Source organism: Mesorhizobium sp. WSM4837 (assembly GCF_055811435.1).
Genome location: NZ_JBVVQE010000005.1, coordinates 56,730 through 113,892, shown reverse-complemented (window position 1 = coordinate 113,892; position 57,163 = coordinate 56,730). Strand labels below are relative to the sequence as shown.

Genomic DNA, 57,163 nt, shown 5'->3' with positions numbered 1-57,163 from the left:
ATCGCCGCCGCCGGCAGCTGATGTCGCCTCATTGTCGGGGAACCGGCGCCGGCTCCTCGGAGCCAGCCCGCTTTGGTCATGTCAGGGCAATGCAATTCCGCCCGGCGAAACGCCGGCGCGTCATTGATCTGCCATGTACAATTACGCCATTCCCCTACCGTATCGAAAAGGCAAACCAAACCCGTACGCGGAGATGATCCGCGTCATGAATTCTGCCACTTTTTTGCTGGCCGATTCAGGCTGGGTTAAGGGCCAACGGCCCGTCCCTCTCGATAGACAGACCTTAGCGAAATCGCTGTGGATAGGGCAAGGCCACGACTAACGGATTTTTAAGGAATGTGGTTAGCGCAAACGGGTTCGGAGCCTGCGTTGCACTGGCTTGTTTTGACAAACCCATTGTGATTCAAACCCTTTTCCGGCGAATGTGAAAAAGGCCGCGTCGCGCGAAATTTTATCAAATAATTTTCTTGACAGGCAATTGTCCCCCATCCCTCGCACCCGATGTGAACAAGCTGTGGATGACCGTCCGCAACCGTTTGAAAAATAAAGGTCATTTTCGACAGTTGATATTTTCGCCGTGAACGCTTTCAGCGGCTGCGCCTGTCAGCCGGCATGTATATGCCGGCAAAGCAATTCGAACTTCGAAATCGTGCGGGGTGTTGCTTGCGGGCTTTCTTTTTAAGTACTTGCCGGCAAACGAAAAAACCCGGCACGAGCGGCCGGGTCTGAAAAGGACAAGTTTAGTAAAGGTATATCAGCCCGGATATCCGGGTTAGGCCGACAACACCTTGAGGCGCTGGGCCAGGCGCGACACCTTGCGGGATGCCGTATTCTTGTGCACCACGCCCTTGCTCGCGGCGCGCATCAATTCCGGCTCAGCCACCTTGAAAGCAGCCTGGGCGGCCGCCTTGTCGCCCGAGGCGAGCGCCTCTTCGACCTGGCGGATGTAGGTCCGCACGCGCGAGCGGCGGTTCTTGTTGATCGCCGTGCGGCGGGCGATCTTGCGCGTTGCCTTTTTGGCCGAGGAGGTATTGGCCATGATGCCTCTCTTCTGATCTGGTGGGCGCATGCGGGATGCCGCAAGGCGCAAAAAACAAACGGGCAGCCACAGGGCCGCCTCGGTTGGTGCGGCTTATAGTTCAGCTTTTCCGGCGCGTCAACGCTGCTTCGCCTTCTTTTTGGGCCGCTGCTGTCGCTCGCTCCCGGCTGATGTCGTCCCCATCTACCAGTTCGATAAATTTGGCTACCGGTTCGAGAAATTTGGCTTCCGCTTCTCGACAAAGGCCGCCATGCCTTCCTTCTGGTCATCGAGCGCAAACAGTGAGTGAAACAGCCGGCGCTCGAACCGCAGCCCCTCGGCCAGCGTCGTTTCATAGGCGCGGTTGACGGCCTCTTTCGCCATCATCACCGACGGCAGCGAAAAATCGGCTATCTTGCCCGCCGCCTTCAACGCCTCCTCGAGCAATTCGCCGGCGGGCACGACACGCGACACCAGGCCGCAACGCTCGGCTTCCGCCGCATCCATCATCCGTCCGGTCAGGCACATGTCCATCGCCTTCGACTTGCCGACGAAACGGGTCAGGCGCTGCGATCCGCCCATGCCCGGCATGACGCCGAGCGTGATCTCGGGCTGGCCGAACCTGGCGTTGTCGGCGGCGATGATGAAATCGCACATCATCGCCAGTTCGCAGCCGCCGCCGAGCGCATAGCCGGCCACCGCCGCGATGACAGGCTTGCGCGCCCGGGTGAGCTCTTCCCAGCCGATAAAGAAATCCTGCACATAGGCGTCGACAAAAGAGATCGCCTGCATTTCCTTGATGTCGGCACCTGCCGCGAAGGCTTTTTCGGAGCCGGTGATAACCATCGCGCCGATGTCGGCATTCGCGCAAAAGCCGTTCACGGCCGCGACCACGTCTGCCAGGACCTGCGAGTTCAGCGCATTGAGCGCCTTCGGCCGGTTCAGCGTGATCAGCCCGACCTTGCCGCGGGTTTCGACGATAATCGTTTCATAGGCCATGACTGTATCTCCTCACTCGGTCATCTCCTTGCATCAGGCGTCCAACTCACACCCCGGCACCTGGCTTACACCCCCACCTAAGTCACAACTGACAGGTCCGGCAATAGAAGGTGGAACGCCCGCTTTGCACGATGCGTTCTACATGGCCGCTGCAGCCGTGCTTGGAGCAGGGCTCGCCCTCGCGATCATAGACCGCGAACGAATGCTGGAAATAGCCCAGGGACCCGTCGGTCTGCACGTAGTCGCGCAGCGACGATCCACCGGCGGCGATCGCATCGGCGATCACTTCGCGGATTGCTTCGGCCAGGGCGTCGCGCTGCTGTTTGGCCTTCTTTCCAGGCTTTGCGATGGTGCCCGCCTCGCGCAACGGCGACAGGCCGGCGCGCCACAGCGCCTCCGACACGTAGATATTGCCGAGCCCGGCGATCAGCCGCTGATCGAGAAGTGCTGCTTTTAGCGGCGACTTCCGGCCTTTCAGCAGCGAGGCGAGCAGTTCGCCGTCCAACGCATTGCCTGTCGGCTCGACGCCAAGTCCCGCCAGCATCGGATGCGTGTCAGGCGTCCCTTCCGAAAACAGCATGAAGCCGAAACGGCGCGGATCGTTGAAGGTCAGCCGGGACCGGGCGCCTTGGGGAGAGACGATATGGAAGACGACATGGTCGTGCACCGCGGCCTTCGGGCGCTCATGATAAAACGCGCCCAGCATTTCGCTGCTTTCGGGCGTGTCATCAGACGTTTCGATGCGGAACGAGCCCGACATGCCGAGATGGCAGATCAGCACCGGACCGCCTTCCAGGTGCATCGTCAGGTATTTGGCCCGGCGGCCGAGCGCCGTAATCGTCTTGCCGGTCAGCCTCTCCAGGAATTTTTCGGGAAACGGAAAGCGCAGGTCGGGCCGGCGCGCCTCGACGCGGGCGATGCGGGCGCCTTCCAGAACCGGCTGCAGGCCCCGCCGCACCGTTTCGACCTCAGGCAACTCAGGCATGGCCGCCTATCGCTGTGTAGAAGGAGGTGCCGTGACGGCCGCGTGCCAACCCAAGATGCTCGGCGACGGTTTCACCGATGTCGGCGAACGTCGCTCTCAACCCGATGTCGCCGCCAAAGCCTGGTCCGGTTCCGATCACCGGAATGCGTTCGCGCGTATGATCGGTGCCGTGCCAGGTCGGATCGTTGCCATGGTCGGCCGTGAGGATGAGAAGGTCGCCTTCCCTCAGCCGTGCAAGCGCCTCCGGCAGCCGCCGGTCGAAGGCCTCGAGCGCGGCGGCATAGCCGGCAACGTCGCGCCGATGGCCGAACTCGGTGTCGAAATCGACGAAATTGGCGAAGACGAGGTCGCGGTCGCCGGCGTCGTCCATCGCGCCGAGCGCCTTGTCGAACATCGCCATGTTGCCGGCGGCCTTGCGCACTTCCGAAATGCCGCGATGGGCGAAGATGTCGCCGATCTTGCCGACCGCGATGACCCGGCTGCCGCGCGCCGTCAGCCGGTCGAGCAGGGTCGGTTCGGGCGGCGGCACCGAATAGTCCCGGCGGTTGTGCGTCCGTTCGAAGCTGGCGGCGGTTTCGCCAATGAAAGGCCGCGCGATCACCCGTCCGATGTTCAGGGGATCGACCAGCCTGCGCACCACCTTGCAGAATTCGTAGAGCCGCTCCAGGCCGAAGTGAACTTCATGCGCGGCGATCTGCAGGACGGAGTCGACCGAAGTGTAGCAGATCGGCTTGCCGGTGCGGACATGTTCCTCGCCGTACCACTCGATGATCTCGGTGCCCGGAGCATGGCAATTGCCGAAAATGCCCGGCACCTCTCCTTCGCGAATGATCGCTTCGGTCAGGTCGGCTGGAAAGGCGGGAACCGTGTCCGGGAAATAGCCCCAGTCGAAGCGGACCGGCAGGGCGGCGATTTCCCAATGGCCTGACGGCGTGTCCTTGCCGCTCGAAATCTCCTGCGCCGCGCCGTGGAAGGCGGAGGCAAGCAGGCCGCCGCTGTCGAAGCCGAATCCTGTCGCGGTTTTCGCCGCGTGCGCCAGACCGAGCGAGAGCATGTTAGGCACGAAAAGCGGGCCCTTGCGCAGCCCCTCGCGATCCGCCCGGCCTTCCGCGCAGGCTCCAGCGATGTGTCCGAACGTGTTGGAACCGGTGTCGCCATAGCGCTCGGCGTCGGCCGCGCCGCCGATGCCGAAGGAATCGAGAACAAAAAGGAAGGCGCGCGCCATTGCAGGGGTTCATTATTATCGTTTGTCTGTCCGCCAAGACATAGGCGGCCGCGCCGCCATTGGCAATTCGGAACCAGACGGCTGTGTGCACATCCGGGCGCGATGGTAGAATTGTCGCCGGCATCGGCGTGGATCGACGAAAACGAGAGGGAACTCACATGCGACATGCAAGGCATCCGCGGCTATCGTGCGCCTGGTGTCAGGCCGATAGCAATGGCGATCGGGCGCCGTCGTTCAGCAGGTGTCGCAGGTAATCGTCGGGCTCCTGCGGGGCCTGAGATAATAAGTTTCGCCCATCGATATCGAGTTGAAAGCCGAACTGAAGCCAAGCCGCTTTTCACTATCCGCCGACCAGGTGATGATCGGCTCGTATGCCAGATTGCTTTCGACGCGAACGAGAAACGTGCCCTTGACCTCGAGCTGCGGTGCAACCGTGGTGACGGAGTTTTTGGCGGCGCCGGCGCTGAAGGCATCGCCGACCATCTTGCGTGACCAAGCGACCAGCACCCGCGGCGTCGGCTCGTTCGTGACCTGGATCGCGGTGATGGTGATTTCCGGGATCGATCGGTTGTACGGCTGAAGGGAGGAGTTGCCGATCTGCATGATCGCATCGAGTTCGGCCGGCGTGACGGTCTGCTGCTGGGTGACGAGATCCGCCACCATGCTGCCGATGCGACTGACCTTCTTGTTGGTCTCGATGGCTTGCGAGGCTTCCATGGTCAAGAAGTACATCATCAGCAGGACGGGCACGATGAAGGCAAACTCAACCGCCGCGACACCGCGGCGATCACGGCAGAACCGTATGGCTTTCGCGCAGATCCCAGCGGTCCTCATATGTGCCCCGCACGCCCCATGCTATCGTCCTTTTCCCACGCAGCGGTTTGCATTTTCAGTCGTCGAACGGCTCGTTCTTCCAGGTCATCGATGCGAAATGCAGCGTGTTGCCGTCTTTCAGATTGGCCATCGACTTGGCCATGAAATCGGTCATGACGGGCCATTTGTAAAAAACCCGCAGCATGTTTATCGATTCAGCCAAGCCCGGGGATACCGTAAAAGTCGAGGGGGTTATACCGGTCAACGCGATTTCGCCGTCTTGGATATTGAAGCCCGCCTGGGCCGCAGCGGCGAAGCTCGGATACGCGCGCAGATCCACTTCCAATCCCGGGCAGTCCTTGGCGACCATGATCTCCAGCCGGCTGCAGATCATGGACTTCAGCGTCGCCTCGGTTACGTTTGCCTGCCTTACCTGGCCCGTTCGCAGCTGGCGCGCGACATCGTCGGTGATATTGGCCATCACCTCTTGCCCGGCAAATGAAATGCAGCTCTCCAGTATGGCAAAGACGAGGAGCGCAAATGGCACCGCAAGCATCGCGAACTCCAAAGCGGTGCTGCCGCGCCGGTCGCCAAGGAAGCGCGCTGAAAGGCTTGATCGTCCTGCTTTGCTCATGTCCCGTGCCTGCCGATCCCTTAGGGGGTGTCGGGCAACATTAGCGCAAACCCATTGAAGTGCGGTTTTGATGATCGTTAAATTCGAAGGGGAGGTTTTAACAGGCCGATAACCGAAGCGGCTTTTTCAGCGAGACGAAACGGTCGGGTCGCTTACTGGCCGGCGCTCATCTCGGCTTCCGAGGTCTTCTCCGCCTCGCTTTTATATGAGCTTTCGCAATACGGCGTGCACGACATGGTCTGTATTTCGGCGCGTCGATAGATGCGCACCGAGGACGCGTCCTGTCGCACGACGGTGATCTGCTCGTCGACGATCGGACGGCCCTCCTGATCGAGGACGACGAGATTGGTGACGCCGAAGCCCTTGCCCGTCAGCACGATCGTCGAAGCATCCTGCACCGAGGCGTCGGCGATCGCCGGATTGCCGACGACGATCGTATCGGCAGCGCGCGACAATTTGACGATCTTCGCCTGGTTCATGGTGACCTCGATGCCGGCGCCGGCCTTGGCCGGCACGATAAGAGCCGTGGCGGCAAGCAGCGCGGCAATCGGAAAGGACGATCTCGGCCCGGTCATTGAAGCGCTCCACGACGGCAATTTGCTCAACGGAACATGAACGAGATTGGTGAAGCAAGGGTTAAGGGAGGGGAGCCGTGATGATGTCGGGCTCGGCCCTTTGATCGCCTGGAGCTGGGATCGCCAGGAGCGGTCGCTAAATTGCCCCTTTCGCAGCCTGCTGCGCCTGTCGGGTCAATAGGCGCCGCTTAGTCTACGGTTAACCACGCAATGTCATCGAAGCCGGAAAGGAATCGGTAAGGCTGTTTATTAAGTCGATCGAAAGAGCTTCTCGATAGATTGGCAGTATCCGATCAGCCAACAGAGAAGTTGACGGAATTGCTGTAACACCTGGAGTAGGAGCTCTCGAATGTCTAATCTCATTGCACGTTTTGTGAAGGACGAATCCGGCGCGACCGCCATCGAATACGGTCTGATCGCCGCTCTCATCGCGCTCGCCATCATGGTCGGCGCCGGCCAGCTCGGCACCGCGCTGGACGAGAAATTCAGCGATATTGCCGATACGCTCGAAGGCGCCGGTGGCGCTGCCCCGGCCCCGGCCCCGGCCCCGGCCCCATAATAACTGCGCTCAGTTGTTTCCAGATAGGGGCCGCCGCACTGGCGGCCCCTATCTATTCATATCGCACGATTTGAATTTTCGGCCTCACCAATCGTTAATCGGACATGCCTAGGCTGGGGCCAGGCACAGTTTGACCACAGGCGCCGCGTCCATGCTTGAAGCCCTGATCTTCGTTGTCTTTCCGTTCTGCATGCTTTTCGCCGCGATCTCCGACATGCTGTCGATGACGATCGCCAATCGCGTGCCGGTGCTGCTTGTCGGCGTCTTCGCCCTGGTCGCGCCGCTGACCGGCATGGACTGGGCAAGCTATGGCTGGCATTTTGCCGCCGGCGGCCTGGTCCTCGCCGTGACCTTCGGGCTGTTCGCGCTCGGCGGCATGGGCGGCGGCGACGCCAAGCTGCTGGCCGCCAGCGCCGTCTGGATGGGGCTGAACATCCACCTCGTCGACTACCTCCTGGTCTCGACCGTCATCGGCGGCCTGCTGACGCTCGCCATCCTCGCCTATCGGAAATCGCCGCTTGCGGCCGTCACAAGCCACAACCCGTTTTTACGCCATTTCGCCGACGAGACATCAGGCGTTCCCTATGGCATTGCGCTTGGCATTGGCGGCCTGCTCACCTTTCCGGCTTCGCCGTTGATGGCGTGGGCGCTCGCAAGCCTGGCGGCGTGATTCTTCCCGCGTCAGGCCAGCCTTTCCCATTCGATTTGGAGTTGGAGCAGGCGGCTTGGCCGACTTTTTACGGGCCGGACCGGATGCTTCAAATTTATGTAAACCTTAAATTAAGCACGATCGTAAGTATTAAATTAACCTTGTTTTGACGATTGCCGCTGCATGGTTCCGGCTTGGCTAGGTTGTTTGCCAAGGCGAGGTTCGGACATATGCCAGCATCCCGACTGATCATTCTAGGCGTGGCGGTCGCCGCGGCGGGTGGCGCAGGATATGTCGCAAAAAACATGGTGGCGGCGCCGCCGCCTCAAATCGTCGATTCCGGCCCCGAGGCGCCGGCAATCGCGCTGCAGGACGTGCTTGTCCTGTCCGGCGACGTTCCGATGGGCGGTCCGCTCGCGAACAACATCACCTGGCAGTCCTGGCCGGCCAACGGCATCAATGCGAATTTCATCACCCGCGCCGCCGAACCCGATGCGCTGGAGAAGCTGAAAGGCGGCGTCGCCCGCGTGGCGATGTATGCCGGTGAGCCGCTGCGGCGCTCCAAGCTGATTGGCGAGGGACAGAGCTTCATGTCGTCGATCCTGCCCTCCGGCATGCGGGCGGTCGCCACAGCCGTATCGGCCGATACGTCGGCCGGCGGCTTCATTCTTCCCAACGATTTCGTCGACGTCATCATGACCCGCAGAGCCGATCCGGCAGCCGGCGGCAGCGGCTTTACCACCGAGACCATCCTCAAGAATATTCGCGTCCTGGCGATCGACCAGACCATCCAGGAAGACGAGGAAGGCAAGCGGACCAGGGTCGGCCAGACCGCCACGCTGGAACTGACACCGCAGCAGGCGGAAATCATCACCGTCGCCCAGCAGATGGCGGATCGCCTGACATTGGCGCTGCGGTCGATCACCGACACCCAGGAGAAGAATCTGGGCGAGGCCGACTATCTCGTTTCCGGCAATGGCCGGCGCGGGACAGTGCGCCTGATCAAGTCGGGCGAAGTTTCAGAAGTGGGAGCAAGGCAATGAGGTTAAACGCTCCGGTCACACTGGCTGCGGCAATCGGCCTGTTCCTGCTTGGATCGAATGCGCATGGCCTCCTCGAGGCGAATGCGGCAGGCGCCGAGGTGTCGGCTTCGACCGCCACCCAGCGCGTCAAGCTCGGTCTCAACAAATCGGTGGTCATCGACCTGCCGAGTGATGCCTATGATATTCTCGTCGCCAACCCGGCGGTCGCCGATGCGGTGACCCGCACCGCCAGGCGCATCTATCTCTTCGGAAAGGCGGTCGGCGACACCAACATCTTCGTCTTCGGCCCCAATGGCGAACAGATCGTCAGCCTGGATCTGGCGGTCGAGCGCGACGTCGCCGGGCTGGAAGACTATATCAGGCGCTTCATACCGTCATCGAGCATCACGGTCGAATTGCTGAACGACAATGTCGTCCTGACCGGAACCGTGGACACTCCGCTGGATGCCAAGCGCGCGGTCGATCTGGCAACCATCTTCGTCTCCGGCGGTGAAGCGACCACGGGACAGTATTCGCAGACCGCCTCCGGCGGCTCGGCCGAGGCCGGTGTCGACATCGACAATCCGGATTCCGAGCGTCGCGTCAGCCAGATCGTCAACCTGCTGCAGATCATCGGCGACGACCAGGTGACGCTGAAAGTGACGGTGGCCGAAGTCAGCCGCTCGGTGATGAAGCAACTCGGCGTCAACCTGATCGGCAGCGGCAGCAGCAATGGCATCAGTTGGGCCGCGATAAGTGACAACTTCGCCGGCCTGGGCAAGTCGCTGTCAAACTCTGGCCTGGCTATCGGCACCTCGACGCTGGACGCCTACATCAACGCCATGGAGCAGTCAGGCGTCATGAAAACCCTGGCCGAGCCGACGTTGACGGCCGTATCCGGCGAGAAGGCGACCTTCAAGGTCGGCGGCGAGTACAATATGGTGACCGGCGTTTCCCAAGCCGTGTCCGACGATAACCAGACCGGTGTGAAGACGTATGAAATCGAGAAGCTCGAATACGGCATTGGCCTGGAATTCCAGCCGGTGGTGCTGTCTCCCGGCCGCATCAGCCTGAAGGTCAGGACGTCGGTTTCCGAGCCGACAACCGAGGCATCGGTATCCTTGTCAGAGGGTGTAACCAGCCCCGGCACGAACGTCCTGTCGCTCCGCAAACGCTTGGCCGACACGACGGTGGAGCTGCCTTCCGGCGGCTCGATGATGATCGCCGGCTTGGTACGGGACGACATCAGGCAAGCCGTCAACGGCCTGCCTGGGCTGACCAAGATTCCGGTGCTCGGCACGCTGTTCCGCAGCCGGGACTTCGTCCGCAACGAGACCGAGCTCGTCATCATCATCACGCCCTATCTGGTGAAGCCGGTGACGCGCAACGCCCTTGCCAAGCCGGACGACAATTTCAACGCTGCCAGCGATGGCGCCGGCATGTTCCTTGGCCGTGTCAATCGCGTCTACGGCACCATGCAGACCGACAAGCCCAACGGCCGTTATCACGGCGTTGTCGGCTTCATCTACAAGTAAGCGGGGAAGCAGACATGTCTCAGTCAGCGTTGAAGCCAAGGACGATCACCGCAGCGATGCGGTCCGGCCGTTCGCGGATCTGCCTGCCGGTCCTGGCGGTTGCGGTCGCCGCATTGCTGGCGGGCTGCGCCAACCGGGACAGCATCACGGTCGGCGCTGTTCCGGACGACTATCGCACCAACCATCCGATCGTCATTGCGGAGAAAAACCAGAAGATCGACCTTCCGGTCGGCGCCGGCGATCGCGGCATGACCGGGTCGCAGCGCGACACGCTTCTCGGCTTCCTGGATGGCTATGACAAGAGCGCCGCTCCGACCCTGACGATCTCGATCCCGAGCGGTTCGGCCAACGAGATCGCCGCGACCGCGGCCGGTCGCGATTTCGCCAGGCTTGCGATTGCCAGCGGCATCAGCCGCAACCGGATCGTCATCACCACCTACCAGTCGGTTTCGGCCGAAGCGTCCGCCCCGATCCGCGTCGCCTATGTCTCGGTGAAGGCACAGACCGACAGGTGCGGACGCTGGCCCGAAGACCTGATGCAGACCTCGGAAAACAAGCACTATGCCGATTTCGGCTGCTCGTATCAGAACAATCTTGCCGCCCAGATCGCAAATCCGACCGATCTGCTCGGGCCGCGCAAGCAATCCGATATCGACGCGGAAAATCGCGGCGCGGTAGTCGACGTCTACCGCCAGAGAGGCATTTCGGACGAATTCCTCGGCAATTCGGAAGTCGAGTATTGAGCTCGAGCCGCCCAAGTCACGGGAAGACAAGTCACGGAAAGAAATGACAATGAGCAATCTTGCCTACGACACGGCGATAGATGGCGGCGATACCTCGCAGCAGGATGCCGCCGCCATGCAGGCGTTGCGGCCGATCCCGCGCATCTCGATCCAGGCATTTTGCGAGACCGAGGGCGTTGCCAATCCGGTCGAGCGCGCCGGCGAGGATCGCCGCATGGCGAAGGCCCATCTGAAGGTCCATATGGGTGGTGTCGCCACCGCCATCGAATTCTACCAGTCGGCGCCGACACCGAACCTGATCCTGCTGGAATCGCGCAGCGAGCCGAAGCAATTGCTCGAGCAGCTCACGCAGCTCTCCGAATATTGCGATCCGACCTCGAAGGTCGTGGTCATCGGCCACTACAACGATGTCGGGCTCTATCGCGAGCTCATCCGCTCCGGCATTTCCGAATATGTCATCGCGCCGGTATCGATGGCCGATATCGTCAGCGTGATATCGACGATCTTCGTTGATCCGGAAGCCGAGCCGATCGGCCGCTCGATCGCCTTCATCGGCGCCAAGGGTGGCGTCGGCTCCTCGACCATTGCCCATAATGTGGCTTGGGCGATGTCGTCGCTGTTCAAGTCCGAAGTGGTTGTCGCCGATCTCGACCTGGCTTTCGGAACGGCCAACATCAATTTCGATCAGGATCCGGCGCAAGGCATTGCCGAAGCCGTTTTCTCACCGGAGCGCCTCGACGAGGTCTATCTCGATCGGCTGCTTGCCCAGTGCGCCGAGCATCTGTCGCTGCTTGCAGCGCCTTCAACGCTCGATCGGGTCTACGATTTCGACCCGGAGGCTTTCACCCAGCTTATCGACACGGCGCAGCGCAGCGTGCCGCTGCTGGTGCTCGATGTTCCGCACGTCTGGACGGGCTGGACCAAGAACATACTGGTCAAAGCCGACGAGATCGTGATCACGGCGACGCCGGAGCTGGCCAATTTGCGCAACACCAAGAATCTGGCCGACATGTTCAAGCGGCTTCGCCCGAACGATCCGCCGCCGAAGCTGATCATCAATCAGGCCGGCGTGCCGAAGCGCCCGGAGATTTCGTCGTCCGACTTCGCCGACTCGCTCGGCCTGTCGCCGATGTCGGTCATTGCTTTCGAGCCGCTGCTGTTCGGAAACGCCGCCAACAACGGGCGCATGCTCGGCGAAATGGATGCCAGGAACCCGGTTGTCGGCATTATCAACGAGATTGCGCATGTGCTGACCGGGCGCAGCGAAATCAAGGCAAGAAAGAAAGCGGGCCTCGGCAATCTCCTTGGCAAGCTCTCGCGCGGCAAGAAGTGATGCTTCCGGAGCGGAATTGGTAATCGATCATGTTTGGTAAAAGAGGCAGCGACGACGGCAGCCGATTCACCCCGGAATTCCGTCAGCCGGCACCTGCGCCTGCCGCGCCGGCGGCAAAACCTGCGGAAACGGCGGTTCTTGCCAAGCCCGCACCGCCGCCATCTGGCACACCTGGCGCGTCTGCTGCGCCGCCGCCCGTGCGCCGTGCGGTCGAGGCGCCGCCATTGGCCCCGGAGCCGAAAAAGCTCCAGCGCCAGAAGAGCGAAACCTATTACGACACCAAGAGCCAGGTCTTTGCCGCGCTCATCGACACCATCGACCTGTCGCAGCTCGCCAAGCTCGATCCCGAAAGCGCGCGCGAGGAAATCCGCGACATCGTCAACGACATCATCGCGATCAAGAATTTCGCGATGTCGATCGCCGAGCAGGAAGAACTGCTCGAGGACATCTGCAATGACGTGCTCGGTTACGGGCCACTGGAGCCGTTGCTCGCTCGCGACGACATCGCCGACATCATGGTCAACGGCTCCAAGGACGTCTATATCGAGGTCAACGGCAAGGTCGAGCAGACCGGCATCCGTTTTCGCGATAACCAGCAGCTCCTCAACATCTGTCAGCGCATCGTCAGCCAGGTTGGCCGCCGCGTCGATGAATCGAGCCCGATCTGCGACGCGCGCCTTCCCGACGGCTCCCGCGTCAACGTCATCGCGCCGCCGCTCGCCATCGACGGCGCCGCTCTCACCATCCGCAAGTTCAAGAAGGACAAGCTGACACTCGACCAGCTGGTCAAGTTCGGCGCCATTTCGCCGCCCGGCGCCGAGATTCTCAAGATCATTGGCCGCGTCCGCTGCAACATCGTGATTTCAGGCGGTACCGGTTCGGGCAAGACGACGCTGCTCAATTGCCTGACCAACTATATCGACCGCGATGAGCGCGTCATCACCTGCGAGGACTCGGCCGAGCTGCAACTGCAGCAGCCGCACGTCGTGCGTCTGGAAACCCGCCCGCCCAACCTCGAGGGCGAGGGTGAGGTGACCATGCGCGATCTGGTCAAGAACTGCCTGCGCATGCGGCCCGAGCGCATCATCGTCGGCGAAGTGCGCGGACCTGAAGTGTTCGATCTTCTGCAGGCGATGAACACCGGCCACGACGGCTCGATGGGCACGATCCACTCGAACAGCCCGCGCGAATGCCTGAACCGTATCGAATCGATGATCGCGATGGGCGGTTACACGCTGCCGCAGAAAACCGTGCGTGAAATCGTGGTCGGTTCCGTCGATGTGATCATCCAGGCCGCACGCCTGCGCGATGGATCGCGGCGCATCACCCACATCACCGAGGTGATCGGAATGGAGGGCGACGTCATCATCACGCAGGACATCGTCCTCTACAACATCAAAGGCGAGGACGCGAACGGCAGGCTGCTGGGCGAGCACGTTTCGACAGGCATCGGTCGTCCGCATTTCTGGGAGCGCGCCCGCTACTATGGCGAGGAACAGCGCCTCGCCAATGCGCTCGAGGCGATGGAGAAACGCGCTGACTGATCCATTTGGAGGCGTAGGGGCCAGGGCCGATGTTTGGAATTGACGGCACCGTGCTGGCATTCGTCGTGCTCGCCGGCCTCAGCGCCGGCGCGGTCGCCTATGCTTTTCTGTTCAACCGGATCAGCACCGAAAAGCAGGTCGGCAGGCGGCTTGAAACGATCAAGACCGCCGAGACGGATGGTGCCGTCGTCAAGGCTTCGCGCGATCGCGTGGCGGAAGCGGCCAAGCGGCGCAAATCGGTTCAGGATTCACTGAAGGACCTCGAACAGAAGCACAAAACCAGCCAGAGCCTTGCCAAAAAGCCGCCTCTGAAGGCCCAGATCCGTCAGGCGGGCATGAAGGTCTCGCTCGAGCGCTTCTATCTCTACTCGGCGGTTTGCGGCGTCGTCCTGACGTTTCTCGCCTATTTCGCCGGTGCGCCTTTGTATGTCTTGCCGGGTGCGCTGCTGGTCGGTGGCCTCGGGCTGCCACGCTGGTTCGTTTCGTTTAGCCGCGCCCGCCGGGTCAAGGCGTTCCTCAACGAATTTCCGAACGCGCTCGACATCATCGTACGTGCGGTCAAATCCGGCCTGCCGCTGAACGACGCCGTCCGCCTGATCGCCAATGAATCGCCCGAACCGGTCAAGACCGAGTTCCGCCGCATCATCGATTCGCAGCAGATGGGCCTGTCGATCCCCGACGCCAGCATTCGCATGGCCGAGACGATGCCGTGCACCGAGGCGAGCTTCTTTGGCATCGTCATCCAGATCCAGTCCCAGGCCGGCGGCAATCTGTCCGAGGCTCTAGGCAATCTTTCGCGCGTGCTTCGCGACCGCAAGAAGATGAAGGCAAAGGTCCAGGCGCTGTCGATGGAAGCGAAGGCGTCAGCGGTGATCATCGGCGCGTTGCCCTTCGTCGTCGCCTGTCTCGTCTACCTGACAAGCCCGAACTACATCATGCCTTTGTTCACCACCAGCGTCGGCAATCTGATCCTCGGCTGCTCCGCGGTCTGGATGTCGATCGGCATCCTGGTGATGCGCAAGATGATGAACTTCGAGGTTTAGGATTTCGAGCGCATGACCGAGAACGTCGTCAAAACCCTTACCGATCCGGCATTTCTGATTGCCCTGCTGGTCGGCATTGCGGTGTTTGCCACCGTGTTCACGCTGCTGCCTGCCTTTGGCGGAAACCAGCTCAAGGCGCGCATGAAATCGGTGGCGCTGGAGCGCGACGAACTGCGCGCCAAGCAGCGTGCGCGGCTTGCCCTCGATGCCGATCGCCGCCGCAAGGGCCTGCGCGAGCAACAGTCGATCGGCATGCGCAATATTGTCGACCGGCTGGACCTCAGGCGCGCCCTGGCCGATGAAGGCACCTTGCAGAAACTCAAGGTGGCTGGCTTCCGCGGGCAGAATCCGTTGACGCGTTTCCTTTTCTTCCGTCTGATCCTGCCCTTTGTCGGCTTTGCCCTGGCTGCGATCTATCTGTTCGTGCTCGGCGGGTTGCCGGAGCAGCCGCCTCTCATCAAGTTGTTCGTCTGTATCGTCGTCGCCTATGCCGGTTTTTACGCGCCGGTGCTCTATGTCAACAACCGCGCCACCAAGCGCAAGCAGTCGATCCAGATGGCGTGGCCGGACGCGCTCGATCTGATGCTGATCTGCGTCGAATCCGGCATGTCGGTGGAGGCCGCGTTTCGTAAGGTCGCCGACGAGATCGGCGCGCAGTCGGTGGCGCTTGCCGAAGAGTTCATCCTGACCAATGCCGAGCTTTCCTATTTGCAGGAACGCAAGCAGGCCTACGAGAACCTTGCAAGCCGCACCGGCCTGGAATCGGTCAAGTCGGTGTCGCAGGCGCTGGTCCAGGCCGAGCGCTACGGCACGCCGGTGGCGCACGCACTGCGCGTGCTTGCCGGCGAAAGCCGCGACATGCGTATGAACGCCGCCGAGAAGAAGGCCGCGGCCTTGCCGCCGAAGCTCACCGTGCCGATGATCCTGTTCTTCCTGCCGGTGCTGTTCGCCATCATCCTGGGTCCCGCCGGCATCCAGGTCAGCGAGCGCGGCATTTTCGGCGACCAGCCGTCATCGAGCAGCCAATAGCCAGGCGGCCTCTGCACAGGGGATCGTTACCTCGGAGCACTGCTGCGGTGCAGAACCTTTGATGGCGGAGCGAGGCGCCCCCCTCTGTCCTGCCGGACATCTCCCCCTCTAGGGGGAGATTGGCTGTCCCTTCCGGTTTCGCCAATCTTCATCGTGGCAGAGTTGACGAGGCCGAGAAACTGCCAATCTCCCCCCTTGAGGGGGAGATGTCCGGCAGGACAGAGGGGGGTGCACCGCGCAAATTGCCATCACAAGGTTCTGCACCGCAGCAACGCTCCGAGGTAACGGCATGTCGCCGGTTCGCGCCGGGACGAGCCGCGGTCAGTTGGTGGCGGGCTTTGTCTTGTCCTGGTCCTTGAGCTGGCTCCAGGCGTTCTGCTGGGCGAGCATCTGGCGAAGGTAAGTCACGTTCGCCTGCGCCTGTTCGGGCGACAGCTCCTGCGAGGCGATCTTCTCGGCCTCGTCGAAGCGGCCCTGCAGGCCGACGACCAGCGCCAGGTTCTGGCGGACGCGGCTGTCGGCATTCGGCTGCTGGGCGGCCGAGCGCATATAGGTTTCAGCCATGCGCAGGTCACCTTCCAGCACATAGGACATGCCGAGATTGGAAAGGATCGAAGGTTCGTTCGGCTTGAGGTCAAGCGCCTTGCGGTAATTCTGGCGCGCCTCGTCTCTCTGGCCAAGCTGGTCGAGAATAGCGGCTTCCGCCGACACCAGCTTCCAGTCGGGATATTCCGGTGTCTGCGCGCGGCGCACCGCATCGAGCGCCGGCTCGAACTGCCCGTTGGCGGCAAGTGCCTTGCCATAGGCGGCGAGCACGTCGCGGTCCTTCGGCAGCGCGATCGCCAGTTTGCGCATCACGGCGAGCGACTGGTCGGCGTCGCCATCCATTTGCAGCGCCGCGGCGTAATTCGTCGCGATCCGCTTGTCGTTGGGGTTCTTGGCGTAGGACTGACCCAGCGCGATCGTCGCCTTGTGCAACTCGCCGGCCGACATGGTTTCCAACGGTTTGCCGCTGGGGCGTCCGATCGAGCCGGTCGTCAGCTTGCTGGTCCCGCAGCCTGCAACGCTGGCCGCGAGTGCTATTATGAACGCCGTGGTGATCAGCCGCTTCCCCGTGGCGTTCATGCGGTTGGTCGGCATCTGCACCAGGGCCTCCATTCGTCAAATTGGCTTTTACGTGGCCATCTTCCCTCCCGCAGAAATATTCTGTTAACCCTAACGGATCGTTAAAACGCGCCGACTCGGAAGCCGGAGACCGTCGAATGCCAGTCGAACTCATCGAGAGAGAACTGAAGACCACGCTGCCGGTTCATCTGGTGGCGAAGGATAGACTGGATGCGGCAGGGCTTGCCTCCTCCTCGCTCGCCTGGGCCAGGGCCAACGGCTTTTCCGGTCAGGCCGGGAGGACGCTGATCCTGCCCGGCGAAAACGGCGGGCTTGCCGGCGCCCTGTTCGGCACGGGCGACGGCGAAGGCGCGCTTGCCATTGGCGCGCTGGCGAGAGCCTTGCCCGCAGGCGACTGGCATTTCGCCTCCACGCTGACCGAGCCGGAAATCGCGGCCATCGCGTTGGCGCTCGGCGGCTATGTCTTCACCCGCTACGGCAAAAAGCCTGGCAGGACGCTGCGTTTTTCGCTGCCGCCCGGCGCTGAAGCGGCTTATGTTCGCCGCATCGCCGATGGCGTTTTCCTGACGCGCGATCTGGTCAACACGCCGACCAGCGACATGGGACCGGACGAACTGGAGAAGGCAGTTCGGACGCTGGCCGGGACGTACGACGCCGAAGTGTCGGTGACCAGGGGCGACGACCTGCTCAAGAACAATTTCCCGATGATCCATGCGGTCGGCCGCGCTTCCGTCGGCGCACCGCGGCTGATCGACATGATCTGGGGACCGGAGAACGCCCCGAAGGTGACGCTGGTCGGCAAGGGCGTCTGCTTCGACACCGGTGGACTCGACATCAAGCCGTCCTCGGGCATGCTTTTGATGAAGAAGGACATGGGTGGCGCTGCCAACGTATTGGGCCTCGCCTCGATGATCATGGCCGCCGGGCTGAAGGTCCGGCTGCGTGTGCTGATCCCGGCGGTCGAAAATTCGATTGCCGGCAACGCCTTCCGGCCCGGCGACGTGCTGGTGAGCCGCAAAGGCATCACCGTCGAGATCGGCAACACCGACGCCGAAGGACGGCTGGTGCTGGCGGACGCCCTGGCACTGGCAGACGACGACGAGCCGCAACTGCTGATCGACATGGCGACCTTGACCGGGGCTGCCCGCGTCGCGCTCGGTCCCGATCTGCCACCGTTCTACACCGGCGACGAAGCGCTGGCCTCCGACCTGGCTGCGGCCTCCGTCGCAGTCGAGGATCCACTGTGGCGCATGCCGCTGTGGAAACCCTATGCCGCAAAGCTGTCGTCGAAGATCGCCGACATCAACAATGTCACGTCAGACAGTTTCGCCGGCTCAATCACCGCGGCGCTTTTCCTCAAACGCTTCGTCGAGAAGACCGCCGCCTGGGCGCATTTCGACATCTTCGCCTGGAACCCCTCCGATCGTCCGCACGGTCTCGCCGGCGGCGAGGCGCAAGGCATCCGCGCGCTGGAAAGGGTCATCTCAAAACGCTACGCCTGACGCTGCGGTGCAGGGCATTCTCGTGACTGAAACGGAACCGAAACAATTTGCCGTCATTCTGGCCGGATGTCGATTTCGATGCGCCCGAGTCAGGCCTTGCGACTGTGGCAGCAGGTGATGCTGTACCAGGTGCGCGACGATGCGCCGGACCTCACCATGCGCCAGACGGCGATCCTGTTCACGATCTATCTCGATCCACCGCCGCATACGGTGCGCGGCCTCGCCGCCCGGCTCAATGTCACCAAGCCGGTGATCACCCGGGCGCTCGACACGATGGGCGCAATGAAGCTGGTTTCGCGCCATCGCGATGAGCTCGACAAGCGCAACGTGCTGGTCAAGCGAACCGTAGAAGGTGCTCTCTTTGTCGAGCGCTTCGGCGATGTTATCATTGCCAGAGCCCAGGAATTGCCGATCTAGAGCAGGATTCCGAACCGCAGGTCAGCGAAGCAAAGCAGCACCGTTTCGGAAGGGGTCATGCTCCAACACCAAGCCAGAGCCGAGTTGCCGATTTGACCGCCAGGGATGCCCGCCTTCACGCCTTCCGTTCCGATCTCGCCGATGCCAGGCTGGAAGGCGAGGTCGCCGCCGATCGCTTCGTCGCCGGGCGGCCAGCGCGGATCTCAGCCACAGTGGCCGATCTCCGCAAGGCTCCGCGGCCGGATGCCGGCATCAACACGCAAGCCCTGTTCGGCGACGACGTCCTCGTCTTCGAAGATACCGAAGGCTGGGCCTGGATCCAGTCGGAGCGCGACGGCTATGTCGGCTATGTCGCCGACACCGTGCTGGGGGGACGGGACCATGCGCCCACCCATGTCGTCACGGTGCCGCGCACCTTCCTCTATCCGGGACCGGATTTGCGGGTTCCGCTGAGCGGGCAACTGTCGATGGGATCGGCGGTGACGGTAACCGGCGCAGCCGAAACGCGCGGCACGCATTATGCGCTGCTGCCGTCCGGCGAGGCTGTCATATCAGGCCATCTCAGGCCTCTGGGAGAGCCGGCTGCCGACTATGTCGCGGTCGCGGAGGCTTTTCTCGGCACGCCCTATCTGTGGGGCGGCGCCTCCGGCTTCGGCATCGATTGCTCCGGCCTCGTGCAACTGGCGATGCACATGGCCGGCAGGCAAGTGCTGCGCGATTCCGACATGCAGGCGGCGACCATCGGCGAGCCGCTCGACCCGGGTCCGGATCTTGCCGGGTTGCGGCGCGGCGACCTGGTGTTCTGGAAAGGCCATGTCGCTGTCATGACCGACCCGGAAACGATGATCCACGCCAACGGCCACACCATGCTGGTCTCGCGTGAAGGGTTCAGGCGAGCCCTCGCCCGCATCGGCTATCTCTATGGCGGTCCGACAGGGTTTAGGCGGCCGTAGCGCAAGCGCTTTTCCTTCTCTAATCACCAACGTTGCAGGATTGGCGGCCAAAGCGAAGCTGCCGATCTCCCCCCAAGTGGGGGAGATGTCCGGCAGGACAGAGGGGGGCGCCGTAGAGCCCCAACCTCAATACGGACCGAGCACTGACCAAATGCCTCACACGCCATTGCCTCCGCGAAATCGCGCAAATGCCAAATCGATGCGCAAAGCCATGACCGACGGCGAACTGAAGCTTGGAACGAGCTTCGCGCGCATCGGCTGATGGGGCTTGGCTTCCGCCGACAATTTCCGATCGCTGGTTACATCCTCGACTTCGCTTGCCCGGACAAGAAGCTCGTCGTCGAAGTCGATGGTTCGCAGCGTGCCGAAGCCAATACAGGCGACGAGGCGAGGACAAAGCGTCTGGAACGGGATGGCTGGACCATCCTGCGCTTCTGGAACGACGACGTCATTCGCGACATCGACAATGTCTGCCAGCATATTGTCATCGAGGCGGGGCTCGCCGGTGCGACTTGATACGCCGGCGCGAGGCGCCCCCCTCTGTCCTGCCGGACATCTCCCCCACAAGGGGGGAGATTGGCAGTTTCGCTCTGGCCGCCAATCCTGCAACGTTGGTGATTAGCGGAAGCAGACAAGACAGCCAATCTCCCCCTTGTGGGGGAGATGGCCGGCAGGCCAGAGGGGGGCGCAGTAGAGCGCCCACCTCACTTGCGACCGAAGCCGCGCACGATCACCTTTTGTTCCGATTCTGCTTGGCGATTGCGCGGCGCCGCGCTACCTCTGGCGGGTGACAGAGCAGCCGCGCCTCGCCGAACAGAATGCCGCCGTGCACTTGCCCGAGCCATTCCTCAAATGGTTCGCGCAAAGAGGCTGGTCGCCGCGCGCCCACCAGATCGAATTGCTGGCGACTGCCCAGGCCGGGCAATCGGTTCTGCTGATCGCGCCGACCGGCGCCGGCAAGACGCTGGCCGGGTTTATGCCTTCACTGACCGAGCTGGCCCGGAGGCCGGGGAGAAAGCCGGGACAGGCGCGTCGCGGCATCCACACGCTCTACATCTCGCCGCTGAAAGCGCTGGCCGTCGACATCGAGCGCAATCTCGGCAAGCCGGTGGAAGAGATCGGTCTGTCCGTCACCATCGAGACGCGCACCGGCGACACGCCCGCGCACAAGCGCCAGCGCCAAAAGCGGGCCCCGCCCGAAATCCTCCTGACCACGCCCGAGCAACTGGCGCTGCTGATTGCTGCGCCCGACGCCAGGCGCTTCTTCGAGGATCTGCGCTATGTCGTGCTCGACGAACTGCATTCCTTGGTGACGTCGAAGCGCGGGCATCTCCTGTCGCTCGGGCTGGCTCGGCTGCGATCCTTTGTTCCCAGCTTGCAGACGATCGGCCTGTCGGCGACGGTCGCCGAGCCGGACGAATTGCGGCGCTGGCTGGTCAGCCAGAATCCACCCGGCGGCATGGCCGAATTGATCGTCGTCACCGGCGGCGCCAAGCCTGACATCTCCATCCTCGACTCGGAACAGCACGTGCCGTGGGCCGGACATTCGGCCCGCTACGCGACACCGGAGATCTATAGCGAGATCAAGCGACACAAGACGACCCTGCTGTTCGTCAACACGCGCAGCCAGGCCGAGCTGTTGTTCCAGGAATTGTGGCGGGTCAACGAGGACACTTTGCCGATCGCGCTGCATCACGGCTCGCTCGATGTCGCCCAGCGCCGGCGCGTCGAAAAAGCCATGGGCGAGAATGCCTTGCGTGCCATCGTCGCCACGTCGACGCTCGACCTCGGCATCGACTGGGGCGATGTCGACCTGGTCGTGCATGTCGGCGCACCGAAGGGTGCGAGCCGGCTGGCGCAGCGCATCGGCCGCGCCAACCACCGCATGGATGAGCCGTCGAAGGCGATCCTGATTCCGGCCAACCGCTTCGAGGTGCTGGAATGCCGGGCGGCGCTCGACGCCAATTACCTCGGCGCCCAGGACACGCCGCCGCTGGTCAATGGCGGGCTCGATGTGCTGGCGCAGCATGTCCTGGGTTGCGCCTGCGGCGCGCCTTTTCATGCCGATGCGCTGTTCGAGGAGGTGCGAACCGCCGCGCCCTATGCCGAACTCGACCGGCCGACGTTCGATCGTGTCGTCGACTTCGTCGCCACCGGCGGATATGCGCTGAAGAACTACGAGCGCTACGCTCGCATCCGCCTGAACAAGGACGGGCTGTGGCGCGTCTCCAATCCTCGCATCGCCCAGCAGTACCGGCTGAATGTCGGCACCATCATCGAGGTGCCGGCGCTCAACGTGCGTTATGTCAAGGCCGGCAGCAAAGGCTCTGCCTCGCGCGGCGGTCGGGTTCTCGGCAAGATCGAGGAGGCGTTCCTCGAAACGCTGACGCATGGCGATACCTTCATGTTCGCCGGCAAGGTGCTTCGCTTCGAGGGCATCCGCGACAATGAGTGCTTCGTGTCGAATGCGCCCGGCAGTGACGCCAAGGTGCCCTATTATGGCGGCGGCAAATTCCCGCTTTCGACTTACCTCGCCGAACAGGTCCGCATCATGCTGGACGACCCGCAGCGCTGGAAGAAGCTGCCGGAACAGGTCGCCGACTGGCTGCGCTTCCAGGCCGACAAATCGGTGCTGCCGAAGCGCGACGACCTGCTGATCGAGACCTTTCCGCGCGGCAACCGCTACTATCTGGTGGCCTACCCGTTCGAGGGCAGGCTGGCGCACCAGACGCTTGGCATGCTGCTCACCCGCCGCCTCGACCGGGCGGGAGCCAGGCCGCTCGGCTTCGTCGCCACCGACTATGCGCTTGCCATCTGGTCGCTGGCCGATATGGGCAGGATGTTCCGGGCGAAGAAACCGTCGCTGGCCGCGCTTTTCGACCAGGACATGCTGGGCGACGATCTCGAAGCCTGGCTGGCCGGCAGCTGGCTCTTGAAGCGCACCTTTCGCAATTGCGCGCTCATTTCCGGACTGATCGAAAAGCGTCATCCGGGCCAGGAGAAGAGCGGCCGCCAGGTCACCGTCTCGACCGACCTCATCTACGACGTCCTGCGCAGCCATGAGCCCGACCACATCCTGCTGCAGGCGACGCGTGCCGACGCGGCCACGGGTCTGCTGGATGTCAGCAGACTTGCCGAGATGCTCTCGCGTATCAAGGGACGAATCGTGCATAAAGACCTCGAGCAGATTTCGCCGCTCGCCGTGCCGATCATGCTCGAGATCGGCAAGATGCCGGTGCATGGCGAGGCCGATGATACGCTGCTGATGGATGCGGCAACGCTGGTCGAGGAGGCCATGGGGACGAAATGACATTCGCACTCGCCATGACGGCGCTCCTGGCGGATGCCGATGCTATCGGCATCGCCGGCGAGCGTGCGATCTGCGATCGGCGCGGCGTGCTTTATTTTCCCGAGCTTCGGCTTCTGACCGTGTCCGACCTGCATCTGGAAAAGGGCTCGTCGCTGGCACGGCGCGGTACATTGATCCCGCCTTATGATACCGGTGCGACGTTACTGCGGTTGCAGGCGGTGATTGCCGATTATCAGCCGGCGATCGTCATCAGCCTCGGCGACAGCTTTCATGACGGCGGCGGCGCCGCGCGCATGCATGCGAGCTTTCGCGAACGGCTGGAAGCGCTGATGGCCGGTCGCGACTGGTTCTGGGTTGCCGGCAATCATGACCCGAATGCGCCGGCCGACCTGCCCGGCGAGACGGTGCGCGAGCTGGCCATAGGCTCTCTCGTATTCCGGCACGAGCCTTCGGCGGTGAGAGTGGAAGGCGAGGTATCAGGTCATCTGCACCCTTGCGCCCGCATCGTGCAGCAGGGCCGCTCGGTGCGACGGCGCTGCTTTGCCGGCGACGGCGGCCGCATGATCATGCCGGCCTTCGGCGCCTATACCGGCTCGCTCAATGTGCTCGACCGCGCCTATGCCGGGCTGTTCCGCCGCGAGACGCTGATGGCCTATATGCTCGGCACCGAGCGCATTTTTGCGATTTCCCACGCGATGCTGCGGCCGGGCTGAGCTGCTCTACCTGCCGTAGTAGAGGGTGACGGTGTGTTTCGCTTCGGCGAAGAACAGCCAGCGTTCGACCAGCATGCCGGCGAATTGGGCTGATGTGGCGAGTGCCGACAGCACCGCCGCATAGGGCCATGGCAAGGCGAACGCGGCAATCAGCAGCAAGACGGGCAGAGCGAAGGCCAGCACTTGCGTGATCTGGCGCAGCCGCGCCTTGTGCTTGCGGGCGATGCGAAAGCCCATCTCCTTGAGCAGGTAGTTTTCTTCGGTGTGCGGCCATTCCAGCGACCGCACCGTACCGCCGGCAAGTCCGGTCGCGGTGTTGGCGTTGGTCGGGATTTCCAGCCTGTCATTGTAGCGCCAATTTGCCAGCTTCCAGCCCCAGCCGAGCAAGGTCAGCAGCACGCAACCTGTCAGAACGATAGTCGAGCCGAGGGCGAAGCCCTGCAGCAGCGCGTTGAGAAGCACGCTGCCGCTCATCGCCGAAAAGATCAGGTAGCTGGGCAAAGTGAAGCGGCTGTGCCACTGGGCGATCGGCTTCAGCGAGGCATAGATCATGCCGGTGGTGCAGACGGTGGCGACCGCGCCGACCGCAGCCAGCAGCCCGGCGACGGCCACCCAGCCGTTTGTGCGGCCGAGGAACAGCCAGCCGAAGGCCAACAATCCCGCCGGCACGAAGGTCGCGACCGAGGCAACGCCTTCGCGCGACAGCCATGAGCTGCGCCATTGCGAGAATGCTCTCCAGGCGCGTTCTGGTCGGCCGAGATGGCCGGCCGACGACAGCAGGCCGGCCGAGATCAGGCCGAGAGCCAGCCCCATGCCGACGACGCCGAGCCAGAAGTCAGGCGGGACAAATCCTTGTCCGGCCAGCACGCCGAGCAGCGCGAGCAGGCCGTAACCGGCGCCCGTGGCAGTGGTGAAGAAGACGACGGAGAAGGCTGGATGCATGAGGCTGGTTGCTGGTCAGTGCGAAAGCATGCGGTCGACCCAGCCGAGGAAGCCGCCTTCGGCCTGCACCGGTTCGAGTCTCGGCGCCGGCACCGATGCAGCGCGCGGCGTATGGGCGCGCGGCGGCAGATATTTGTTGGTCGGGTGATAGCCGAGTTCGGGCATCAGGTCGACGCCGCCGCGTTCGGCCACCAGTTGCGAGATCGCCGATGCCGGGTCGCCGAGATCGCCAAAGTGCCGCGCGCTGGTTGGACAGGCGGCGACGCAGGCCGGCACGCGGTCTTCTTCCGCCAGATTGTCGTTGTAGATGCGGTCGACGCACAGCGTGCACTTCTTCATCACGCCGACATCGGTATCGAACTCACGCGCGCCATAGGGGCAGGCCCAGCTGCACAATTTGCAGCCGATGCACTTGTCTTCGTCGACCAGCACGATGCCGTCCGAGGCCCGTTTGTAGGAGGCGCCGGTCGGGCAGACGGTGACGCAGGCCGGTGTCTCGCAATGCAGGCAGGAGCGTGGGAAATTGACCGTGCGCCCACCCATCTCCGTCATGTGCTCATAGCTGTGCACGCGGTTGAACCAGACCCCGTCGGCATCGCCGCCATAGGGATCGATGTCGGTCAGCGGCGCCATGTGACCGCCGGTGTTCCATTCCTTGCAGGCGGTAACGCAGGCTTGGCAACCGACGCAGGTGTCGAGGTCGATGACCAGGCCGAGCTTCTTGTCGGTATGGGCGGGAAGGCAGGTCATGATCTGGAAGCCTCTCTTGCCCGGCGGAATTCAGCGCCGAAACTGAGCTTGTCGGGCGAGGGCTCGAAATGCGGTGGCTGCCGGAAGCGCTCGAACTGCGGCTCAGTGAAGCCGGCTTCTTCAGCCGCGCATTTGACGATGCGGACGCGCAGGTCGAACCATGCCGCCTGGCCGGTCACCGGATCGGAATTCGAGTAGCGCTTGCCGTTCGCATCGGCAGAAGTCTGGTCGCCGATGATATGGTTGAGCAGAAAGGCGCGGTTGGATTCGGCCGCATCGTCCTTCAGCCCCCAGCTGCCGCGCCGCTTGCCGATCGCGTTCCAGGTCCACACCGTGTCGGCGTTGACCCCGTCGACCAGCTTGATCTGTCCCTTGACCCTGCCGTTGATGCTCTCGATCCAAACCCAGTCGTCATCGGCAAGCCCGAGGCCGGCGGCGGTTTGGCTGTGCACGAACAGCCGGTTCTGGCTGGTGATCTGTCTGAGCCAGGCGTTCTGCGAGCCCCAGGAATGATACATGTGCATCGGCCGCTGCGTCAGCGCATGCAGAGGGTATTTCTCAACGTCGACAACCGTCTCCTCGAAGGGCGTGTACCAGAACGGCAACGGGTCCATATAGGTTTCGATGCGGCTGCGCTCCGCCTCTGGCGGCAGCACCCTGCCATGGCCGCGCGCGGCGAGGCGAAACCGCTGCATCGGCTCGGAATAGAGCTGGAACACGATCGGCTCGGCCTTCGGGATGAAACCCATGGTCTCGGCAAACTCGAGGTAGGATCGGTTGGCCATCTTGTAGTAGCGCTGGTCGTCGGCAAAATCGTGGTGCCAGAAGCCGCCATTGTCGATGTAGCGCTGAAGCTGGTCGGGATTGGCATCGCCCTTGCCGATCAAAATTCCGTCCTTGCCGCGCCAGCCGGCGAGCGGGCCGATGCCTGGCCTGCGCTCATGATTGACGATGTAATCGGCATAGTCGCGGTATTTGGCCGAGCCGTCGTCGGCGACGAAGCCGGGCAGGCCGAGCCGCGCGCCGAGCTCGATCAGCACCGTCTGGAACGCCCGCACGTCGCGGTCCGGCTCGACAACCGGATGACGGATGGCGTCACCCGGTCCATCGGCGTGGCTGATCGGCCGGTCGAGCAGGCTGATGCAGTCATGACGCTCGAGATAGGTGGTGTCGGGAAGCACGAGATCGGCGAACGGCACGGTCTCGGAATAATAGGCGTCGGAATAGATGATGAACGGGATCCTGTACTCGCCTGACGCATCCATGTCGGTCAGCATCGCCATCGTCTCGACGGTATTCATCGACGAGTTCCAGGCCATGTTGGACATGTACATGAACAGCGTATCGATCCTGTAGGGGTCGCCGGCCCAGGCGTTACGGATGACCGTGTGCATGAGCCCGTGTGCTGCCAGCGGCGCATCCCAGGAATAGGCCTTGTCGATACGGATCGGCGTGCCGACGTCATCGACCAGCAGATCGTCCGGGCCGCAGACGAAACCGAGCGGCATGCCTTCGAGCGGCGTCATCGGCCTGACGTCCTTGCCCGCCGGCCTCGGCCCCGGCGGCGCCGACCGCGGATAAGGCGGCTTGAAGCGAAACCCGCCGGGCACGTCCACCGTACCCAGGAGTACTTGCAGCAGGTGGATGGCGCGGCAGGTGTGAAAACCGTTCGAATGCGCCGAGATGCCGCGCATCGCGTGCATCGACACCGGCCGGCCCTTGATCGTCTCGTGCCGGCGGCCGGCCCAGTCGGTCCACGCCACCGGCAGTTCGATCGCCTGCTCGAAGGCGACATGCGCCAGTTCGGCGGCGATGCGGCGGATGGTGTCGGCGGTAACGCCGCAGCGTTCGGCGACCGCATCGGGAGAATAACTCTCGTGCAGGTACCGGTCTGCGATAAGCTGGAAGACCGGTACGCAGCGGCGGCCATCGACCTGGAAGTTGCCGGTCAGCGCCGGCTTTGCGTCGGTATCGGTGGCGCTGACGGAGACTTTGGCCAGCCTGTCCCAGGCCAGCGGATTGCCGCCGCTGTCGCGTGCGAACAGCCCGTCATCTGCTGCACCCGGCTCCTGGATGACGAGGACATGGGCGTTGGTGTAGCGCAGCAAGTAATCGAGATCGACGCGGCCGGCCTTCAGCAGTTCATGGATGAGAGCAAACACGAACAGGCCGTCGGTGCCGGGCCGGATGCCGATCCAGTCATCGGCAATGGCGTTGTAGCCGGTGCGGCATGGATTGATCGAGACCACCTTGGCGCCGCGCGCCTTGAGCTTGCCGAGACCGATCTTGATCGGGTTGGAATCATGGTCCTCGGCGACGCCGAACAGCATGAAGTACCTGGTGTTGTCCCAGTCGGGTTCGCCGAACTCCCAGAACGAGCCGCCGATCGTATAGAGCCCGCCGGCCGCCATGTTGACCGAGCAGAAGCCGCCATGGGCGGCGAAATTCGGCGTGCCGAACTGGCTCGCCCACCAGCCGGTCAACGATTGCGACTGGTCGCGCCCGGTGAAGAAGGCGAGTTTCTTTGGGTCGGTGCGGCGGATTTTCGAAAGCCGTTCCGTCGCGATCGAGAAGGCCTCCCCCCACTCGATCTCGCGAAACTCTCCCGAGCCGCGCGGACCGCTGCGCAGCAATGGTTTCTTCAACCTGGCCGGACTGTAGTGCTGCATGATGCCGGCGCTGCCTTTGCCGCACAGCACGCCGCGATTGACCGGATGGTCCTTGTTGCCGTTGATGTAGCGGACCTTGCCGTCCTTGATGTGGACGTCGATACCGCAGCGGCAGGCGCACATGTAGCAGGTGGTCTTGGCGATGCTGTCGGAGACATCAGGCGAGGTATCGACGCCATCACCCTCGTCGGGCGCGCGGGTGTCGGCAAGCGACCGTTGGGACGGTGCGGAATTGGCGCCGCGCAGCGGTCCGTGGTTCATGATTCGGCGCTTTTGCGGTCTGCGAATTTGGCTCTCGTCTTCGGCCCGGGGCCGCGCATATAGTGTTCTTCCGGATGATAACGGTCGCCGGCAAGCCGACGCCGCAGGCCGCGGGTCCAATGGGCAAACAAGGATTTGAACCGCCCGATCACTTTTCTACCCGTTCCAGGTTGGCCGCGATTTTTTTCCAACACCGGCGGGAAAATTAGAACAAAGCAACCGATCCGTCTAACAAGTTGCTCTTGTAATTCCAATCGAAATTCTTTCTTAATTCTCCGCATGACCCTGGACCAACTGCGGATATTCGTTGCTGTCGCCGAACGGGGGCACATGACCAAGGCGGCCGAGCTGCTGGGCATTTCCCAGTCGGCCGCCTCGGCCGCCATCCGCTCGCTCGAACAGCAGCATGGCGTCCAGCTGTTCAACCGGGTCGGTCGCAACATCGAGTTGGCGCAGACCGGGCGCAGGTTTCTGCCCGAGGCGAAGGCCGTGCTCGAACGGGCGGCTGCCGCCCACGACGTGCTGGAGCACGTCTCGCAGACGATCACCGGCAGCCTTTCCATCGCCGCCAGCCAGACGATCGCCAGCTACTGGCTGCCGCGCCGGCTGGCCTCCTTCCACGAGGCCTATCCCGCCGTCAGGCTGAGCGTGACCATCGGCAACACCAGGCAGGTTGAGACCACCGTACTCGACGGTACGGCTGATTTTGGTCTGGTCGAGGGGCGCACTGAATCGGACATATTGCGGCGCGCCAAGGTCGATGTGGATCGCCTGATGCTGGTCGTGGCGCATTCGCATCCCGAAATCGCCGAAGTCTCGCGCGGGCATCCCGATATCAGGGAACTCCGCTGGATCATCAGGGAAGGCGGATCGGGCACGCGCGAGGTGCTGGAAGATCTTGCCCGCCGCGAAGGGATCTCCTTCGCAGAGCTGCGAATATTCCTGGTGCTGCCGAGCAACGAGGCGGTCCGTCAGGCGGTCGAGGCCGGCGCCGGCGCCACCATCATTTCGGAGCTCGTTGTCGAACGCGCGGTTGCCGAAGGCAGCTTGCGGTCCGTGTCGATCGATCTGCCGAAGCGCGATTTCGCCATGATCACGCATCGTGACCGGCAGGCAAGTCTGGCCCAGATGGCGCTCAAGGCGCATCTGGGCGCGAGGGCCGGCGAGACCGTCCGGGGGTAAGCCGGGTCAGCCGAATTTCCGCTGCGCATCGAGCGCCAGCCCAAGCCCGACCGAGCCGAACATATCGCCTTCGATGACCGACGCCTGCGGCACCAGGGCCAGTATCTGCTGCCTTGCCAGCGGGATGGCGGTCGATCCGCCGGTCAGGAACACCGCGGTGATGGCGGTTGGTTTCACCTGCGCGTCGCGGATCGTCTCGCCAACCGTCGCAGCCACCCGTTCGATATCCCTGGCAATCGTGGTCTCGAGCCCGGCGCGCGAAATTTCGGTCGCAAACTTCGCTCCCGTCAGCGCGACCATCACCTCGGCGGACGATTGCTCCGTCAGCTCGATCTTGGCCCTCTCGACCAAAGCGGCCAGCGCGTGCCCGTAACGATGCTCGACGATGTCGATGAAGCGGTCGACCAGGTCGGCGCGTTCCGCCTCGTAGCGGATCTGGCGCAGATGCGTCATCGCCCGGGCGGTGTAGACCAGATTGATGCGCTGCCATGTCGCCAGGTCGATGAAGTAGCTGGCCGGCAAGTTGCGCTTGCCGTCCTTGGTCGGCGAGAGGTAGCCGAGCTGCGGCATCACATGGGCGATGCTCAACAGCCGGTCGAAGTCGGTGCCGCCGATGTGGATGCCTCGGCTGGCCAGAATGTCGTCCTTGCGATCCAGGGAGCGGGCGCGCTGCGGCGAGACCCGCACGATCGAGAAGTCGGACGTGCCGCCGCCCATGTCGACGATCAGCGCCAGCTCTTCGCCCGTCACCGTCTGCTCGTAGTCGAGCGCCGCCGCGATCGGCTCGAACTGGAAGGCGATATGCTTGAAGCCCTGGGTGCGGGCCGCGTTTTCGAGTTCACCTTTGGCCTTGGCATCGGCCTCGGCATCGTCGTCGACGAACTGCACGGGACGACCGAGCACCACGCTTTCAACCGTATCGTCCGCATCCTCTTCCAGCCTTTTCCTGAGATGACCGACGAACAGGCCGATGATCTCGGTGAAGGCGATCGATCGGGTTTTGATGCGCGTCTTTTCATGGACTAGCGTACCGCCGAGTACGCTCTTCAGCGAGCGCATCAGGCGACCCTCGATGCTGTCGGTATAGTTGGCGATGGCGCGGCGCCCAAAGTAGGTGCGGTTGTCCTCGAAATTGAGGAACACCGCGCTGGGCAGGGTCACCTCGCCGTCTTCCAGCGCCACCAAATGCGGCTGCCCGTTCCTGATCACGCCGACGGTGGAGTTCGAAGTGCCGAAGTCGATACCGCCGAATGCTGGTCGCATCGCAAAGTCCTGTATTTTTTATTTGGGGAGCGACAGCCGGTGTTCGGCCGGGCCGGGGTCGCGGTCTAACCCACGAGCGTAAAAAGGGGAACCGCCTGTTGAAGAGAGTTTAATCCTTCCGGAAAACCAGCCTTCCGAGCCAGCCGGTCAGCATGGCCAACGACACCGCGAAGACGCCATACAGGAAAGAATAATCGTGGGCGACGCGGAAGATCGACTGTTCGAAACCGGATTTGCGGATTTCGAGCTGGGCGGAGCTTTCCTTGATGAACAGCCCGCTCTTGAACAGGAACGCGCGTGCCTTGTGGGTGCCGACCGGAACATTGGGGGCGAGCCTGACGGTGGCGCGGAACAGGTTCTGCGACAGGAACTGCACGCCGCCGACATTCACGCTGTAGAGGCCGGTCGCCGTCTTGCGCTCGCGCAGTGCCGCGGTGAACTCCTCGATGGTAGCCGGACTGTCGCCAGCGTCGGCCGGCTGCATATAGATGTTGGCGGCGCCGAGCGACAGTTGCTTGTAGCTGTTGGGGTCGGTGACGTCCTGCAGCGGCCGCGTCGTCGCCACCGAATAGGACACCGGCACATTCTTGAAGGTCTCGGACTCCAGATTGATCCAGATGCCGAGCACCCGGTCCTTGCGGCGCACGACGACCTTCCGGGCCGGACCCTCAAGCACGACCACGATGTCGTAGCGCCCCTGGCGCGCGACACGCGGGTCGGCATTTTCCAATGAGCCGAAGATGGTGAGGTCGGCGCCGGAAAAGCCGGCGGTGATTGAGACATGGTCGGTGGATAGGCCGATCTGGATGTTTTCGGTAACCGGCGTCTGCGCTCTTGCCGGTGACGAGGCGGCGCACAGCGACAGCGAGGCAACGGCCAGGAACGTCCTAAAACCCGCCATCAGGTCGGATCCGCGCCGGACAGCGAATAGAGGCTGGGCGGCGTCACGAACAGATCGATGGCGAGCCGGATGGCAACCGCCAGGACCAGCAGTGCCAGCAGCGCCCTGAGCTGCTCGCCGCGCAGCCTTTGGCCGGCCTTGGCGCCGTATTGCGCGCCGGCGACGCCGCCCGCCATCAACAAGAAGGCGAGCATGACGTCGACCGTCTGGTTGGTGGTGGCATGGACCAGCGTGGTGTAGGCCGAGGTGAAGATGATCTGGAACAGCGAGGTGCCGACGACGACGTTGGTCGGCACTTTCAAGAGATAGATCAGCGCCGGCACCATGATGAAGCCGCCGCCGACGCCCATGATCGACGACAGGAAACCGATGCCGGCGCCGAGGCCGAGCACCGGGATGACGCTGACGAACAGCTTCGAGGCCCTGAACCGCATTTTCAGCGGCAAGCGGTGGATCCAGTTGTGCTGGCCGGATTTCTTCAGCACCGGTGCCGCGCCGCTGCGCGTGGCGCGCAGCGCATTGACGCTCTCGACCAGCATCAGCCCGCCGACGGTGCCGAGCAGCACGACATAGAGCAGCGAGATGAACAGGTCGAGCTGGCCGAGCCGGCGCAAGAAGCCAAAGACGAAGATGCCGCCGGTCGAGCCGACGATGCCGCCGGCCAAAAGCACACCGCCGAGCTTGAAGTCGAGCGTGCCGCGCTTCACGTGCGACAATGCGCCGGAGAAGGAGGAGGCGATGACCTGGTTGGCGCCGGTGGCGACTGCGATCGCCGGCGGTATGTTGTAGAAGATCAGCAGCGGCGTGATCAGGAAGCCGCCGCCCACTCCGAACATGCCCGAGAGGAAACCCACCGCCGCGCCCATGGCCAGCAGCACGAAGATGTTGACGGAAATTTCCGCGATCGGGAGATAGATGCCCACCCGTCAGTCTCGATCAGTTTGCCCGTCGGCGAATGCAACCGTGGCGGGCATTCGCGCCAAAAGCCTGTCCGTTCTTGCGCCGGCCGGGCGGCGAAGTCAAACCTCGCCACGTCGCCGAAACAAAAAACAACTCAATCAGTTAACAGGCAAATGTGTGGCAAAGGCGTCGCGGAAACGACGCATCTGACGTTATTTGCGCGCAAGCAGCACCTTGACCAGCTTTTCGTCGACCGTGCCGGTAGGCTTCAGATCGTTGTCGGTCTGGAAAGCCATGATGGCATCCTTGGTTTTCTGGCCCATCACGCCGTCGTCATTGCCGGCCTCGTAGCCGTTCTTGTTGAGAATACGCTGGATGTTCTGAACGACCTTCTTCATGTCGACGCTGGCGGTCGTCTGCGGCGTGCCATCCTGCCACGATTCGGGAATATCGGCCGAATTTGCCGCAGGATCGAGCGGCTTTGCCTTCCACAGCTCCGTGGCGGCGCGTGCGCGTTCGAGCTGCTCGGGCCTGAGCGCCTTGGCGATCTCGTCGCGCTTTGCCGCCGCATCCTTGTCGCCGGTCTTGGCGACGAGCGCGAACCATTTGTAGGACTCTTCGAGATTCTGCTTCATGCCGACGCCCTTCGCCGCCAGGATGCCGAGATTGAACTGGCTGTCCTTGACGCCGAGATCGGCGGCGGCCTGGAACCAGTGCGCGGCCGATTCATTGTCGGTCACGCCGTCCGCCGCCATGGCGAAGAGCACGGCGAGGTTGTGCATGGCGCTGGCGTTGCCCTGCGCGGCGGCGAGCTGGTACCAGGTCTTCGCCTTCTTGACGTCGCGCGCGACGCCGGTGCCCTTCTCGTAGAAGTTGCCGATGCGGTATTCCGCCGGTGCGAAGCCGAGCTCGGCTGATTTCTCGTACCATTTGGCGGCCGCTGCCATGTCTTGCTTGACGCCGCGCGATTCGGCGTAGCGCGAGCCGATCTCGAACAATGCCTTGGCGTCGCCGCCGGCCGCTGCGTCACGCAAGGCAGCCGGGCCGGCATCGGCTGGAATGTCGATCTTGGCAGTGGCCGCCGCCGTCGAAGCAACCGCTGACGTGACCGTGCCGGTCATGTCCTGGGTCGCGGGCGTGGCGTCCGGCGCGGTGGCCATTGGTTCGGCGTCCGCAGCCGTCGGGCCCGCAGGTGCCGACGCTGTCACGTTAGCCGCCGCCGGATCGGGCGACGTCGTTGAAGCCATTGGCGCAGGAACAGGCTCGGCCGCGGACCCTGAGTCGATCGGCGTTTCGGCATCCGCCGATCTTTCGCCATATGACGGCGTGACGATGGCGGCCTGCGCCGGCATGTCGTCCTCGGCTACCGATTCGGATGGCTCTGCCTGCCGGACAGCGTGGTCTGGTGCGCTATCCCCTGCAGTTTCTGTGTCCGTCTTCGGCTCGTTGACGGTACCGATCGATGCGCTTTCCGCTGGCTGCGCGGCAGCCATCGGCGCCGTGTCGTTGCTGGCAATATCGACCGGGTCGGAGACAAAGGCCTTGCCTAATTGCAGGCCGGCGAGCGCCAGCATGACCGCGGCGGCTGCCATCAGAATCGGCTTGCGTCGCGCCTTGAGCAAGTCGCCGATCCTGAGCGCCTTTACCGGCCCCCTCATCGTCGATTGCCGCTTGAGAGCGTCGGCCTCGGCAGCGGCCGCTTGCGCCGCGCGCCTGGCTGCGGCGATGAAGTCGGATTTCGATGCGTCGGCATTGCCGGCCCTGCCGGGCGGGCCGCGTTCGTCGCGCACGCGCTTCATGATGGCGTTGAGGTCAGGTGGGCCGGAGCCGGGCTCCAGCGGCCGGTTGGCAACCTTCGGGTCCAGCGGCTCGTCGAGATCGGCAATCGGTATCTCGACATCAGGCGCGGAGCCGGCAAGCGGTGGAACGATCGTCTCCTTCTTGGCCTTGAAGGCGCGCGCCAGTCCGCCGAGCATCGACTTCCGGCCGCCGGTCGGCTGGCTTTTTTCCGACGTGTCCGAGCCAAGCGCCGCCATGGCCGCGGCCGCGGCGGCTTCGGCCGGCGTACGCGTGCCCGGGTCGCTACGCGTGCCCGGTTCGCTATGGGAACCTGGTTCATCGCTGATCATGGCAGAGACATGGCTGTCGAGGTCGGCCATGTCTTCCGTCAGCGGCAGTGGCTGGTCGATGTCCATGGACGGCGCGTCACGTACGGCCATCTTTGACGATCGCACGCCGCGCCAGCTGTCCGGCTCGGCCGGTTGCGTATTCAGAAGTTCGCTCACAGCGTCGGTCGGCTCGCCGGTTTCCAGCGAGCCCAGCCGGTCGACGATCTTGAGCAGCGTGTCGTGGATGGCTTCGAAGGTCCTCGAATTGCGCTCGTCGGAACGGCGCGTCAGTGCTTCGAGCGTCTTCAGATCCTGGGCGAGGCCAGAGACGGCCGCCGTGTTGGCACTGGAGCCCGCCAACGAACGGACGGCGCTCTCGGCTGCCTCGCGCGCCGCGCTGAGGATGGAATCGCGGGTGCCAGCCAGCGACTTCTCGATTTCGTTGAGACGGGGGCTGATATCCTCCAATTCCGGCAGTGGCGCGCCGGGTTTCGAAAGGTGCGCCGACAGGCCCGCGACCTGCGCTTCCAGGCTGCGGATCAGGGCCGGGTCGATGCCGGCGACTTGTGCCGCGGATGAATCCAGTCGGATTGAAATGTCTTCGAGCCGGCTTTCCAGGCCACGGATCGCGGCTTCACCTGCGTGATCGGGAACGCGCGTCTCCAAGCGCTTGGCCAGCGCGCTGAAGCGGGCGTCGAGGGCGTCCATGATGCCGGCCCCGTCGATCTGCGGCATGCGCTGGTCCAGCCTGTCGGCAACTTCGTCCAGCCGGCGCTCGAGATCGCGAAACAGCATGTTGCCTTGTTCGATCGCGTCGCCCTGGCGGCGCTCCATCATGCCGGACAGCACGTCGAAACGCTGTTCCAGCCCCTGGAAGATATAGTCGGCGTCCGGCATGGCAGGCGCCCGGTCGATCTTGTCGGCAATAAGCGCGATCTGCTTGTCGAGACGCTCCATCGCCTGCTCAGGCAAATTGGCCCGGCTGGCAAGATCGTCGACCCGGCTCGACAGCATGTTGAGGCGGTCGATGACCTCGCCGCTGGGGTGGACTTGCGTCACTTCCTCGATCTGTTCGGCAAGCGAGGCAATCCGCTTCTCGATACGCTCGAATGCTTCGGGGTCGAATGAATTGGCCTGCGCAGCGACGGTCGAGGCGACGATGGCGCGGGAAATCTCGTCCAGCCGCTCGTCGATCATCGCCAATGTGCTGCTGCCGAGGCTGTCCTGCTGGCGGGCGAAATGCTCAACGGCGCCGGCAAGCGTGCGGACCTTCTCTTCGAGCGAGCGCAGCGACAGCGATTCCGGCAGATTGTTGACGGCATTGCTGATCTGTTCGAGCCGTTCGGTCAGCATCGAAAGACCGGGTGCGTCCGACCGCTGTCGCTGATCGGCATCGACACGATCCTCGAACGCGGTCCAGCGGCGGTCGAACTCGTCCCAGCGGCGGCCGACCGCCTGCACGCTCTCCTCGCGCGCCAATGTGTCGAGCGCTGCCTTGACCTGCTCCAGATCGAGCCGGAGCATGTTGACGCTTCTGTCGTCGCTCTTTTCGGCCAGGGACTGGATGGCGCCGGAAAGCCGCTCGAACTCGACGCCGAGTTCGGCGCTGCCTTTGCCTCCCGCCGATTGGCCACCCGGCTGGGTGCTTGCCTGGAAAGCCCGCTCGATGTCGTTGCGCAGCGCTTCGAATTCGCGCTGCAGGCCGGCGGTCATCTGGTGGCGCAGTTCCTCGCGCAGGCCGCGCAATTCGCCGGCGATTTTGCCGACCACGGCGACGCCGTCCTCCTGACCGCGCACGCGGTCGATGTCGCGGGCGATCGCCTGGTAATTCTGGTCGAAGGCAGCTGGCGCCGGGCTTTTCGGCGGCTGCTCGGGGCGCGGATCCTCATAGGGCCGGGCGCTGGCATAGCGCGGCTCCGCGCTCAGCCGGCGCGGATCGGGACGTTCGCTCAAGTCCTCGCGCGTCCGCTCCAGCCGCTGCTCCAGCGTTTCCAGAGAGCGGTTGAGCTGTTCAAGCGTGGTGTACGGCCTGCGCTGCCGGCCGGTGTTGAGTGTATCGAGATAGGACCGCTTGCTGTTCATCGATGCGCCCGTTCACAATCGCTGCTGGCTTTATGACCAGTTCCCAAAGTCCTGCCGGAAACGAAGACGGCCGCGGCTTTGCTGCGGTGGACTCCGAAACCGTGAAAAATTCGCTACAGGATAACCACGGGTGACCGACATGCGCACAATTCGCCCAACGTGGTAAACAACGCGTTAACCAAGCTTAAGAAGTTGCAACGATGTTGACGAGCGCCTGAAGCGCCGCCGGGCCATGCGGTGGCGGATGCGGCAAAAAGGTCCTCCCGCACGACGCCCTTGCTTCGTGAGGCGGCTATCGGTATAGAATTGACGTAAACGTAAGGGTGCAGATTGTGCCGTTTGCGATTTTGTTTGTTGAAACCACGAGTGGAAGCACGCCCCCGCTTCGACTCAGGCGACGCACGGTCCAGGACCGCGGCGCCACCAGATGGGGAAAGCCAGTGACCATGAAACTTGTTTCGCCCGGCGAAGCCGCGGCCAATACCAATGACATGTCCGATAAAGCCGGCGAGGATCTTGTCCGCATCGGCGAGATGGCCAAGAAATACGGAGTAACGCTGCGTACGCTGCGTTTCTACGAGGACAAGGGCCTTCTCAATCCGCAGCGCGACGGCTCGACCCGTCTCTACACGCGCCGCGACAAGGCGCGGCTGAAGCTGATCCTGCTAGGCCGCAAGGTCGGGTTCTCGCTGCGCGACGTCAAGCAGATGATGGACCTCTACGACCCCAGCGGTTCCAACACCAAGCAGTTGCGACTGACGCTCGAAAAGTCGGAGAAGCAGCTTGCCCGCCTGCAGAAGCAGCGGGCTCTGATCGACGATGCCATCAACGAGTTGAGCAACTCGATGGCGGCGGTGCGTCAGATGCTGAGCGAACGCTCGGCGCCGCAGGCCAGCGTCGCCGGGTAATTCTTCGCCCGCTTCCGGTGAACGGCCTTCTGGGAGAGAGCCGCGTGGGCCTTGGCTGCGCGGCTCTTCCCTTTGTCTTGCGGCTGCGACGGGACGAATATCTTTCAATCTGTTCGGACTGGCTACGGCCAGCGCCGTTACGCTATGAGCGAGCGGCGGGGATTAATTTGTCGCATCAAAAAATTGACGTTTACGCAAACGTCAACTTTTGCTATTCCGACCTGAACATTGGTCCGCATGCCCGTCTGACTTCACGTTGGGGATTCGGGGCCAAGGCCGCATGGTGGAGGAAATGCATGCCGATCTACAGGGCGCCGGTCCAGGACACGCTGTTTGTGCTGAAAGAAGTGCTGGGCTACCAGCGCTATTCCAATCTTCCCGGATTTTCCGACGCGACGCCGGACGTGGTCGAGGCCATCCTCGCCGAGGGCGCCAAGCTCGCTGAAAATGTCATGCAGCCGCTGAACCGCGTCGGCGACATGGAAGGCTGCGAGCGCCATGGCGACGGTTCGGTGACGACGCCGAAGGGCTTCAAGGAGGCCTTCGACCAATACCGCGAGGGCGGCTGGTTGGGGCTGGCCGCACCCGTCGAATTTGGCGGCCAGGGTCTGCCTTACGCGGTGCATACCGCTGTTTCCGAATATATGATTTCGGCCAACATGTCGCTGATGATGTACCCCGGCCTGACGCAGGGCGCGATCGCCGCGATCATTACCCATGGCACCGACGAGCAGAAGGCGCTCTGGTTGCCGAAGCTGGTCGAAGGCGTCTGGACCGGCACCATGAACCTGACCGAGCCGCATTGCGGCACCGATCTCAGCCTGCTGCGCACCAGGGCGGTTCCCAATGGCGACGGCACCTACAGGATCTCAGGCCAGAAGATCTTCATATCGGCCGGTGAGCACGACATGGCGGACAACATCGTCCACCTGGTGCTGGCCCGCATCGACGGCGCGCCGGAAGGCGTGAAGGGCATTTCGCTGTTCATCGTGCCGAAACTCAAGCTCGATGCATCAGGCAATCCTGGCGAGAAGAACACCGTCTCCTGCGGCTCGATCGAGGAGAAGATGGGCATCCATGGCAATTCGACCTGCGTCATGAATTATGACGAGGCACAAGGCACGCTGCTTGGCGAGACGAATGGCGGGCTGAAAGCCATGTTCACGATGATGAACGAAGCGAGGCTCGGCGTCGGCCTGCAGGGGCTTTCTCTGTCGGAGGTCGCCTACCAGAACGCTGTGTCCTATGCCAAGGATCGCCTGCAGGGACGCTCCGTGTCTGGGCCGAAGGCGCCGGACAAGAAGGCCGACCCGATCATCGTCCACCCCGATATCCGCCGCAGCCTGATGACCATGAAGGCCTTCAACGAGGCCGGTCGCGCACTGGCACTGTGGACGGCGATCAAGTCCGATATCGCCCACCGTGCCAGTGACGACAGGGACCGCCAGGCCGCCGACGACTACACCGGGCTGATGACGCCGGTGGTCAAGGGCGTGCTCACCGACAAGGGTTTCGACCACGCAGTGATGGCGCAGCAAGTGTTCGGCGGGCACGGCTATATCGAAGAGCACGGCATGAGCCAGTTCGTGCGCGATGCCCGCATCGCCATGATCTACGAGGGTGCCAACGGCATCCAGGCGCTCGACCTCGTCGGCCGCAAGCTGGCCTTGAATGGCGGCCGTGCCGTGCAGGCCTTCTTCAAGGAGGTCGGCGAGTTCTGCGAGGAGAACCGCACTGACGAGAAGATGGCGCCCTTTACCAAGGCGCTGAAGAAGGGCCTCAACGATCTGCAGGCGGCGACGATGTGGCTGATGCAGAACGGCATGGCCAAGCCCGATAACGCCGGTGCCGCCTCGACCGACTACATGCATCTCTTCGGCCTGGTGGCGCTGGGCTATATGTGGGCGCAGATGGCCAAGGCGGCCGGGGCGAAATTGGCGAACGGCGCCAATGGTTCTTCGGCGTTCTACGATAGCAAGCTGGTGACGGCGCGCTTCTTCATGGAGCGAATCATGCCGGAAACGTCGGCGCACCTCGCCCGCATCTCCAGCGGCGCCGATACATTAATGGCACTGCCGGCGGAAGCGTTCTAAGCTCGATTTTCCCTCCCCTCGAGGGGAGGGGGGACGTCGGCGCAAGGGAGAAACAGCATGACCAACCCCGCCGAAATTCTTGGCCTTCCCAAACCAGCCTGGGCGGCGGACGAGGTCGGCATGCTCTACGACATGGCGCACCGCTTCATGTCGGAAGAGATCGCGCCACGCTATGACGAGTTCGAGAAGAACGAGATGGTCGACCGTGAGTGCTGGCTGAAGGCGGGCGCGGCCGGTCTGCTCTGTGCCTCGATGCCGGAGGAATATGGCGGTTCGGGCGGGACGTTCGCGCATGAGAGCGCCATCATCGAGGCGATCGGCCATGTCGGCGTCGACGGTTTCGGCATCGGCCTGCACAATTCGATCGTCGCCCCTTACATCCTCCACTACGGCTCGGAGGAGCAGAAGAAGAAGTGGCTGCCGAAACTGGCGACCGGCGAGCTGATCGGCGCCATCGCCATGACCGAGCCCGGCGCCGGCTCCGACCTGCAAGGCGTCAAAACGCGCGCCGAGAAGGACGGCAACCAGTACAAGGTCAACGGCTCAAAAACCTTCATCACCAACGGCCAGCTCGCCAATTTCATCATAATTGTCACCAAGACCGACCCGGAGAAGGGCGCCAAGGGCACTTCGCTGATCGTCGTCGAGACCGACGAGGTGGAAGGGTTCGAGCGCGGCCGCAACCTCGACAAGATCGGGCTCAAGGCCAACGACACGTCGGAACTGTTCTTCAACGATATGCGCGTGCCGACTTCCAATCTGCTCGGCCACGAGGAAGGCCAGGGCTTCGTCCAATTGATGCAGCAATTGCCGCAGGAGCGGCTGCAGATCGGCACCGGCGCCATCGCCATGGTCGAACGGGCGCTGGCGTTGACCATCGACTACGTCAAGGAGCGCAAGGCCTTCGGCAAGGCGATTATCGATTTCCAGAACACCCAGTTCAAGCTGGCCGAATTGAAGACCGAGGCGACCATCGGCCGGGTCTTCTACAATGACTGCGTCGCCCGCCATATCAATGGAGGCCTCGACCCGGTGACGGCCTCGATGGCCAAATACTGGCTGTCAGACCTGCAGGGAAAAGTCGTCGATGAATGCCTTCAATTGCATGGCGGCTATGGCTACATGAATGAGTATCCGATCGCCCGCATGTTCCGCGACGCCCGCGTCCAGCGCATCTACGGCGGCACCAACGAGATCATGAAATTGCTGATCGGGCGCTCTCTCTGAGAGACTTTCAGCAAACCAAGGAGCAGAAAATGGCCGAAGCTTATGTCTATGACGCCGTGCGCACGCCGCGCGGCAGGGGCAAAAAGGATGGCTCGCTGCACGAGGTGCCGGCGGTGCGGCTCGGCGCCAAGGTGCTTGAGGCGATCCGTGACCGCAATGGGCTGGACACCGGCGCCGTCGACGACATCATCTTCGGCTGCGTCGATCCGGTCGGCGAGGCGGGCTCTGTCATTCCGCGCGCCGCCGCCTTCGAGGCCGGTTACGACACGAAAGCGCCCGGCATGCAGATCTCGCGTTTCTGCGCCTCTGGCCTGGACGCCATCAATTTCGGCGCCGCCAAGATCGCGCAAGGCGCCGACGAGATCGTCATCGCCGGCGGCGTCGAATCGATGTCGCGCGTCGGCATGGGCGCATCCGGCGGCGCCTGGTTCATGGACCCCTCGGTCGGCCTGCCGGGCTGGTTTGTGCCGCAAGGCATCTCGGCCGATCTGATCGCCACGAAGTACGGCTTTTCGCGCGACGACGTCGACGCCTATGCGGTCGAAAGCCAGAAGCGCGCCGCCAAAGCCTGGGGCGAAGGCCGCTTCAAGAATTCGGTGATCTCGATCAAGGACCAGAACGGCCTGACCATCCTCGACCACGATGAGCACATGCGGCCTTCGACCGATATGCAATCGCTGGCGGCCCTCAACCCGTCTTTCGTCATGCCCGGCGAAATGGGCGGCTTCGATGCCGTCGCGGTGCAGAAGCATCCCGAGGTGGAGGAGGTCAATCACGTCCACCACGCCGGCAATTCGTCCGGCATCGTCGACGGCGCGGCGGCCGTTCTGCTCGGCTCGAAGAAGGCTGGAAAGTCGCTCGACCTGAAGCCGCGCGCTCGCATCCGTGCATTCGCCAATATCGGTTCGGAGCCGGTGCTGATGCTGACCGGTCCGGTCGACGTGACCGAGAAGCTGCTGAAGCGTGCCAGGATGAAGCTGTCGGACATTGATCTGTTCGAGCTCAACGAGGCGTTCGCCTCGGTGGTGCTGCGCTACATGCAGGCTTTCGACATTTCGCACGACAGGATCAACGTCAATGGCGGCGCCATCGCAATGGGCCATCCGCTCGGCGCAACCGGTGCGATGATTTTCGGAACGGTGCTGGACGAACTGGAGCGCCGGGACCTGAACACCGCGCTGGTGACGCTCTGCATCGGCGCCGGCATGGGCACCGCAACGATCATCGAACGCGTCTGACGGGAGAGAGACCGATGAGCTACACCAACTTCACCCTCGACATCGACGCCGATGGCATCGCGCTGGTCACCTGGGACATGCCCGACCGCTCGATGAACGTCTTCACCGAAGAGGCGATGCTGGAGCTGAACGCCATCGTCGACAAGGTGGCGAGCGACGCGTCGATAAAGGGGGCGGTGATCACCTCCGGCAAGGACACGTTCTCCGGCGGTGCCGACATCACCATGCTGCAGAAGATGCTGTCGAAGTTCGCAGCCGATAAAGCCAAGGACCTGGACAAGGCGACCAAGGCATTGTTCGACAATGCCGGCTACATGACCGGCTTGTTCCGCAAGCTGGAGACCTCAGGCAAGCCGTGGGTATCGGCGATCAACGGCACCTGCATGGGCGGTGCGTTCGAGCTGTCGCTCGCTTGCCATGGCCGTGTCGCGGCCGATTCCGACAAGGTCAAGATGGCGCTCCCCGAAGTGAAGATCGGCATCTTCCCGGGTGCCGGCGGCACTCAGCGCGTGCCGCGGCTGACCGACCAGCAGCAGGCGCTGCAGATGCTGACTTCCGGCCAGACGCTGTCGCCGCAGAAGGCCAGGTCGATGGGCCTGATCCATGAGATTGCCGAACCGACGAAGCTGGTCGAAACCGCCAAAGCCATGATCAAAAATGGCTTGAAGCCAGTGGCGCCGTGGGACGAGAAGGGCTTCAAGCTGCCCGGCGGCCCGGTCTATTCGGTGGCCGGCGCCAATCTGTGGCCACCTGCAATCGCCATCCTGCGTCGCGAGACCTATGGCAACTATCCGGCCGCCGCGGCCATCCTGAAATGCGTCTATGAAGGCTTGCTGGTGCCGTTCGACACCGGCTTGCGCATCGAGCAGCGTTATTTCACCGAAATCATGCAGACCAGAGAAGCGGCGGCGATGATCCGCTCGCTGTTCGTGTCGCTGCAGGAACTGAACAAGGGCGCGCGTCGTCCGGCCGGCGTGCCGGAAACCAAGTTCAAGAAGATCGGCGTGCTCGGCGCCGGTTTCATGGGCGCCGGCATCGCCTATGTCACGGCCAAGGCCGGCATTCCGGTGGTGCTGCTCGACCGCGACATGGACGCTGCCGCCAAGGGCAAGGCGCATTCGGACAGCCTGATCTCGGATCAGGTCAGGAAGGGCCGCGCCAAGCCGGAGGACAAGGACAGGCTGCTGTCGCTGATCACGCCGACGGCGGACTATGCCGACCTCACAGGCTGCGACCTGGTGGTCGAGGCGGTATTCGAGGATTCGGGCGTCAAGAAGGACGCCACCGAAAAGGCGGAGGCCGTGCTGAAGCCGTCGGCGATCTTCGCGTCGAACACGTCCACCATCCCGATCACGTCGCTGGCGAAGGATTCGGCGCGGCCGAAGAATTTCATCGGCATCCATTTCTTCTCGCCGGTCGACAAGATGATGCTGGTCGAAATCATTTTGGGCAAGAAGACGGGCGACAAGGCGCTGGCCACCGCGATCGACTTCGTCCGCGCGATCAAGAAGACGCCGATCGTCGTCAACGACACGCGCGGCTTCTACGTCAACCGCTGCGTGCTGCGCTACATGTCGGAAGCCTACAAGATGTTGATCGAGGGCGTTCCGGCGCCGATGATCGAGAATGCGGCGAAGGCCGCCGGCATGCCGGTCGGCCCCTTGGCGCTGACGGATGAAACGGCGATCGACCTCGCGCAGAAGATCATGAAGCAGACCATGCGCGATCTCGGCGACAAGGCGGTCGACCCGAAGCAGATGACGCTGATCAACACGCTGGTCGACACGCATGGCCGCTTCGGCCGCAAAAACGGCAAGGGTTTCTACGACTATCCGCAAAAGCCTGCCAAGAAGAAGCTGTGGCCGGGCCTGAAGGATCTCTATCGGCAGTTGCCGCCTGAAAAGGTCGACTATGAGGAACTGAAGCAGCGGCTCCTGGTCATCATCGCGTTGGAGGCGGCCCGGGTGATGGAGGAGGGCATCGTCACCGATCCGCGCGAGGCCGATGTCGGCTCGATTCTCGCCTTCGGCTTCGCGCCCTTTACCGGCGGCGTGCTGTCCTACATCGACGGCATCGGCGCAAAAAAATTCGTCAAGATCGCCAAGGGTCTTCAGAAGAAGTACGGCGCCGAGTTCAAAGCGCCGAAGCTCCTGCTCGACATGGCAGAGAAGGGTGAGACTTTCTACGAACGCTTCGATCCCTATGCCAGGAGCGAGGCCAAGAAGGCGGCGTGACGCCGCCTTCGGTGGTGGACAAAATCACGGCCACCGGTTAGAACGGAGAAGGTATTTTTTCCTGTTCGGAAGGAGGGCAAAAGTGCTCTCGCATGACCGCGTATGGGCCGCCATCGATGCTCTCGCCGAGCGCTATTCGCTCTCGGCCTCGGGGCTGGCGAAACGCGCGGGCCTCGATTCGACTGCCTTCAACAAGTCGAAGCGGCTGTCCTCGGATGGGCGGCCGCGCTGGCCGTCGACCGAGTCGCTGGCCAAGATCATCGAGGCGACCGGCGCCTCGCTCGACGAATTCACCGGACTGGTCGAAGGCCGGGGCAAGACCGTTCCCGGATCTCTGCCGGCACAGACGTCTTCGGTGCCGCTGCTCGGCTTCGCCCAGGCCGGCGCCGGCGGCTTTTTCGACGATGCCGGCTTTCCCGTGGGCCAGGGCTGGGACCTGATCGAGCTTCCGGCACGGGCGACCGAAACCTCCTATGCGCTACAGGTCCAGGGCGATTCCATGCTGCCGCTCTACCGCAACGGTGACGTGCTGATCGTCGAGCCGGGCGCCGCCACCCGCAAGGGCGATCGCGTCGTCGTCAAGACCTATGCCGGCGAGGTAATGGCCAAGGTGCTGGACCGTCAGACGGCGAAGTCGATCATGCTGGTCTCGCTCAATCCCGATCACCCGGATCGCGACATCCCGATGCGCGATGTCGAATGGGTGGCGCGGATTGTCTGGGCAAGCCAGTAGGGGCCGCCGGTGCGTCCGCTTCATGCCGCCGCCGCGGTGTTGACGATCCTGGCAATGGGGGCTGCGATTGCCGCAGGTGGCCGCGCCGTGCTGCAGGACGAAAATGGGCGCGTCGCGGCTCGGGCGCAGGCCGGCATCGCGGCGCAATCCCGAGCGCCTGCTGCATCAGCAAATCCGCGACCCAAGGCGGCGAGCCCAGAGGCGCATTCCAGGGCCATCGATCCCGAAGTCGTCGCGCCGCCGCAGCTTCAGCCGCAAGAGCTTGAACGGGTCGAGCCGCGCGCGCCGCTGAGTGAGTTGGCGCTGGCCGGACCGCCCAAGCCGCCCAAAACGAAAATGCCCGACGACTGGAACGGGACAAAACTGTTCCAGCCGGTTGCATCGGCCGCCGGTGTGATCGAGGCCAAGGGCTACTCCGTCGCGATTTCCGGCGTCGACATCGTCAGGCAGGACGAAACTTGCACCGACGGCGGCAAGTCGTGGACGTGTGGCACCCGGGCGCGAACGGCGTTCCGTGCCTTCCTGCGCGGTCGGGCGGTGGTCTGCACGGTGCCACCCGAGGGCGGCCGCGACCTGATCACCGCCGATTGCCGCGTCGGCCACCGGGATGTCGGCCAGTGGTTGATCGAAAACGGCTGGGCGCGCGCCGCCAAGGGTGGCCCTTATGTCGAGACCGGCGAGAAGGCCCGTATGGCGAGGAAGGGCATTTTCGGGCCGGCGCCCAGTCTCTCCGGCCTGCCTCCGGCGCCAGCCCCTTTTGCGGCCACAGCCCAGCCGACGCAGCCGATTCTCGATCCGTCGGCGACGGCTACGCCGACATCCGAGACGACTGCTACGCCGCCAACTGACCGGCCAGCGCCTTCTGAATGAGCGCGCGGGTTTCTGCGATGCCGTAGAGCGCGGCGAAGGAACCGAAGCGCGGGCCGCGCTCTTGTCCGATCAAAATCTGGTAGATCATCTGGAAGAAGGCGACGGAGACGCCCGGCCCGCCTTCCGGGCTTTGCTTCGAATGGTCCTGATAGCGTTCGATCTTGCGCGCGACGTTGAGCGCGGCATTCTGGATCGCCTCGCCATCGGCATCTGGCGGCAATGCGGCGAGCGCTTCGGACAGTTTCGTCAGCGCCTCGCGCTCGACCGGGTCGGCGGCCCGGTACACCTTGGCCGGCTTCACGAAATCGTCGAAATAGCGGATCGCATATTCGGCCAGCCGGTCGAGCTCGGGATGGGTCTTCGGCGTCACGCCTGAGGTGTGGCGCAAAATGAACCCCCACAGCACGTCCTTGTTCTGGGCGTTCGAGGCGCTGACCAGATTGAGCAGCAGCGCGAACGACACCGGCAGGTCGACGACAGGCGGGTTCCCGTCATGCATGTGCCAGACGGGATTTCCCAGCCGCTCCTTCCACTCCTGCCGGCGATAGGCGGACAGAAAGGCGTAATACTCGTCCACCGCCTTCGGAATGACGTCGAAATAGAGCTTCTTGGCCTGCCGCGGCCGCTGGTACATGTAGAGCTCGAGGCTTTCGGTCGGCGCGTAGGTCAGCCACTCGTCTATGGTCAGTCCGTTGCCCTTCGACTTCGAAATCTTCTGGCCGTTCTCGTCCAGGAACAGCTCATAGACGAAATGCTCGGGAGCGCGCCCGCCCAGGATATTGCAGATACGGTCGTAGATCACCGCATTCGTCTGGTGGTCTTTGCCGAACATTTCGAAATCGACGCCGAGCGCCGCCCAGCGCATGCCGAAATCCGGCTTCCACTGCAGCTTCACCCTGCCGCCGGTTATGGGCAGCGTGGTTTCGGTGCCGTCATCGTCGAAGGTGATCGTGCCGGCCTTGGCGTCGACATGCTTCATGGGGACGTAAAGCACGCGGCCACTTTTGGGGGAAATCGGCAGGAACGGACTGTAGGTCGCCTGACGCTCCTCTCCGAGCGTCGGCAGCATCACGTCCATAATCTTATCGAAACGTTCGGCAGCGCGCAGCAGAACGTCGTCGAAACGGCCAGCCCTGTAGTATTCCGTCGCGCTGGCGAACTCGTAGTCGAAGCCGAACGTGTCCAGGAAACGGCAAAGCATTGCGTTGTTGTGGTCTGCGAAGCTCGCATAGTCGCCGCCGAAAGGATTGGGGACGGACGAGAGCGGCTTGTGCAGGTGCGGCTCGAGTGCGGCGCGATCGGGGACGTTGTCCGGAATCTTGCGCATGCCGTCCATGTCGTCGGAAAAGCACAAGATCTTGGTCTTGACCGTGTCCCGGGTGAGGACGCGGAAGGCGTGGCGCACCATCGAAGTGCGTGCGACTTCGCCGAAAGTACCGATGTGCGGCAGCCCCGACGGACCGTAGCCGGTCTCAAACAGGACGGTCTCGGGAAAGTCAGTGTCTTTGTAGCGCTCGACGATCTTCCTGGCTTCGTCGAACGGCCACGCCTTGCTTTCAGCCGCTGCCGCAAGCACCTCGGGATTGAGATCGATGATGTTTGATCCCGCCATGTCACCGTTTCCAAATTATTCGCCGGCATCGCCGCAAAAAGGGATGATTTTTTCAACCGGTCTCTAGGCGTGCCTGCCGTGGGCGTCAACGATCGCGGCTCTTTTTCCTTGCGACGTCGGTGCCTCGTTCCTAACTTCGGAGCCCGTTTGAGGAGTTTTAAATGCCGTTGCCGCCGCAAGAAGCCCTGATCTATCTTATGGTCATCACCTCCGCGTCCGATCGCGACATGACAAATGTCGAATTGGCGCGGATTGGCGACGTCGTCCGCTCATGGCCGGTGTTCGAGGACTTCGACCACGACCGGCTGGTCGGCGTCGCCCAGGACTGCCAAAAGTTGCTGCACGAAAAGGACGGCTTGGAAGGCGTTTTGGCGCGCGTCGCTGAAGCACTGCCCGATCGCCTGCTTGACACCGCCTATGCCGCGGCCTTCGAGGTTGCGGCCGTCGACCTCGAAATGCGCTTGGAGGAGGTGAGGGTGCTGCAGCTTATCCGTCGCCAGCTCGATCTCGACACGCTCACCGTCGCCGCCATCGCCCGTGCTGCCAAGGCTCGCCTGCGCACGCTGACTTGATCCAGACGCCAACGGGTCAGAAGAAGCTGACCGGGCCGGATCAGAAAAAACTGACCGGGAAGTAGCGCAGATAGAATTCGGCAAAGATACCCTTCACTGAAATCTCCTGCAGTGCGTAGTCGAACGCTGCGGCCAGCGCTGGATCGTTGGCCCTGGTGGCGATGGCCATACCCGACCCCAGATATTCGGGCGCCAGATAGGGACCGCCGGCAAAGCGGCAGCAGGCTGCGGCATTCGAACTACCCAGCCAGAAGGCGAAGCGCATGCCGTCGCCGAAGCCGGCGTCGACCTTGCCGGCCTTGAGACCATCGTAGAGCGCTTCCAGCTGCGCGAAAGGAACGACCTGAACGGTGCCGAAATAATCGCGCAGCATCCGCTCATGCGCGGAGCCTGCGACCACGCCGACGCGCTTGCCACGCAGTCTGTCGAAGATAGGCTCCGTGAGCGCCTTTGCCTTCGGCATGATGAAGCGCGCCGGAAACTGCAGGTAGGAACGCGAGAAGGCATATTTTGACCGCGACTCCGGCGTGGCGGCAATGCCGGCAATGATCGCTTCCCCTTCGCCCTTCTGCAGTGCCCCTTCGAGCTCGGCCCAAGGCAGCGCCTGGATCTGGCATTTTTCGGCGATGCCGAGCTCGGCGCAGATCGCGCGCCCCAGATCGACATGGAAGCCGGACAAGCGGCCCGCTCCGTCGAGGAAGTTGAACGGCGGGAAATCGGTGGTGGTCAGGAATCTCAGACGCGGCAGCGCGGACAGGTCAGGCTTCGGCAGCCGCTCCTTGGCATCCCACAGCACCGGCACTTGCGGCTCCGCGGCACGCGCTCCCGTGAGCCACGCTGCCCCCGTCATTGCCAGCATCAAGACGATGGTCATCCACCGAATCGTCACGATCGAGCTCCGCCCTGTCCTGTCCAATGTGGCTTTTGGTACGAAAATGCCACAGGCACAACGGTTTTTGATTTCATCACGCCGATTTAGGGCTATGCTTCAGCGAGCTTGCAAACATGTGTGGCGGTCGGCTGGAGGGTAGCCGCAAGCCGCTGCAAACTGAGGGGAGCAGGTTTGTAATCCGGGGTCGAGGGCAAAGTGCGGGTCAAGCACTGGGCCGTTGATCTCAACGCGGGAAGGCAACATGGGGTAGATGTTGCAATGGGCCACTTCGATCGCACACTGGAATTCATAGATCAGCTGCAGCACGCCGATACGGCGGCCGCGGTCTGCGAAAAGCTGCTTGGCATAACCTCGGAGTTCGGCCTGACGGCGCTGATGGCCGGAACGGTTCCGCAGCCGGGCACGCCAAGAGGCCAGCAAAAGGACCATGTGCTGCTTTGCGAGTGGCCGGGAGAATGGCTGGAGCGCTATGTGGCGCGCAACTATGTCGACCATGACCCCGTCGTCAGCCATATGAAGCAGTTGCAGGCGCCGTTCCAGTGGCGGGAAGCGTCCCAGAGCATCCGCATCGACAAGAGCAGCGGCGAAGTGATGGGCGACGCCGGCGAATTCAAGCTGCGCGACGGATTGGCCTTCCCGCTGATCACGCTCGATGGCCAGATCGTCATGGTGTCGCTGGGCGGCGAGGCCGTCGAATTGTCGGGCGCCGATTTTGGGCTGGTGTCGCTGGTGGCGACCTATGCGATTGGCCGCGCCATGCAGATCCACACGATGGCGGCCAAGACCCTCGACCACCACGTCGAACTGACGCCGCGTGAGCGCGAATGCATGCAATGGGCCGCCGTCGGCAAGTCCGAATGGGAGATTTCACAGATTCTCGGCATTTCGGAACACACATCAGAGAAACACCTTCTTAACGCCAAAAGCAAACTCGGTGCCGTCAACCGGGTGCAGGCGGTCGCGGAAGCGATAAGGCGCGGCTATATTAGCTAGCTCGGCCGTGCCGGCCTAGAAATTCTTGCCTACGTGATCGCGTAATTTCCTCGGGACAGCCCGGCCGTATCTTCCTATTGAACCTAGGAGACGGCAGATGCTTTTTTCCCTTACAACACAGGAACTTATGGAACGTCCCGACCTTTGGGAGGCCGTTCATCGCTTACGCTACAAAATTTTCGTCGAGGAGATGGGGTGGACCGATCTGCAGCGCCCCGACGGCCTTGAGATCGATCAGTTCGACCATGACGAGGCGGTGCACCAACTCGTCATCCGCAATGGCGAGCTCGCCGGTTATCAGCGGATGTTGCCGACAACGCGTGCGCATCTTCTGACCGAGGTGCTGGCGGACCTCTTTGAAGGGACGCCGCCATCCGGGCCGAACGTGTGGGAACTGACCCGCTATGCGGTCGCGCCGGGCTTTCGTGACGGCAAGCGCGGCGTCTCCACGGTCGGCACCGAGCTCATTGCCGGCTTCGTCGAGTGGGGGCTGAAGCGGAATGTCAACCAGGTGATCATCGAGTTCGAGCCGATGTGGGTTCTGCGGGCGCTGCAGTTGCACTTCCTGGCGAAGCCGCTTGGCTACCAGCGCACCTATGGCAACCAGCAGGTCGTCGCCACACTGCTCACCTTCAACGAGCACACGCTTGAGGTGGTGCGGTCGCGTCGCAGTCATTTCGCGCCGGTCCTGGCCAGGGGATATCCCGACAGGCTCGGAATGAGGCAGGCCTCGTGAGAATTGGAGACAGCCATGAACATCCACCCGCAAACAGAGTTCCGCAATCATTCGTTGATCGTCACGGTGTCGTCGGATGACGGCCGGCCGGTGCTGGACGGGCGAGCCTATGAAAGCCTGGCCAGGATCTTCCACGAAGCTGCAATCGACGATGATGTGCGCGTCGTGGTGCTGCGCGGCCTCGCCGGCTGCTTCTGCCTCGGCGGCGATTTCTCCGAGTTCCTCGACGCCACCAAGCATCAACGGTTGATCGCTGCCGTCACCGACATGTTCCGCACGTTGGCGACGTTCCCCAAACCGGTCCTTGCCTGTGTCGACGGCGATGCCGTCGGTGTCGGCTGCACCATCCTGTTCCATTGCGACATGGTGATCGCATCTGACGAAAGCACGTTCCGGGTGCCGTTCGTCGATTTCGGCCTCGTGCCGGACGCGGCGACCAGCATCCTGGCGCCGCAGAAACTCGGTTATGCCGGCGCTTTCCGCTTCTTCTGCCTGGGCGACACGCTCAGTGCCGCGGACGCCAGGATGCTGGGCCTGGTCACGGAGATCGTGGTCGGCGACGTCGAGGAAGCCGCACTTGGCAGAGCCAGGCAACTCGCCAAGAAGCCGGTTGCCGCACTGCTGCAGACGCGCGACCTGCTCAAGGGCGACACAGGCGCACTCTGCGATCGCATCGACCAGGAGATTTCGCTATTTCAGCAGGCTTTGCAGGACGATACCACACTGCGGCGGCTGCAGCGGATTGCCCGGCTGGCGGCATGAGACGTCATTCGGCAGAATGACAAAAATATCCGGAATCGTGCCGCGCGTCCTTGGGGGCGCGCGGCAGCGCTTCAGGCCTGTCTTCCCAGGAACGAAGGCCCTTCCCCGATGATTTTCTTGTCTTCCTTGCCGATGGCGTCGAGATCGCGGCCGTCATAGGGAAGCGACAACAGGATGCGCCGGATGATGGCAAGTCGCGCGCGCCGCTTGTCGTTGGCCTGGATGATGATCCAGGGCGCGAATTCCTTATGGGTGCGTTCGAACATGAGATCGCGCGCCTTGGTGTAATCGTCCCATTTGGCGATGCCGGCAATATCGATCGGCGAGAATTTCCAGTTCTTCAAAGGACTCCAGCGGCGATCGTGAAACCGCTCAAGCTGTGTTTCCCGACCGATGTTCAGCCAGAATTTGAAGAAATGGATGCCCTCGTTGCAGATCATCCGTTCAAAATACGGCGTCTCGTCCAGGAATCTCTGATGCTGCTCCGGCGTGCAGAAGCCCATGACCGGCTCGACGCCGGCTCGATTGTACCAGGAGCGGTCGAAGGTGACGAACTCGCCGGATGTCGGAAAGTGCGCGACATAGCGCTGGAAATACCATTGCCCGATTTCGGTTGGGCTAGGCTTGGTCAGCGCCACGTTGCGCGCAGTCCTGGGGTTCATGTACTGGCGCAGCGCGAAGATTGTGCCGCCCTTGCCGGCGGCATCGCGTCCTTCGAACAGCGACATCACCCGCTTGCCCGTCGATTGCAGCCATGCCTGCGCCTTGACCAACTCGATCTGCAGCCGCTCGAGCGTCTCGTCATACTCGTCGCTTTTCATTTTCTTGTCGTAGGGGTAGCCGCCGGCGGTCAGCTTGTTGTCCTCGATCCAGTCCGGAAGCTTGGGATCCTCGATGTCGAACTCGAACTCCTTGCCGTTGATCCGGATCTTTTGCGGACCCGGAACAGGCGCGGCGGCATCTTCCTTGGGGTTTTCCATCGAGACCAACCTTTCCAGCTTCCGGACTCATGCTATTGGGAGCCTTACTGCATCGGCCCGAAAATCGGAATCGATTTTCGAAAGGAACGATGCAGCAGATTAGTGATAGCGACGGTCAGCGGGAAGTTTCCAACCTGCCGGTCGGGGTGGGGACGGAGGCATAGTGCGCGCGAATGGCTGACAGTAGCTGACAATGGCTTTTATGGGCGGCGCAGAACAGCGAACCACGGCGCAAGCCGTCGCCACCCGGTTGTGGAACAGCCGCTGGCTGCTTGCGACCGGCATCGTCGCGATCTTGACGGTCTATGGTTTCGCAGACATGTCCTTCTATGTTGTGCTGCTGGCATGTGCGGTGCTGCTGCTCGCCGCCGCGATGCTGCCGGCCGGCGTAGCGCGCCAATCCGCGGAGGATGCCGCGGCGATCGAGGCAGGCGGGCTGCAACAGCTGTCGGGAGAATATCTGGCGGCTGCCGTTGCCGATCCGCTGATCATCTTCGATCGCGCCGCGACGATTGTCCATGCCAACGCCGCCGCCTTCGCCGCCTTCGGCGGCATCGCACCGGGCATGTCGCTGTCGCTGAAATTCCGCGCGCCCGAGATGCAGGCCTTGCTGGACAGTATCCTGTCGGGCGCCGCCGCTTCGGACGTCGTCGAATATACCGAAAAGCTGCCGGTCGAACGGGCCTATCGCGTGAGTGCATCTTCGGTCGGCCACGGCACCGACCTCTATGTGCTGGTCTTCAAGGACCAGAGCGAGGCGCGCCGGATCGACCGGATGCGGGCCGACTTCATCGCCAATGCCAGCCATGAGTTGCGAACTCCGCTCGCCTCGATTTCCGGTTTCATCGAGACGCTGCGCGGCCCGGCCCGCAACGACCCGGCGGCGCGCGAGCAGTTCCTGCAGATCATGCACAACCAGACCGGCCGCATGGCGCGCCTGATCGACGACCTGCTGTCGCTGTCGCGGCTGGAGATGAAACCCTATCTGAAGCCGGGAACCGAGGTCGATCTCCGCCAGACCCTCGACAGCGTCATCGATTCGCTGGGTCCGCTTGCCCGGGAAAACGGCGTTGCCATCGAGCGGGATTTCGCGAAAGGACCACTCAATGTGCCGGGGGATCGCGATGAACTTTTCCAGGTTTTCGAAAATCTGCTGGAAAACGCCTGCAAATACGGACAGTCGGGTGGACGTGTCGTGGTGACGATTGCCCACAGCGATGACGGTCCCGAACCGGGCATCGACATCACCATCCGGGACTTTGGCCCCGGCATTCCCGAGGAGCACATCCCGCGCATCACCGAACGTTTCTACCGCGTCGATGTCGAAAACAGCCGGACCCAGAAGGGCACCGGCCTTGGCCTTTCCATCGTCAAGCATATCCTGACGCGCCACAACGCCAGGCTGTCGATCAAGTCGGAGGTCGGCAACGGCGCAGCTTTCACGGTGCATTTGCCGGTGCACTGACACCTCACTATCTAAGCACGCGCCGGCCCGAGTACCGGAAGACTTTAGGACCACCCGATGCGTGGATACAGGACTTTAGAGCCTACTCTGTGGCCTAGTGGACGCACGTCGCTCTATCGCTTTCTTTTTTCTGTCATCCGGCTAGCGTATCAGCGGGGATTCGAGGAACGACTCGGACCAGAAGACCCGGGAAGGCATCTCCATGCAGTCCGTGCACATCGTCAGCGCCTATGACGAGGAGCTGAAATATCTGTCGAAGCGCATTGCCGCGATGGGCGGGCATGCCGAACGCATGGTCGAACAGGCGATTGCGGCCCTGGTCAACGCCGACCCTGGCCTTGCCCAGAAGGTCATCCGCGACGATGCCGTTCTGGACCAGGGGCAGCGCGAGATCGACGACAAGGCGATCATCATCATCGCCAAGCGCCAGCCGATGGCGACGGATTTGCGCGAGATCGTCGGCGCGATCCGCATCTCGGCGGATCTCGAGCGGGTCGGCGACCTCGGCAAGAATGTCGCCAAGCGCGTGGTTGCCGTCATAGAAGGGCGCCAGCCGACCAGCCTGTTCCGCGGCATCGAGGCTTTGGCGGACCTGGCGTTGACGCAGCTCAAGGAAGTGCTCGACGTCTACGCGTCGCGCTCGGTGGAAAAGATCGGCTTCGTGCGTGACCGCGACGATCAGATCGACGCCGTGTACACCTCGCTGTTTCGCGAGTTGCTGACCTACATGATGGAAGATCCGCGCAACATCACGCCCTGCACGCACCTGCTGTTCTGCGCCAAGAACATCGAGCGGATCGGCGACCACGCCACCAATATCGCCGAGACGATCTACTACATCGTCACCGGCGACCAGATGCCGGCCGAGCGGCCGAAGGGCGACAAGACAGACAAGATTGTGCTTCCCGCAACGCTACCGGCGAAGTGAGCGGCTGCCTCTCGAACCCATTGCTGATTTAGGCTAAGCTTTACCGAACGTTCCTGATCCTGACCCGAGGCCATGCCTCCAGGAGGTAGCGATGGAAACCGTTCGGAACCTGACGCCGGCCCCGCCGACATCGGCCATCGTCGCTTCCAGCGTCTATACCGCCGGCCGGCGTGTCGCCGACATTCCGATCGAGGAAGCCGGCGAATGGGCCAAGAAGCCAGGTCATGTCGTCTGGATCGGCCTGCTGGAGCCGGACCGCGACCTGTTGCTTCGTGTCCAGGCGCAATTCCACCTGCACGATCTGGCGATCGAGGACGCCGAGCATCCGCATCAGCGGCCGAAGATCGAGCAATATGGCGATGCGTTGTTCATCGTTGCCCGCACGGCTCAACTGATCGACAGGCGCGTCACCTTCGGCGAGACGCATCTGTTCGTCGGCGCCGGCTACATCGTCAGCGTCAGGCACGGTCCGTCGACTTCTTATGCCGCCGTTCGCCAGCATTGGGAAAGCTGCCCGCATTCGCTAGCCAAAGGCGAGGATTTCGTCCTCTATGCCATTCTCGATTTCATCGTCGACAACTACATGCCGGTGCTCGAGCAGATCGAGGACGAGGTCGAGGCGATCGAGGACAGGGTTCTGCTGAAGCCGATGACCGGCTCCGACATAGAGCGGCTCTACATGCTGCGCCGCGATCTCTTGCGCCTGCGCAACGCCGCGCTGCCGCTGGTGGAAGTCTGCCGCCGGTTGACCAGCGCCGACCTGCCGCAGATCCATGCGGCCATGCACCCGCTGTTCCGCGACGTCACCGACCACATCCGCACCGTCCAGGAGAAGATCGACAGCTTGCGGGAGGTGCTCGCATTTGCCTTCGAGGCGAGCCTCCTGGTTGGCCAGAGCCAGGAAACGGCGATCACCAAGAAGCTCGCCTCATGGGCTGCAATCCTGGCGGTGCCGACGGCGCTCGCAGGCATCTACGGCATGAACTTCAACGACATGCCGGAACTTAGGATGGAATATGGCTATCCGGTCGTTCTGGGAGCGATTATTTTGGTCTGCTCGGTTCTCTACTGGCGCTTCCGCAAGAGCGGCTGGCTGTGAAGAGTAGGGCAGTAGAGCAGTAGAGCAGTAGGGAAAGATGGCGCCTCACGAGCGCAGTCTTTTGCAGTTCACCCCATATATACTGCCGTACCCCCTCACTCCCTTACTCCCCTACCTACTGCGCCGCCGCTCCGAAGCGGGCTGAAACGCAACGCGGGCGTGATACTTGCAATAGGGTCCGGTTTCGGCCGCGTCGTTGCCGCAGAAATGGAACTCCTCCGAAAGCGGATCGCCATTCGGCCATTTGCATGTCCGCTCGGTCAATTCGACGAGCTGCAGATGCCGCGAGATCGGCACGACGACGTTCTCGACCGGACGGACATAATGACGCGTCACCGGTACGGCGTCGAATTGCGCCTGCAGCGCGGTCGCGCCGATCGACGTGGTGATATGCCGCGCAGTGCTCGCGGCCCGCGACACCGATTTCTGCACGCTCGATCCCTGCACGCTCTTCTTCTGGCGTGCCGGCGTGGCAGTCGCGCGTCCGCGGCCCGACAGTTTCAGCCGATGCACCTTGCCGATGACGGCATTGCGGCTGACACCCCCAAGCTGTGCGGCGATCTGGCTGGCGCTCAGCCCCTCCGACCACAATTTTCTAAGAAGTTCGACCCGCTCGTCAGTCCAATTCATGAGACCGCGCTCCTGCTGAAATGTGCGGCGATCGGAATCCTTCCACGATCCGGCTTCCGCCGGGCAGACACCACATATATCGGGTGATTAGGTCCGCCGCACGAAATCTAGTTATTTCTCGACCTATAAGTACCTTATGCGCTGACTCGGTGACAAGAGTCCGAGGGCCAACACGAATCGGTTTTTTCGGTTTTCCCCAACTTGCCCGGTCGCTGATGAGCCGGCGTCTCGCTGGAAAGCTTGCCGCGCGTCCTTGCGCGACGTTTTCGTTGACTTCATGGCCGAAAAACACGATAAGCCGCACAGGCCGCCGCTTTGGCGGCTTTTTGATTTTCCGGTTCCGGAGACGCATATAATGAGCGGTTCGGCGCTTTTCGAGACCTTTACCCGCGCGCCCCTGGCCTTCG

At 62.9% G+C, this 57,163-nt stretch carries 49 protein-coding genes and 1 pseudogene (1 of these 50 running past the window's edge); 31 read left to right on the top strand and 19 right to left on the bottom strand.

Annotation, left to right across the window (positions count from 1 at the left end; genetic code table 11):
- Positions 1-772: 772 nt before the first annotated feature.
- The 7 genes from rpsT to AC0L3D_RS04595 form a co-directional block, all read right to left on the bottom strand.
- Positions 773-1,039: a 30S ribosomal protein S20 gene (gene rpsT, locus AC0L3D_RS04625; RefSeq protein ID WP_023802137.1), complete on the bottom strand. Its 267-nt coding sequence runs from the start codon at positions 1,037-1,039 to the stop codon at positions 773-775.
- A 204-nt stretch (positions 1,040-1,243) separates the two neighbouring features.
- A complete protein-coding gene (locus AC0L3D_RS04620; RefSeq protein WP_128169865.1) occupies positions 1,244-2,017 on the bottom strand; it encodes an enoyl-CoA hydratase in 774 nt (257 codons plus the stop codon).
- An 82-nt stretch (positions 2,018-2,099) separates the two neighbouring features.
- Complete coding sequence (gene mutM, locus AC0L3D_RS04615; protein ID WP_473643252.1) at positions 2,100-3,002, bottom strand: bifunctional DNA-formamidopyrimidine glycosylase/DNA-(apurinic or apyrimidinic site) lyase; 903 nt, start codon at positions 3,000-3,002, stop codon at positions 2,100-2,102.
- Positions 2,995-4,227 carry a phosphopentomutase gene (locus AC0L3D_RS04610; RefSeq protein WP_473643250.1) on the bottom strand — a complete coding sequence of 411 codons (1,233 nt, stop codon included), beginning with the start codon at positions 4,225-4,227 and terminating at the stop codon, positions 2,995-2,997. The genes mutM and AC0L3D_RS04610 overlap by 8 nt, the downstream gene beginning before the upstream one ends.
- Before the next feature lie 234 nt (positions 4,228-4,461).
- On the bottom strand, positions 4,462-5,061 hold the full coding sequence (locus AC0L3D_RS04605; RefSeq protein ID WP_128169868.1) for a TadE/TadG family type IV pilus assembly protein: 600 nt from the start codon (positions 5,059-5,061) through the stop codon (positions 4,462-4,464).
- Between the two features lie 55 nt (positions 5,062-5,116).
- Positions 5,117-5,674 (bottom strand): TadE/TadG family type IV pilus assembly protein, encoded by a 558-nt coding sequence (locus AC0L3D_RS04600; RefSeq protein WP_128169869.1) that lies wholly within the window; start codon positions 5,672-5,674, stop codon positions 5,117-5,119.
- A 152-nt stretch (positions 5,675-5,826) separates the two neighbouring features.
- Positions 5,827-6,249 (bottom strand): pilus assembly protein N-terminal domain-containing protein, encoded by a 423-nt coding sequence (locus AC0L3D_RS04595; protein WP_023802143.1) that lies wholly within the window; start codon positions 6,247-6,249, stop codon positions 5,827-5,829.
- A 349-nt stretch (positions 6,250-6,598) separates the two neighbouring features.
- Here AC0L3D_RS04595 and AC0L3D_RS04590 point away from each other — a divergent pair, with 349 nt between their 5' ends.
- The 9 genes from AC0L3D_RS04590 to AC0L3D_RS04550 all read left to right on the top strand — a co-directional run bounded on the left by AC0L3D_RS04590 (position 6,599) and on the right by AC0L3D_RS04550 (position 15,706).
- Positions 6,599-6,808, top strand: a complete 210-nt coding sequence (locus AC0L3D_RS04590) for a Flp family type IVb pilin (RefSeq protein WP_128169870.1) — start codon at positions 6,599-6,601, stop codon at positions 6,806-6,808.
- A 151-nt stretch (positions 6,809-6,959) separates the two neighbouring features.
- On the top strand, positions 6,960-7,478 hold the full coding sequence (locus AC0L3D_RS04585; RefSeq protein ID WP_128169871.1) for an A24 family peptidase: 519 nt from the start codon (positions 6,960-6,962) through the stop codon (positions 7,476-7,478).
- A 209-nt stretch (positions 7,479-7,687) separates the two neighbouring features.
- Complete coding sequence (gene cpaB, locus AC0L3D_RS04580) at positions 7,688-8,500, top strand: Flp pilus assembly protein CpaB (protein WP_128169872.1); 813 nt, start codon at positions 7,688-7,690, stop codon at positions 8,498-8,500.
- The gene (locus tag AC0L3D_RS04575; RefSeq protein ID WP_128169873.1) at positions 8,497-10,014 is read left to right on the top strand and encodes a type II and III secretion system protein family protein; all 1,518 of its coding nucleotides are present in this window, start codon (positions 8,497-8,499) and stop codon (positions 10,012-10,014) included. The genes cpaB and AC0L3D_RS04575 overlap by 4 nt, the downstream gene beginning before the upstream one ends.
- 14 nt (positions 10,015-10,028) lie before the next feature.
- Entirely contained in the window at positions 10,029-10,757 is a 729-nt protein-coding gene (locus AC0L3D_RS04570) for a CpaD family pilus assembly protein (RefSeq protein ID WP_128169874.1), read from the top strand.
- Positions 10,758-10,806: 49 nt separating this feature from the next.
- Positions 10,807-12,090, top strand: coding sequence for a CpaE/TadZ family protein (locus AC0L3D_RS04565; RefSeq protein ID WP_287064846.1), 1,284 nt, complete (start codon positions 10,807-10,809; stop codon positions 12,088-12,090).
- Positions 12,091-12,119: 29 nt separating this feature from the next.
- Positions 12,120-13,634, top strand: coding sequence for a CpaF family protein (locus tag AC0L3D_RS04560; protein WP_128169876.1), 1,515 nt, complete (start codon positions 12,120-12,122; stop codon positions 13,632-13,634).
- 29 nt (positions 13,635-13,663) lie between these two features.
- Positions 13,664-14,677: a type II secretion system F family protein gene (locus AC0L3D_RS04555; protein ID WP_128169877.1), complete on the top strand. Its 1,014-nt coding sequence runs from the start codon at positions 13,664-13,666 to the stop codon at positions 14,675-14,677.
- A 12-nt stretch (positions 14,678-14,689) separates the two neighbouring features.
- Positions 14,690-15,706, top strand: a complete 1,017-nt coding sequence (locus AC0L3D_RS04550) for a type II secretion system F family protein (protein ID WP_128169878.1) — start codon at positions 14,690-14,692, stop codon at positions 15,704-15,706.
- 321 nt (positions 15,707-16,027) lie between these two features.
- On the opposite strand, the gene AC0L3D_RS04545 is transcribed toward AC0L3D_RS04550, so the two are convergent.
- Positions 16,028-16,846: a tetratricopeptide repeat protein gene (locus tag AC0L3D_RS04545; RefSeq protein ID WP_473630273.1), complete on the bottom strand. Its 819-nt coding sequence runs from the start codon at positions 16,844-16,846 to the stop codon at positions 16,028-16,030.
- 122 nt (positions 16,847-16,968) lie between these two features.
- Here AC0L3D_RS04545 and AC0L3D_RS04540 point away from each other — a divergent pair, with 122 nt between their 5' ends.
- From AC0L3D_RS04540 to pdeM, 6 genes and pseudogenes are all read left to right on the top strand, one after another.
- Positions 16,969-18,333, top strand: a complete 1,365-nt coding sequence (locus tag AC0L3D_RS04540) for a leucyl aminopeptidase family protein (RefSeq protein WP_473643247.1) — start codon at positions 16,969-16,971, stop codon at positions 18,331-18,333.
- Between the two features lie 66 nt (positions 18,334-18,399).
- A complete protein-coding gene (locus AC0L3D_RS04535; protein WP_023802155.1) occupies positions 18,400-18,750 on the top strand; it encodes a MarR family winged helix-turn-helix transcriptional regulator in 351 nt (116 codons plus the stop codon).
- A 92-nt stretch (positions 18,751-18,842) separates the two neighbouring features.
- Positions 18,843-19,703, top strand: a complete 861-nt coding sequence (locus AC0L3D_RS04530) for a C40 family peptidase (RefSeq protein ID WP_473630256.1) — start codon at positions 18,843-18,845, stop codon at positions 19,701-19,703.
- Positions 19,704-19,854: 151 nt separating this feature from the next.
- Positions 19,855-20,219: pseudogene (locus AC0L3D_RS04525) on the top strand (endonuclease domain-containing protein).
- 271 nt (positions 20,220-20,490) lie between these two features.
- Entirely contained in the window at positions 20,491-23,013 is a 2,523-nt protein-coding gene (locus AC0L3D_RS04520; protein WP_473630257.1) for a ligase-associated DNA damage response DEXH box helicase, read from the top strand.
- Entirely contained in the window at positions 23,010-23,726 is a 717-nt protein-coding gene (pdeM, locus tag AC0L3D_RS04515) for a ligase-associated DNA damage response endonuclease PdeM (protein ID WP_473630258.1), read from the top strand. Before AC0L3D_RS04520 ends, pdeM begins: the two co-directional genes overlap by 4 nt.
- Positions 23,727-23,732: 6 nt before the next feature.
- Here pdeM and AC0L3D_RS04510 read toward each other — a convergent pair whose 3' ends face one another.
- From AC0L3D_RS04510 to AC0L3D_RS04500, 3 genes are read right to left on the bottom strand one after another with little or no spacing between them, the layout of a single operon-like run.
- Positions 23,733-24,668, bottom strand: a complete 936-nt coding sequence (locus AC0L3D_RS04510; protein ID WP_473643245.1) for a dimethyl sulfoxide reductase anchor subunit family protein — start codon at positions 24,666-24,668, stop codon at positions 23,733-23,735.
- 15 nt (positions 24,669-24,683) lie between these two features.
- Complete coding sequence (locus AC0L3D_RS04505; protein WP_128169882.1) at positions 24,684-25,418, bottom strand: 4Fe-4S dicluster domain-containing protein; 735 nt, start codon at positions 25,416-25,418, stop codon at positions 24,684-24,686.
- The gene (locus AC0L3D_RS04500) at positions 25,415-28,348 is read right to left on the bottom strand and encodes a molybdopterin oxidoreductase family protein (RefSeq protein ID WP_473643243.1); all 2,934 of its coding nucleotides are present in this window, start codon (positions 28,346-28,348) and stop codon (positions 25,415-25,417) included. The genes AC0L3D_RS04505 and AC0L3D_RS04500 overlap by 4 nt, the downstream gene beginning before the upstream one ends.
- A gap of 279 nt (positions 28,349-28,627) precedes the next feature.
- Between AC0L3D_RS04500 and AC0L3D_RS04495 the strand changes: the two genes are divergently transcribed.
- Entirely contained in the window at positions 28,628-29,530 is a 903-nt protein-coding gene (locus tag AC0L3D_RS04495) for a LysR substrate-binding domain-containing protein (protein ID WP_128169885.1), read from the top strand.
- 6 nt (positions 29,531-29,536) lie between these two features.
- On the opposite strand, the gene AC0L3D_RS04490 is transcribed toward AC0L3D_RS04495, so the two are convergent.
- From AC0L3D_RS04490 to AC0L3D_RS04475, 4 genes are all read right to left on the bottom strand, one after another.
- Positions 29,537-30,793, bottom strand: coding sequence for an Hsp70 family protein (locus AC0L3D_RS04490; RefSeq protein ID WP_473630262.1), 1,257 nt, complete (start codon positions 30,791-30,793; stop codon positions 29,537-29,539).
- Positions 30,794-30,902: 109 nt separating this feature from the next.
- On the bottom strand, positions 30,903-31,694 hold the full coding sequence (locus AC0L3D_RS04485; protein ID WP_128169887.1) for a TIGR02186 family protein: 792 nt from the start codon (positions 31,692-31,694) through the stop codon (positions 30,903-30,905).
- Positions 31,694-32,617 carry a sulfite exporter TauE/SafE family protein gene (locus AC0L3D_RS04480; RefSeq protein WP_023802164.1) on the bottom strand — a complete coding sequence of 308 codons (924 nt, stop codon included), beginning with the start codon at positions 32,615-32,617 and terminating at the stop codon, positions 31,694-31,696. The genes AC0L3D_RS04485 and AC0L3D_RS04480 overlap by 1 nt, the downstream gene beginning before the upstream one ends.
- 189 nt (positions 32,618-32,806) lie before the next feature.
- Entirely contained in the window at positions 32,807-36,784 is a 3,978-nt protein-coding gene (locus AC0L3D_RS04475; protein ID WP_473630263.1) for a peptidoglycan-binding protein, read from the bottom strand.
- Positions 36,785-37,230: 446 nt separating this feature from the next.
- Here AC0L3D_RS04475 and AC0L3D_RS04470 point away from each other — a divergent pair, with 446 nt between their 5' ends.
- The 7 genes from AC0L3D_RS04470 (at position 37,231) to AC0L3D_RS04440 (ending at position 46,087) form a co-directional block, all read left to right on the top strand.
- On the top strand, positions 37,231-37,692 hold the full coding sequence (locus tag AC0L3D_RS04470) for a MerR family transcriptional regulator (RefSeq protein ID WP_473628054.1): 462 nt from the start codon (positions 37,231-37,233) through the stop codon (positions 37,690-37,692).
- Positions 37,693-37,988: 296 nt separating this feature from the next.
- Positions 37,989-39,785, top strand: a complete 1,797-nt coding sequence (locus AC0L3D_RS04465; protein WP_473643241.1) for an acyl-CoA dehydrogenase — start codon at positions 37,989-37,991, stop codon at positions 39,783-39,785.
- A 57-nt stretch (positions 39,786-39,842) separates the two neighbouring features.
- Positions 39,843-41,012, top strand: a complete 1,170-nt coding sequence (locus AC0L3D_RS04460; RefSeq protein ID WP_287174623.1) for an acyl-CoA dehydrogenase family protein — start codon at positions 39,843-39,845, stop codon at positions 41,010-41,012.
- A gap of 29 nt (positions 41,013-41,041) precedes the next feature.
- Positions 41,042-42,250 carry an acetyl-CoA C-acetyltransferase gene (locus AC0L3D_RS04455; RefSeq protein WP_023802169.1) on the top strand — a complete coding sequence of 403 codons (1,209 nt, stop codon included), beginning with the start codon at positions 41,042-41,044 and terminating at the stop codon, positions 42,248-42,250.
- 14 nt (positions 42,251-42,264) lie between these two features.
- Positions 42,265-44,484 (top strand): 3-hydroxyacyl-CoA dehydrogenase NAD-binding domain-containing protein, encoded by a 2,220-nt coding sequence (locus AC0L3D_RS04450; protein ID WP_473627975.1) that lies wholly within the window; start codon positions 42,265-42,267, stop codon positions 44,482-44,484.
- An 82-nt stretch (positions 44,485-44,566) separates the two neighbouring features.
- The gene (locus AC0L3D_RS04445) at positions 44,567-45,217 is read left to right on the top strand and encodes a S24 family peptidase (RefSeq protein WP_128170882.1); all 651 of its coding nucleotides are present in this window, start codon (positions 44,567-44,569) and stop codon (positions 45,215-45,217) included.
- Positions 45,218-45,226: 9 nt separating this feature from the next.
- Positions 45,227-46,087, top strand: coding sequence for a thermonuclease family protein (locus tag AC0L3D_RS04440; RefSeq protein ID WP_473627977.1), 861 nt, complete (start codon positions 45,227-45,229; stop codon positions 46,085-46,087).
- Here the strand turns inward: AC0L3D_RS04440 and AC0L3D_RS04435 are convergent.
- The gene (locus AC0L3D_RS04435; protein WP_473532161.1) at positions 46,050-47,699 is read right to left on the bottom strand and encodes a lysine--tRNA ligase; all 1,650 of its coding nucleotides are present in this window, start codon (positions 47,697-47,699) and stop codon (positions 46,050-46,052) included. The genes AC0L3D_RS04440 and AC0L3D_RS04435 overlap by 38 nt on opposite strands.
- A 161-nt stretch (positions 47,700-47,860) precedes the next feature.
- Here AC0L3D_RS04435 and AC0L3D_RS04430 point away from each other — a divergent pair, with 161 nt between their 5' ends.
- On the top strand, positions 47,861-48,271 hold the full coding sequence (locus tag AC0L3D_RS04430; protein WP_023802174.1) for a tellurite resistance TerB family protein: 411 nt from the start codon (positions 47,861-47,863) through the stop codon (positions 48,269-48,271).
- A gap of 40 nt (positions 48,272-48,311) precedes the next feature.
- On the opposite strand, the gene AC0L3D_RS04425 is transcribed toward AC0L3D_RS04430, so the two are convergent.
- Positions 48,312-49,130 carry a transporter substrate-binding domain-containing protein gene (locus AC0L3D_RS04425; protein WP_473643290.1) on the bottom strand — a complete coding sequence of 273 codons (819 nt, stop codon included), beginning with the start codon at positions 49,128-49,130 and terminating at the stop codon, positions 48,312-48,314.
- 291 nt (positions 49,131-49,421) lie between these two features.
- Between AC0L3D_RS04425 and AC0L3D_RS04420 the strand changes: the two genes are divergently transcribed.
- The 3 genes from AC0L3D_RS04420 to AC0L3D_RS04410 all read left to right on the top strand — a co-directional run bounded on the left by AC0L3D_RS04420 (position 49,422) and on the right by AC0L3D_RS04410 (position 51,654).
- Positions 49,422-50,156 (top strand): helix-turn-helix transcriptional regulator, encoded by a 735-nt coding sequence (locus tag AC0L3D_RS04420; RefSeq protein WP_023802176.1) that lies wholly within the window; start codon positions 49,422-49,424, stop codon positions 50,154-50,156.
- Between the two features lie 97 nt (positions 50,157-50,253).
- Complete coding sequence (locus tag AC0L3D_RS04415) at positions 50,254-50,892, top strand: acyl-homoserine-lactone synthase (protein WP_027155170.1); 639 nt, start codon at positions 50,254-50,256, stop codon at positions 50,890-50,892.
- Positions 50,893-50,907: 15 nt separating this feature from the next.
- Positions 50,908-51,654 (top strand): enoyl-CoA hydratase-related protein, encoded by a 747-nt coding sequence (locus tag AC0L3D_RS04410; RefSeq protein ID WP_084646899.1) that lies wholly within the window; start codon positions 50,908-50,910, stop codon positions 51,652-51,654.
- Positions 51,655-51,725: 71 nt separating this feature from the next.
- Here AC0L3D_RS04410 and ppk2 read toward each other — a convergent pair whose 3' ends face one another.
- Positions 51,726-52,634, bottom strand: a complete 909-nt coding sequence (gene ppk2 / locus AC0L3D_RS04405; protein ID WP_473627981.1) for a polyphosphate kinase 2 — start codon at positions 52,632-52,634, stop codon at positions 51,726-51,728.
- A gap of 193 nt (positions 52,635-52,827) precedes the next feature.
- Between ppk2 and AC0L3D_RS04400 the strand changes: the two genes are divergently transcribed.
- The 3 genes from AC0L3D_RS04400 (at position 52,828) to AC0L3D_RS04390 (ending at position 56,126) form a co-directional block, all read left to right on the top strand.
- Positions 52,828-54,099 carry a sensor histidine kinase gene (locus AC0L3D_RS04400; protein ID WP_473643239.1) on the top strand — a complete coding sequence of 424 codons (1,272 nt, stop codon included), beginning with the start codon at positions 52,828-52,830 and terminating at the stop codon, positions 54,097-54,099.
- Between the two features lie 202 nt (positions 54,100-54,301).
- Positions 54,302-55,027: a phosphate signaling complex protein PhoU gene (phoU, locus tag AC0L3D_RS04395; protein WP_023802181.1), complete on the top strand. Its 726-nt coding sequence runs from the start codon at positions 54,302-54,304 to the stop codon at positions 55,025-55,027.
- A 91-nt stretch (positions 55,028-55,118) separates the two neighbouring features.
- A complete protein-coding gene (locus tag AC0L3D_RS04390) occupies positions 55,119-56,126 on the top strand; it encodes a magnesium and cobalt transport protein CorA (RefSeq protein WP_023802182.1) in 1,008 nt (335 codons plus the stop codon).
- Between the two features lie 111 nt (positions 56,127-56,237).
- On the opposite strand, the gene AC0L3D_RS04385 is transcribed toward AC0L3D_RS04390, so the two are convergent.
- Positions 56,238-56,756: a GcrA family cell cycle regulator gene (locus AC0L3D_RS04385; RefSeq protein ID WP_023802183.1), complete on the bottom strand. Its 519-nt coding sequence runs from the start codon at positions 56,754-56,756 to the stop codon at positions 56,238-56,240.
- 355 nt (positions 56,757-57,111) lie between these two features.
- On the opposite strand from AC0L3D_RS04385, the gene AC0L3D_RS04380 reads away from it, so the two are divergent.
- A protein-coding gene (locus tag AC0L3D_RS04380) for an aspartate aminotransferase family protein (RefSeq protein ID WP_287174605.1) crosses the window boundary here: on the top strand, positions 57,112-57,163 show its 5' end (the start). The gene runs 1,148 nt beyond the window's last position; the window shows 52 of its 1,200 coding nt (coding positions 1-52); its start codon is at positions 57,112-57,114; its stop codon lies beyond the right edge, outside the window.

What these genes read in the sequence shown, in the direction of transcription:
- rpsT (WP_023802137.1), bottom strand. Translation starts at nt 1,039, where the DNA reads ATGGCCAATACCTCCTCGGCCAAAAAGGCAACGCGCAAGATCGCCCGC.
- AC0L3D_RS04620 (WP_128169865.1), bottom strand. Translation starts at nt 2,017, where the DNA reads ATGGCCTATGAAACGATTATCGTCGAAACCCGCGGCAAGGTCGGGCTG.
- mutM (WP_473643252.1), bottom strand. Translation starts at nt 3,002, where the DNA reads ATGCCTGAGTTGCCTGAGGTCGAAACGGTGCGGCGGGGCCTGCAGCCG.
- AC0L3D_RS04610 (WP_473643250.1), bottom strand. Translation starts at nt 4,227, where the DNA reads ATGGCGCGCGCCTTCCTTTTTGTTCTCGATTCCTTCGGCATCGGCGGC.
- AC0L3D_RS04605 (WP_128169868.1), bottom strand. Translation starts at nt 5,061, where the DNA reads ATGAGGACCGCTGGGATCTGCGCGAAAGCCATACGGTTCTGCCGTGAT.
- AC0L3D_RS04600 (WP_128169869.1), bottom strand. Translation starts at nt 5,674, where the DNA reads ATGAGCAAAGCAGGACGATCAAGCCTTTCAGCGCGCTTCCTTGGCGAC.
- AC0L3D_RS04595 (WP_023802143.1), bottom strand. Translation starts at nt 6,249, where the DNA reads ATGACCGGGCCGAGATCGTCCTTTCCGATTGCCGCGCTGCTTGCCGCC.
- AC0L3D_RS04590 (WP_128169870.1), top strand. Translation starts at nt 6,599, where the DNA reads ATGTCTAATCTCATTGCACGTTTTGTGAAGGACGAATCCGGCGCGACC.
- AC0L3D_RS04585 (WP_128169871.1), top strand. Translation starts at nt 6,960, where the DNA reads ATGCTTGAAGCCCTGATCTTCGTTGTCTTTCCGTTCTGCATGCTTTTC.
- cpaB (WP_128169872.1), top strand. Translation starts at nt 7,688, where the DNA reads ATGCCAGCATCCCGACTGATCATTCTAGGCGTGGCGGTCGCCGCGGCG.
- AC0L3D_RS04575 (WP_128169873.1), top strand. Translation starts at nt 8,497, where the DNA reads ATGAGGTTAAACGCTCCGGTCACACTGGCTGCGGCAATCGGCCTGTTC.
- AC0L3D_RS04570 (WP_128169874.1), top strand. Translation starts at nt 10,029, where the DNA reads ATGTCTCAGTCAGCGTTGAAGCCAAGGACGATCACCGCAGCGATGCGG.
- AC0L3D_RS04565 (WP_287064846.1), top strand. Translation starts at nt 10,807, where the DNA reads ATGAGCAATCTTGCCTACGACACGGCGATAGATGGCGGCGATACCTCG.
- AC0L3D_RS04560 (WP_128169876.1), top strand. Translation starts at nt 12,120, where the DNA reads ATGTTTGGTAAAAGAGGCAGCGACGACGGCAGCCGATTCACCCCGGAA.
- AC0L3D_RS04555 (WP_128169877.1), top strand. Translation starts at nt 13,664, where the DNA reads ATGTTTGGAATTGACGGCACCGTGCTGGCATTCGTCGTGCTCGCCGGC.
- AC0L3D_RS04550 (WP_128169878.1), top strand. Translation starts at nt 14,690, where the DNA reads ATGACCGAGAACGTCGTCAAAACCCTTACCGATCCGGCATTTCTGATT.
- AC0L3D_RS04545 (WP_473630273.1), bottom strand. Translation starts at nt 16,846, where the DNA reads ATGCCGACCAACCGCATGAACGCCACGGGGAAGCGGCTGATCACCACG.
- AC0L3D_RS04540 (WP_473643247.1), top strand. Translation starts at nt 16,969, where the DNA reads ATGCCAGTCGAACTCATCGAGAGAGAACTGAAGACCACGCTGCCGGTT.
- AC0L3D_RS04535 (WP_023802155.1), top strand. Translation starts at nt 18,400, where the DNA reads ATGTCGATTTCGATGCGCCCGAGTCAGGCCTTGCGACTGTGGCAGCAG.
- pdeM (WP_473630258.1), top strand. Translation starts at nt 23,010, where the DNA reads ATGACATTCGCACTCGCCATGACGGCGCTCCTGGCGGATGCCGATGCT.
- AC0L3D_RS04510 (WP_473643245.1), bottom strand. Translation starts at nt 24,668, where the DNA reads ATGCATCCAGCCTTCTCCGTCGTCTTCTTCACCACTGCCACGGGCGCC.
- AC0L3D_RS04505 (WP_128169882.1), bottom strand. Translation starts at nt 25,418, where the DNA reads ATGACCTGCCTTCCCGCCCATACCGACAAGAAGCTCGGCCTGGTCATC.
- AC0L3D_RS04500 (WP_473643243.1), bottom strand. Translation starts at nt 28,348, where the DNA reads ATGAACCACGGACCGCTGCGCGGCGCCAATTCCGCACCGTCCCAACGG.
- AC0L3D_RS04495 (WP_128169885.1), top strand. Translation starts at nt 28,628, where the DNA reads ATGACCCTGGACCAACTGCGGATATTCGTTGCTGTCGCCGAACGGGGG.
- AC0L3D_RS04490 (WP_473630262.1), bottom strand. Translation starts at nt 30,793, where the DNA reads ATGCGACCAGCATTCGGCGGTATCGACTTCGGCACTTCGAACTCCACC.
- AC0L3D_RS04485 (WP_128169887.1), bottom strand. Translation starts at nt 31,694, where the DNA reads ATGGCGGGTTTTAGGACGTTCCTGGCCGTTGCCTCGCTGTCGCTGTGC.
- AC0L3D_RS04475 (WP_473630263.1), bottom strand. Translation starts at nt 36,784, where the DNA reads ATGAACAGCAAGCGGTCCTATCTCGATACACTCAACACCGGCCGGCAG.
- AC0L3D_RS04470 (WP_473628054.1), top strand. Translation starts at nt 37,231, where the DNA reads ATGAAACTTGTTTCGCCCGGCGAAGCCGCGGCCAATACCAATGACATG.
- AC0L3D_RS04465 (WP_473643241.1), top strand. Translation starts at nt 37,989, where the DNA reads ATGCCGATCTACAGGGCGCCGGTCCAGGACACGCTGTTTGTGCTGAAA.
- AC0L3D_RS04460 (WP_287174623.1), top strand. Translation starts at nt 39,843, where the DNA reads ATGACCAACCCCGCCGAAATTCTTGGCCTTCCCAAACCAGCCTGGGCG.
- AC0L3D_RS04455 (WP_023802169.1), top strand. Translation starts at nt 41,042, where the DNA reads ATGGCCGAAGCTTATGTCTATGACGCCGTGCGCACGCCGCGCGGCAGG.
- AC0L3D_RS04450 (WP_473627975.1), top strand. Translation starts at nt 42,265, where the DNA reads ATGAGCTACACCAACTTCACCCTCGACATCGACGCCGATGGCATCGCG.
- AC0L3D_RS04435 (WP_473532161.1), bottom strand. Translation starts at nt 47,699, where the DNA reads ATGGCGGGATCAAACATCATCGATCTCAATCCCGAGGTGCTTGCGGCA.
- AC0L3D_RS04430 (WP_023802174.1), top strand. Translation starts at nt 47,861, where the DNA reads ATGCCGTTGCCGCCGCAAGAAGCCCTGATCTATCTTATGGTCATCACC.
- AC0L3D_RS04425 (WP_473643290.1), bottom strand. Translation starts at nt 49,130, where the DNA reads ATGCTGGCAATGACGGGGGCAGCGTGGCTCACGGGAGCGCGTGCCGCG.
- AC0L3D_RS04420 (WP_023802176.1), top strand. Translation starts at nt 49,422, where the DNA reads ATGGGCCACTTCGATCGCACACTGGAATTCATAGATCAGCTGCAGCAC.
- AC0L3D_RS04415 (WP_027155170.1), top strand. Translation starts at nt 50,254, where the DNA reads ATGCTTTTTTCCCTTACAACACAGGAACTTATGGAACGTCCCGACCTT.
- AC0L3D_RS04410 (WP_084646899.1), top strand. Translation starts at nt 50,908, where the DNA reads ATGAACATCCACCCGCAAACAGAGTTCCGCAATCATTCGTTGATCGTC.
- ppk2 (WP_473627981.1), bottom strand. Translation starts at nt 52,634, where the DNA reads ATGGAAAACCCCAAGGAAGATGCCGCCGCGCCTGTTCCGGGTCCGCAA.
- AC0L3D_RS04400 (WP_473643239.1), top strand. Translation starts at nt 52,828, where the DNA reads ATGGCTTTTATGGGCGGCGCAGAACAGCGAACCACGGCGCAAGCCGTC.
- phoU (WP_023802181.1), top strand. Translation starts at nt 54,302, where the DNA reads ATGCAGTCCGTGCACATCGTCAGCGCCTATGACGAGGAGCTGAAATAT.
- AC0L3D_RS04390 (WP_023802182.1), top strand. Translation starts at nt 55,119, where the DNA reads ATGGAAACCGTTCGGAACCTGACGCCGGCCCCGCCGACATCGGCCATC.
- AC0L3D_RS04385 (WP_023802183.1), bottom strand. Translation starts at nt 56,756, where the DNA reads ATGAATTGGACTGACGAGCGGGTCGAACTTCTTAGAAAATTGTGGTCG.